The 50,426-nt window shown below is 68.8% G+C and carries 43 protein-coding genes, 1 tRNA gene and 2 riboswitches; of the genes, 22 read left to right on the forward strand and 22 right to left on the reverse strand.

The window, feature by feature from the left end:
• Window positions 1-866 (reverse strand): SPFH domain-containing protein (locus AC1DO7_RS06375; RefSeq protein ID WP_477115903.1); only part of this gene is annotated, 866 nt, incomplete at its 3' end.
• 63 nt (window positions 867-929) lie between these two features.
• Entirely contained in the window at window positions 930-1,316 is a 387-nt protein-coding gene (locus tag AC1DO7_RS06380) for a DUF350 domain-containing protein (protein WP_441613054.1), read from the reverse strand.
• A 209-nt stretch (window positions 1,317-1,525) separates the two neighbouring features.
• Here AC1DO7_RS06380 and AC1DO7_RS06385 point away from each other — a divergent pair, with 209 nt between their 5' ends.
• From AC1DO7_RS06385 to htpX, 4 genes are all read left to right on the forward strand, one after another.
• Window positions 1,526-3,037, forward strand: coding sequence for a polyamine aminopropyltransferase (locus AC1DO7_RS06385; protein ID WP_477115904.1), 1,512 nt, complete (start codon window positions 1,526-1,528; stop codon window positions 3,035-3,037).
• A gap of 147 nt (window positions 3,038-3,184) precedes the next feature.
• Window positions 3,185-4,888: an FAD-dependent oxidoreductase gene (locus AC1DO7_RS06390; protein ID WP_477115905.1), complete on the forward strand. Its 1,704-nt coding sequence runs from the start codon at window positions 3,185-3,187 to the stop codon at window positions 4,886-4,888.
• Between the two features lie 156 nt (window positions 4,889-5,044).
• Entirely contained in the window at window positions 5,045-5,431 is a 387-nt protein-coding gene (locus AC1DO7_RS06395; protein WP_477115906.1) for a hypothetical protein, read from the forward strand.
• Between the two features lie 187 nt (window positions 5,432-5,618).
• Window positions 5,619-6,497: a protease HtpX gene (gene htpX, locus AC1DO7_RS06400; protein ID WP_441612932.1), complete on the forward strand. Its 879-nt coding sequence runs from the start codon at window positions 5,619-5,621 to the stop codon at window positions 6,495-6,497.
• A gap of 28 nt (window positions 6,498-6,525) precedes the next feature.
• Here the strand turns inward: htpX and AC1DO7_RS06405 are convergent, their stop codons facing one another.
• The 3 genes from AC1DO7_RS06405 to AC1DO7_RS06415 form a co-directional block, all read right to left on the reverse strand.
• On the reverse strand, window positions 6,526-7,566 hold the full coding sequence (locus tag AC1DO7_RS06405; RefSeq protein ID WP_441612931.1) for a GlxA family transcriptional regulator: 1,041 nt from the start codon (window positions 7,564-7,566) through the stop codon (window positions 6,526-6,528).
• A gap of 65 nt (window positions 7,567-7,631) precedes the next feature.
• Entirely contained in the window at window positions 7,632-8,843 is a 1,212-nt protein-coding gene (locus tag AC1DO7_RS06410; protein WP_441612930.1) for an MFS transporter, read from the reverse strand.
• Window positions 8,844-8,968: 125 nt separating this feature from the next.
• Window positions 8,969-12,277 carry a bifunctional cytochrome P450/NADPH--P450 reductase gene (locus AC1DO7_RS06415; protein WP_441612929.1) on the reverse strand — a complete coding sequence of 1,103 codons (3,309 nt, stop codon included), beginning with the start codon at window positions 12,275-12,277 and terminating at the stop codon, window positions 8,969-8,971.
• Window positions 12,278-12,565: 288 nt separating this feature from the next.
• On the opposite strand from AC1DO7_RS06415, the gene AC1DO7_RS06420 reads away from it, so the two are divergent.
• Both AC1DO7_RS06420 and AC1DO7_RS06425 read left to right on the forward strand, forming a co-directional pair.
• Window positions 12,566-13,240, forward strand: coding sequence for a TetR family transcriptional regulator (locus AC1DO7_RS06420; RefSeq protein WP_441612928.1), 675 nt, complete (start codon window positions 12,566-12,568; stop codon window positions 13,238-13,240).
• 61 nt (window positions 13,241-13,301) lie between these two features.
• Window positions 13,302-14,246: an alpha/beta hydrolase fold domain-containing protein gene (locus AC1DO7_RS06425; protein ID WP_441612927.1), complete on the forward strand. Its 945-nt coding sequence runs from the start codon at window positions 13,302-13,304 to the stop codon at window positions 14,244-14,246.
• A gap of 14 nt (window positions 14,247-14,260) precedes the next feature.
• On the opposite strand, the gene AC1DO7_RS06430 is transcribed toward AC1DO7_RS06425, so the two are convergent.
• The 3 genes from AC1DO7_RS06430 to arfB all read right to left on the reverse strand — a co-directional run bounded on the left by AC1DO7_RS06430 (window position 14,261) and on the right by arfB (window position 16,720).
• Window positions 14,261-15,085, reverse strand: a complete 825-nt coding sequence (locus AC1DO7_RS06430; RefSeq protein WP_441612926.1) for a phosphate/phosphite/phosphonate ABC transporter substrate-binding protein — start codon at window positions 15,083-15,085, stop codon at window positions 14,261-14,263.
• Window positions 15,086-15,091: 6 nt separating this feature from the next.
• Window positions 15,092-16,114, reverse strand: coding sequence for a fatty acid desaturase (locus AC1DO7_RS06435; RefSeq protein WP_441612925.1), 1,023 nt, complete (start codon window positions 16,112-16,114; stop codon window positions 15,092-15,094).
• A gap of 198 nt (window positions 16,115-16,312) precedes the next feature.
• Entirely contained in the window at window positions 16,313-16,720 is a 408-nt protein-coding gene (gene arfB / locus AC1DO7_RS06440; protein ID WP_441612924.1) for an alternative ribosome rescue aminoacyl-tRNA hydrolase ArfB, read from the reverse strand.
• A gap of 178 nt (window positions 16,721-16,898) precedes the next feature.
• On the opposite strand from arfB, the gene AC1DO7_RS06445 reads away from it, so the two are divergent.
• From AC1DO7_RS06445 to AC1DO7_RS06455, 3 genes are all read left to right on the forward strand, one after another.
• Window positions 16,899-17,165 (forward strand): PepSY domain-containing protein, encoded by a 267-nt coding sequence (locus AC1DO7_RS06445; protein WP_441612923.1) that lies wholly within the window; start codon window positions 16,899-16,901, stop codon window positions 17,163-17,165.
• A 34-nt stretch (window positions 17,166-17,199) separates the two neighbouring features.
• Window positions 17,200-17,751, forward strand: coding sequence for a cytochrome b/b6 domain-containing protein (locus AC1DO7_RS06450; protein WP_441612922.1), 552 nt, complete (start codon window positions 17,200-17,202; stop codon window positions 17,749-17,751).
• 172 nt (window positions 17,752-17,923) lie between these two features.
• Window positions 17,924-19,000, forward strand: a complete 1,077-nt coding sequence (locus tag AC1DO7_RS06455; RefSeq protein WP_477115907.1) for an AraC family transcriptional regulator — start codon at window positions 17,924-17,926, stop codon at window positions 18,998-19,000.
• Here AC1DO7_RS06455 and AC1DO7_RS06460 read toward each other — a convergent pair.
• From AC1DO7_RS06460 to AC1DO7_RS06480, 5 genes are all read right to left on the reverse strand, one after another.
• A complete protein-coding gene (locus AC1DO7_RS06460) occupies window positions 18,987-19,961 on the reverse strand; it encodes a quinone oxidoreductase family protein (protein ID WP_441612920.1) in 975 nt (324 codons plus the stop codon). The genes AC1DO7_RS06455 and AC1DO7_RS06460 overlap by 14 nt on opposite strands.
• A gap of 158 nt (window positions 19,962-20,119) precedes the next feature.
• Window positions 20,120-21,112 carry a Bug family tripartite tricarboxylate transporter substrate binding protein gene (locus AC1DO7_RS06465; RefSeq protein WP_477115908.1) on the reverse strand — a complete coding sequence of 331 codons (993 nt, stop codon included), beginning with the start codon at window positions 21,110-21,112 and terminating at the stop codon, window positions 20,120-20,122.
• Between the two features lie 123 nt (window positions 21,113-21,235).
• Window positions 21,236-22,294 carry a beta-keto acid cleavage family enzyme gene (locus AC1DO7_RS06470; RefSeq protein WP_441612918.1) on the reverse strand — a complete coding sequence of 353 codons (1,059 nt, stop codon included), beginning with the start codon at window positions 22,292-22,294 and terminating at the stop codon, window positions 21,236-21,238.
• Window positions 22,295-22,327: 33 nt separating this feature from the next.
• A complete protein-coding gene (locus AC1DO7_RS06475) occupies window positions 22,328-23,173 on the reverse strand; it encodes a TauD/TfdA dioxygenase family protein (RefSeq protein WP_441612917.1) in 846 nt (281 codons plus the stop codon).
• Between the two features lie 609 nt (window positions 23,174-23,782).
• Entirely contained in the window at window positions 23,783-24,427 is a 645-nt protein-coding gene (locus AC1DO7_RS06480; protein ID WP_441612916.1) for a TetR/AcrR family transcriptional regulator, read from the reverse strand.
• Between the two features lie 146 nt (window positions 24,428-24,573).
• Between AC1DO7_RS06480 and AC1DO7_RS06485 the strand changes: the two genes are divergently transcribed.
• The 3 genes from AC1DO7_RS06485 (at window position 24,574) to AC1DO7_RS06495 (ending at window position 26,939) form a co-directional block, all read left to right on the forward strand.
• Window positions 24,574-25,449, forward strand: a complete 876-nt coding sequence (locus AC1DO7_RS06485) for a TauD/TfdA dioxygenase family protein (RefSeq protein ID WP_441613053.1) — start codon at window positions 24,574-24,576, stop codon at window positions 25,447-25,449.
• Between the two features lie 67 nt (window positions 25,450-25,516).
• Entirely contained in the window at window positions 25,517-26,488 is a 972-nt protein-coding gene (locus AC1DO7_RS06490; RefSeq protein WP_441612915.1) for a Bug family tripartite tricarboxylate transporter substrate binding protein, read from the forward strand.
• Window positions 26,489-26,750: 262 nt separating this feature from the next.
• Window positions 26,751-26,939: a hypothetical protein gene (locus tag AC1DO7_RS06495; RefSeq protein WP_441612914.1), complete on the forward strand. Its 189-nt coding sequence runs from the start codon at window positions 26,751-26,753 to the stop codon at window positions 26,937-26,939.
• A 196-nt stretch (window positions 26,940-27,135) separates the two neighbouring features.
• Here the strand turns inward: AC1DO7_RS06495 and AC1DO7_RS06500 are convergent.
• Window positions 27,136-27,211 (reverse strand) — tRNA-Arg (locus AC1DO7_RS06500).
• 390 nt (window positions 27,212-27,601) lie between these two features.
• Between AC1DO7_RS06500 and AC1DO7_RS06505 the strand changes: the two genes are divergently transcribed.
• Window positions 27,602-28,480 carry a c-type cytochrome gene (locus AC1DO7_RS06505; protein WP_477115909.1) on the forward strand — a complete coding sequence of 293 codons (879 nt, stop codon included), beginning with the start codon at window positions 27,602-27,604 and terminating at the stop codon, window positions 28,478-28,480.
• A gap of 105 nt (window positions 28,481-28,585) precedes the next feature.
• On the opposite strand, the gene hemN is transcribed toward AC1DO7_RS06505, so the two are convergent.
• The 3 genes from hemN to AC1DO7_RS06520 all read right to left on the reverse strand — a co-directional run bounded on the left by hemN (window position 28,586) and on the right by AC1DO7_RS06520 (window position 32,227).
• Entirely contained in the window at window positions 28,586-30,001 is a 1,416-nt protein-coding gene (gene hemN, locus AC1DO7_RS06510; RefSeq protein WP_441613052.1) for an oxygen-independent coproporphyrinogen III oxidase, read from the reverse strand.
• Window positions 30,002-30,336: 335 nt separating this feature from the next.
• Entirely contained in the window at window positions 30,337-31,515 is a 1,179-nt protein-coding gene (locus AC1DO7_RS06515; RefSeq protein ID WP_441612912.1) for an ATP-binding protein, read from the reverse strand.
• Window positions 31,487-32,227 (reverse strand): response regulator, encoded by a 741-nt coding sequence (locus tag AC1DO7_RS06520; protein WP_441612911.1) that lies wholly within the window; start codon window positions 32,225-32,227, stop codon window positions 31,487-31,489. The genes AC1DO7_RS06515 and AC1DO7_RS06520 overlap by 29 nt, the downstream gene beginning before the upstream one ends.
• Window positions 32,228-32,617: 390 nt before the next feature.
• On the opposite strand from AC1DO7_RS06520, the gene AC1DO7_RS06525 reads away from it, so the two are divergent.
• Window positions 32,618-33,271 (forward strand): hypothetical protein, encoded by a 654-nt coding sequence (locus AC1DO7_RS06525; RefSeq protein WP_441612910.1) that lies wholly within the window; start codon window positions 32,618-32,620, stop codon window positions 33,269-33,271.
• The gene (locus AC1DO7_RS06530) at window positions 33,261-34,037 is read left to right on the forward strand and encodes a peptidase associated/transthyretin-like domain-containing protein (RefSeq protein WP_441612909.1); all 777 of its coding nucleotides are present in this window, start codon (window positions 33,261-33,263) and stop codon (window positions 34,035-34,037) included. The genes AC1DO7_RS06525 and AC1DO7_RS06530 overlap by 11 nt, the downstream gene beginning before the upstream one ends.
• Window positions 34,038-34,279: 242 nt before the next feature.
• Here AC1DO7_RS06530 and AC1DO7_RS06535 read toward each other — a convergent pair whose 3' ends face one another.
• Window positions 34,280-36,376, reverse strand: coding sequence for a UvrD-helicase domain-containing protein (locus tag AC1DO7_RS06535; protein ID WP_477115910.1), 2,097 nt, complete (start codon window positions 36,374-36,376; stop codon window positions 34,280-34,282).
• Window positions 36,377-36,585: 209 nt separating this feature from the next.
• A riboswitch (glycine riboswitch) is annotated at window positions 36,586-36,673 on the forward strand.
• Between the two features lie 21 nt (window positions 36,674-36,694).
• Window positions 36,695-36,827: riboswitch (glycine riboswitch) on the forward strand.
• 101 nt (window positions 36,828-36,928) lie between these two features.
• Here AC1DO7_RS06535 and gcvT point away from each other — a divergent pair.
• From gcvT to AC1DO7_RS06570, 7 genes are all read left to right on the forward strand, one after another.
• Window positions 36,929-38,056 carry a glycine cleavage system aminomethyltransferase GcvT gene (gcvT, locus tag AC1DO7_RS06540; RefSeq protein ID WP_441612907.1) on the forward strand — a complete coding sequence of 376 codons (1,128 nt, stop codon included), beginning with the start codon at window positions 36,929-36,931 and terminating at the stop codon, window positions 38,054-38,056.
• Window positions 38,057-38,145: 89 nt separating this feature from the next.
• Window positions 38,146-38,526, forward strand: coding sequence for a glycine cleavage system protein GcvH (gene gcvH / locus AC1DO7_RS06545; protein ID WP_441612906.1), 381 nt, complete (start codon window positions 38,146-38,148; stop codon window positions 38,524-38,526).
• Between the two features lie 114 nt (window positions 38,527-38,640).
• On the forward strand, window positions 38,641-41,562 hold the full coding sequence (gene gcvP, locus AC1DO7_RS06550) for an aminomethyl-transferring glycine dehydrogenase (RefSeq protein WP_441612905.1): 2,922 nt from the start codon (window positions 38,641-38,643) through the stop codon (window positions 41,560-41,562).
• A gap of 115 nt (window positions 41,563-41,677) precedes the next feature.
• On the forward strand, window positions 41,678-42,220 hold the full coding sequence (locus AC1DO7_RS06555; protein ID WP_441612904.1) for a DUF421 domain-containing protein: 543 nt from the start codon (window positions 41,678-41,680) through the stop codon (window positions 42,218-42,220).
• A gap of 43 nt (window positions 42,221-42,263) precedes the next feature.
• Window positions 42,264-43,640, forward strand: coding sequence for an L-serine ammonia-lyase (locus AC1DO7_RS06560; protein WP_441612903.1), 1,377 nt, complete (start codon window positions 42,264-42,266; stop codon window positions 43,638-43,640).
• Window positions 43,641-43,755: 115 nt separating this feature from the next.
• The gene (locus AC1DO7_RS06565) at window positions 43,756-44,079 is read left to right on the forward strand and encodes an EthD family reductase (protein WP_441612902.1); all 324 of its coding nucleotides are present in this window, start codon (window positions 43,756-43,758) and stop codon (window positions 44,077-44,079) included.
• A 78-nt stretch (window positions 44,080-44,157) separates the two neighbouring features.
• Window positions 44,158-44,895 carry an MBL fold metallo-hydrolase gene (locus AC1DO7_RS06570; RefSeq protein ID WP_441613051.1) on the forward strand — a complete coding sequence of 246 codons (738 nt, stop codon included), beginning with the start codon at window positions 44,158-44,160 and terminating at the stop codon, window positions 44,893-44,895.
• A 60-nt stretch (window positions 44,896-44,955) separates the two neighbouring features.
• Here AC1DO7_RS06570 and AC1DO7_RS06575 read toward each other — a convergent pair whose 3' ends face one another.
• The 4 genes from AC1DO7_RS06575 to AC1DO7_RS06590 form a co-directional block, all read right to left on the reverse strand.
• Window positions 44,956-46,071 (reverse strand): YbdK family carboxylate-amine ligase, encoded by a 1,116-nt coding sequence (locus tag AC1DO7_RS06575; protein WP_441612901.1) that lies wholly within the window; start codon window positions 46,069-46,071, stop codon window positions 44,956-44,958.
• The gene (locus AC1DO7_RS06580) at window positions 46,071-47,285 is read right to left on the reverse strand and encodes a cation:proton antiporter (RefSeq protein WP_441612900.1); all 1,215 of its coding nucleotides are present in this window, start codon (window positions 47,283-47,285) and stop codon (window positions 46,071-46,073) included. Before AC1DO7_RS06580 ends, AC1DO7_RS06575 begins: the two co-directional genes overlap by 1 nt.
• Window positions 47,286-47,434: 149 nt before the next feature.
• On the reverse strand, window positions 47,435-49,348 hold the full coding sequence (locus AC1DO7_RS06585; RefSeq protein ID WP_441612899.1) for a hypothetical protein: 1,914 nt from the start codon (window positions 49,346-49,348) through the stop codon (window positions 47,435-47,437).
• A gap of 180 nt (window positions 49,349-49,528) precedes the next feature.
• Window positions 49,529-50,426, reverse strand: an 898-nt coding sequence (locus tag AC1DO7_RS06590; RefSeq protein ID WP_477115911.1) for a hypothetical protein, incomplete at its 5' end; no start/stop codon positions are given.

Consider the following 50,426-nt stretch of genomic DNA (forward strand, 5'->3'; position numbering starts at 1 on the left):
GGCGCGGCGGCGGCGCCGAGCCCGCCAGCCATCGCCTGGCCCATCACGGCGCCGGCCGCCAGGCTCGCGCCCAGGCCCGCCACGCCGCCCTCGTTCTGCGCGGCCAGCGGGATCGAGCTGGCCACCTGGTACTGCGTGTACCTGGCCATATCGCCCATCATGCCCATCGAGATGCGGGTGTCGATGGCCTTCTGCAGCTCTTCCGGCAGCGACACATTGGTCACCGCGAAGTTGTCCAGCGCCACGCCGTAGCGCTCGAACTCGGGCGCCAGCCGCTCGCGGATGGTCTGCGACATCAGCGCCTGGTTGGCGGCCATGTCGAGGAAGGGCACCGAGGCGCCGCCGAGCGTGGACGTCATGGTGGCGATCAGCAGGTTGCGCAGCTGCTCCTCCACCTCGTCGCGCGTATATTCGGCGCGCGTGCCGCTGATCTCTGCATAGAACTTCGCGACATCGGCGATCTTGTACGAATACAGGCCGAAGGCGCGCAGCCGCACCATGCCGAAATCGGCGTCGCGGATGGTGACCGGCTGCGCCGTGCCCCACTTGCGGCCGATCTGCAGGCGCGTGCTGAAGAAATACACATCGGACTTGAAGGGCGACTCGAACAGCTTGTCCCAGTTCTTCAGGTAGGTCAGCACCGGCAGCGTCTGCGTGGTGAGCTTGTACATGCCAGGCCCGAACACGTCGGCGATCTTGCCTTCGTTGACGAACACCGCCATCTGCGATTCGCGCACGGTCAGGCTGCCGCCGTACTGGATCTCCATGTCCTCCATCGGATGGCGCCAGGCCAGCACGCCGTCGCTGTCCTCGGTCCATTGGATGATGTCGATGAACTGCTTCTTGATGAACGATCCGATGCTCATGGCGATCCCCAGGTTTCTCGGCAATATGCGGGCAGGTTCAGGAAGGGCGTTGGTCCGCGCGCGTCACGACAGGCACGCCGCATTGATGGCGCCGACCACCACCGAAATGGCGCCCATCAGGCCGCCCATGCCGACGTTGTTCGACTCGATGGCCGCATCCATGTCGGGCAGTGCGCGCGCCAGGCCCGCATAGGCCAGCGCCTGCACCAGCATGGCTCCCACCGCCCACACCAGGAACATCACGAAGGTGTCGTTGTGCTGGATGCTGGACGACAGCGTGAAGCAAAAACCGAACATCGCGCCGGACAGCGAAAGCGCCGCCGCGAGGTTGCCCTGGCGGATCAGCGCGAACTCGCGGAACGGCGTGATCCTGGTGTAGACTCCGACGAACACGGCCAACAGGGCAAGGCCGGCCAGCAGGTGCAGCACGTACGCGTAGATGCCTTGCATCATCGATGTTCTCCGGCGGATTCCGCGGCGCCGCGACCAAACGGCAGCGCTGTAGCGCGTGGCGCTCAAGTATATCGTTGTCCATTTCCGCTCATCGCAACAATTTGCAATCCGCCGGGCGCCGGCACGCGCCCACGCCTGCGCCTGCGCCGCTCCCCTTCCACCCGCCCTGCTCGCCCGCCGACCGCTCCTGAATCGTCCCTGAACCGATGCGCGACCGTACCCTTGTTCTTTCGGTGTTGATCGTGGCGTCCTGCGGGCTCGGCTACGAGCTGATCGCCGGCGCCCTGTCCAGCTACCTGCTGGGCGACTCCATCCTCCAGTTCTCTTCCATCATCGGCTGCTACCTGTTCGSCATGGGCGTGGGCTCGTGGCTGTCGCGCTACGTGAAGGACGAGGATGTGCTGGCGCGCTTCATCGATATCGAGATCCTGATCGGGCTGATCGGCGGGGTCTCGGCGGCGCTGCTGTTCGTGGTGTTCGCCTGGCTGTCGGCGCCGTTCCGCACCGCGCTCTATGCGCTGGTGTTCGTGCTGGGCGTGCTGGTGGGCATGGAGATCCCGCTGGTGATGCGCGTGCTCAACGCGCGCCGCACCGCCTTCAGCGAGCTGGTCAGCCGCGTGCTCACCTTCGACTACCTCGGCGCGCTGGCGGTGTCGCTGGTGTTCCCGCTGGTGCTGGCGCCGCGCCTGGGCCTGTCGCGCACGGGCTTCCTGTTCGGCATGCTCAATGCCGGCGTGGCGCTGGTCACCATCCATATCTTCCGCGACGAACTCAAGGCGGCGGTGCCGCGCATGCTGCGCGCCTCGCTGGTGCTGGTGCTGCTGGCGGGCGGCTTCGCCGGCTCGGGGCGCCTCACGCACTGGGCAGAGCGCGGCATGTTCGGCGACGAGATCATCCACAGCGAAAGCACGCCCTACCAGCGCCTGGTGATCACGCGCTGGAAGGACGACCTGCGCCTTTACATCAACGGCAACCTGCAGTTCTCCTCGCGCGACGAGCACCGCTACCACGAGGCGCTGGTGCATCCGCTGCTGCAGTCGTTGCCGTGGGCGCGGCGCGTGCTGGTGATCGGCGGCGGCGACGGCCTGGCGGTGCGCGAGATCCTCAAGCACCGCAATATCGAACACATCACGCTGGTGGACCTGGACCCCGCCATGACCACGCTGTTCTCGCGCAGCGCGCCGCTGGTGGCGCTCAACCAGGGCTCGCTCAAGGACGCGCGCGTGCAGGTGGTCAACGCCGATGCCGCGCAGTGGCTGGAGCAGCACGACGACATGTTCGACGCCATCGTCGTCGACCTGCCCGACCCGTCCAACTTCGGCCTCGGCAAGCTGTACTCGGTGCCGATGTACAAGCTGCTCTCGCACCATTTGGCCGAGAAGGGCTATGCGGTGGTGCAGTCCACCTCGCCGTACTTCGCGCCGCGCTCGTTCTGGGACATCGACGCCACGCTGCGCGAGGCCGGGCTGCACACCTGGCCGTACCACGCCTATGTGCCGTCCTTCGGCGAATGGGGCTTCATCCTGGCCGGCAAGCGCGCCGACTACACGCCGCCGGCCAGCTACGACGTGCCGCTCAGGTTCCTCGATGCCGACAGCACCGCGCTGATGTTCTGCTTCCCCGCCGACATGGCGCCGCGCGAGGCGCGCCCGAACCGGCTCAACGAGCAGACGCTGGTGCACGATTTCGAGCAGGACTGGCGCAATGTCATCCGCTAGCGGCACCCTCAGCGTGATCCTGGCGACGTCGCGCGGCCTTGCCGTGCCGCTTGTCCTGCCTGCGGTCGCGCGCCGGGCCAGGACAGCTTCGCTTCATCGTCGCTGCGCTGCCGGACCAACCCGTGCGGGCGCTCACAGGGAGAGAGCATGGACCGCCGCCGCTTCCTGATCGCTGCCGCGGGCGCCGCCGGCACCGGCCTGCTGGCCGGCTGCGACCAGCTCGGCGACGAGGCGCGCCGCTTCCTGGCCGGGGTCGGCCTGCGCGAGCCGGCGCCCATGGTGCTGCGCCCGGGCATGGCCGAGGGCCATGCGCTGCGGGACGCCGCGAGCTGGACGGCGCCGCAGGAAGAGATCGTGACCGATGTCGCCATTCTCGGCGGCGGCGTGGCCGGGCTCAGCGCGGCCTGGCAACTGGCGCGCGCGGGCATGCGCGACTTCGTGCTGGTGGAGGGCCCGGAGTTCGGTGGCAACGCGGCGGGGGGCAGCTTCGGCGAGCTGGCGTTTCCGCGCGGCGCGCATTACCTGCCCCTGCCCTCGCTGGAATCCGTCCACATCCGCGAGATGCTGGCCGACACCGGCGTGATCGCGCGCGATCCGTTCGCGCCGCGCCCGGAGTTCGACGAGCGCGCGCTGGTGCATGCCCCGGACGAACGCCTGTTCTTCGATGGCAAGTGGCACGACGGCCTGCTGCCCAGCGAGGCCGTGGCGCCGGCAGAGGCGGCGCAGCACGCGCGCTTCCTGGCGCGCATGGAGCGGCTCAAGGACGCGCGCGGCAGCGACGGCCGCAAGGCCTTCGCGATTCCGCTGGCGCTCGCCTCGCAGGACCCGGCCTGGACCGCGCTGGACCGGCAGAGCATGCGCCAGTGGATGAGCGCCGAGGGCTTTACCTCGCCGACGCTGCATGGCTATGTGGACTACTGCTGCCGCKACGACTACGGCGCCGGCCATGACGTGATCTCGGCCTGGGCGGGCGTGTACTACTTCGCCAGCCGCGCCGGCCATGCCGCCAACGCCGCCGACGGCGCCGTGCTGACCTGGCCCGACGGCCTGCACACGCTGGTGACGCGGCTGTCGGCGCGCATCGATGCGCACCGCGCCGGCGCCGGGGCCGGGCCCTGGCGCCGGCCTGGCATGGCCGTGCAGGTACGCGAGCAAGGCCGCGAGGTGGAGGTGCTGTGCGCGCGGTGGCCCGGCGGCGGAGCGGCCGGCGCGCCGCGGCTGTATCGCATCCGCGCGCGCCGCGTGATCTGCGCCATGCCGCTGCACGTGGCCACCCATGTGGCGCAACTTGGCGCGTTCGGCTTCGACCCCGCCCGGCACCTTCCGCCCAGCGCGCCGTGGCTGGTCTCGAGCTTCCGCCTGCGCGGCTTCCCGCCCGAGCAGCCGGGCGTGCCGCTGGCCTGGGACAACGTGGTCCACGGCGGGCGCGGGCTGGGCTATGTGGTCAGCACGCACCAGCTGATCCGCCAGGCCATGCCGGCGGCCACCGTCTTCACTGCCTACTGTCCGCTGGACCCGGCCGCATCAACGGGTACGGCTCCCCGCGCGCCTGCGGATGTGCGCGGCTGGCTCGCCGGGGCCAGCCCCGCCGAGCTGATGGACTATGCCACCGCCGACCTGCACGCCGTCTACGGCCGCGCCTTCTGGCGCCACGCGGATGCGGTGGAGATCACCGTGCGCGGCCATGCCATGGCCTCGCCGCGCACCGGCTTCCTCTCCAATGCCGGCAGCGCGGCGCTGCGCGCGGCCGACGGCCGCATCCTGTTCGCGCACGCCGACCTGTCCGGCCTGTCGGTATTCGAGGAAGCTGCCTGGTGGGGCACGCGTGCCGCGCAGAAGATCCTCGGCTGAACCGCTGGCCGGTCCAGCGATCCAAGTGCGGCTTGCGCCACCGGGGATGGCAGCACCGCTGCGAATGCCGCATCCTGTAGAATTCCTGGCACGGTTTCGTGTCGAACACTGCGATTCACGATTCGATTCCACGATTCCGAACCAGACGTATTTTCCGTGCGCCCCATTCGCTTGCTGTTGCTGCTCCTGATGCTTGCCGTCATGCCCTTCCAGAGCTGGGCAGGCGCTAGCGTGTGCGCAAGCGGCAACACCGGATTGCCTGCCGACCGGACGCAGCATGCGTGCGCCGTGGCGGCCGGCGGTGCGGATCAGGACCGCGGGTCGCCCGCGGTCTTTGCCGCAACGGCCTTTGACCAGGCCGACCACGACGGCAGCGACGCCAAGGATCCGTCCCAGGGCGGCGCCGACCTCGCCGAATCCCTGCTGCCCGCCGCGCCGTTGCGCGTGGCCGCCGGCCTGGCGCGCAGCGGCGCGCCGCTGCACCGCCCGGGCCTGCTGCCCGACCCCGACCTCCCCCTCCAGCAGCGCCCGCCAAGCGCCTGAGCCCCGGCGCGCCGTCCTGGCGCGCGCCTCGTTTCCCGCACCTCGCCGTCAGCACCGGCGCGCCATCCGAGGCGTGCCGCGTGTGCGTCATCCGCGCATTGCCGCGCTGTCCGCGCCCGTGCGAGGTGCCAGTGCCCGTTTTGCCGTTTTTCCCTTTGATTCGACCGACTTTCCTCACAGACCAAAAATGAAACGCGTCCTGCTCTTCCTGGCGACCAACCTCGCCGTCATGCTTGTCCTCAGCTTCACCGCCAGCCTGCTCGGGGTGAGCCGATTCCTCACCGGCAACGGGCTCAACCTGGGCATGCTGCTGGCGTTCGCCGCCCTGATGGGTTTCGGCGGCTCGTTCATCTCGCTGCTGATGTCCAAGATGATCGCCAAGTGGTCCACCGGCGCCCAGGTCATCACACAGCCCGGCAACAGTACCGAAGTCTGGCTGGTGCAGACCGTGCAGAGGCTGGCCCAGCGCGCCGGCCTGCCGATGCCCGAGGTCGCCATCTACGAAGGCGAACCCAACGCCTTCGCCACCGGCGCGACCAAGAACAGCTCGCTGGTGGCCGTGTCCACCGGCCTGCTGCAGACCATGTCGCACGACGAAGTGGAGGCCGTGCTGGCGCACGAAGTGGCCCACATCGCCAACGGCGACATGGTCACGCTCACGCTGATCCAGGGCGTGGTGAACACCTTCGTGATCTTCCTGGCGCGCGTGGTCGGCTATTTCGTGGATTCGATGCTGCGCAAGAACGACGAGGAATCGAGCGGCCCCGGCATCGGCTACATGATCACCGTGGTGGTGTGCGAGATCGTGTTCGGCGTGCTGGCCAGCATCATCGTCGCCACCTTCTCGCGCCATCGCGAATACCGCGCCGACGCCGGCGCGGCGAAGCTGATGGGCTCGCCGACGCCGATGGTGGCGGCGCTGCGCCGCCTCGGCGGCCTGGAGCCCGAAGGCCTGCCGCAGAACATGCAGGCCATGGGCATCGCCGGCGGCAAGTCGTGGCTGTCGCTGTTCTCCAGCCACCCGCCGATCGAGCAGCGCATCGCCGCGCTGCAGTCCCGCGGCTGAACGCGCGCCTGGCGACGCGCCGGCCGCTCTAGGCTGGCGCAGCCGCCAGGCTCGTTGCGGGGCACGCCCGGAACGCCGCCCGGTAGCGCTCGGGCGTGGTCTGCATATGCCGCTGGAAGGCCTGCCGCATCACGTCGGCATTGGCGAAGCCGGTGGCATGCGCGATGCCTTCCAGGCGCCGGCCGTCTTCCTCTAGCAGGCGCCGCACCGCCTCCACCCGCAAACGCTCCACGTAGCGCGCCGGCGTCTCCCCGACCTGGCGCGCGAACACGCGGGCAAAATTGCGCGGGCTCATCGCCACGCGCTCGGCCAGCACCGGCACCGACAGGTCGCGCGCCAGGTGCTGCGCCATCCATCCCTGCAACTCGCGCAGTTCCGGGTTCTGCGCGCTCTGCGCCTGCAGCATGGTGGAGAACTGCGCCTGGTTGCCCGGGCGCTGCAGGAACAGCACCAGCTCGCGCGCCACCGCCAGCGAGGCGGCGTGGCCGAGATCGTCCTGCACCAGCGCCAGCGCCAGGTCCATGCCGGCGGTGACGCCGGCCGAGGTATAGAGGTCGCCGGCGCGGATCCAGATCGGGTCGGGATCGACCTCCACCTGCGGGTGCTGCGCGGCCAGCCGCGCGGCGTGGCGCCAGTGCGTGGTGGCGCGGCGCGCGTCGAGCAGCCCGGTATTCGCCAGCATGAAGGCGCCGGTGCAGACGGCACCGAGGCGGCGCACATGCGGCGCCTGCGCGCGGATCCAGTCGATCAGGCGCGCGTCGGTGGCCGCCGTGCGGTGGCCGGAGCCGCCGGCGATCAGCAAGGTATCGATGGGTCCCGGCAGCGTCTGCGCGATGCGGTGGTAGGGCGCGTCGGCCAGCAGCCGGATGCCGCTTTCGGTACGCACCACGCCGTCGTCGCTCACGCTGGCGATGCGGATGTCGTAGGCGGGCCCGCGCCTGCCTTCGAGCCGGTTGGCGTGGCCGAACACCGCGCTCGGCCCGGTCACGTCGAGTTCCTGCGCCGGATCCGGCGCGACGATCACCACGCTGCGTGGCGGATCGTCCGGCAAGGCAAGGCTGGCTGGCATGGCAGTCGCTCCGCGGCGGGAGCCTGGGGCAGTGGGTGGCCTGCCGATCATACCGGCGCGCGCGTTCATCCCGCCAGCACCGCCCGGCGCGCGACGCCGCGCTGCCAGCCCAGCGTGATCGCCAGCGCCACGGCCAGCGCCGGCAACACGGCCAGGTTCACTGCCTGCCAGCCGTAGCGGTACAGCACCTGCCCGGCAGCCAGCGTCGCGAGCGCGGTCAGCACGGCGGCGGAGAACTCGGCCAGCGCCTGGGTACGCGCGCGCTCCGCGGGGCGATAGGTCTCGGCCAGCAAGGTGGTGCCGCCGACGAACATGAAGTTCCAGCCCACGCCGAGGCACAGCAGGGCCACGTAGAACGCGGGCAGCGCCGTGGACGCCAGCGCCACCAGCGAACCCGTCGCAGCGAGCGCGATGCCGCACATCAGCATCGGCCCGCGGCCGAAGCGCTGCAGCAGCCAGCCGGAGAAGAACGACGGCGCATACATGCCGACCAGGTGCCACTCGATGATCTGCGCGCCTTGCGTGATGGTGTGGCTGCACGCCACCGCGGCGATGGGGGTGGCCGTCATCACGAACATCATGACCGCGTTGCCAATGCCGTTGTTGGCGAAGGCCGCCAGGAACAGCGGCTGGCGCGCGATCTCCGCGAGCGGGCGCGCGGGCAGCGCGGCCTCCGCGCGTTGCGCCTGCACCACAACGTGGGCCGGCGCGTCGCGATAAGCGAGCGCCAGCAGGAGCACGGTGGCGAGCCCGAACACGGCCACCACCGCGTAGGCGCCGGCGAATGGCTGCGCTGCCATCAGGTCGCTGCTCCACGCGGCGATGGCCGGGCCGCAGACCGCCGCCACCACGCCGCCGGTCAGTACGGTGGAGATCACGCGCGGCTTGTCCGCAGGCGCGGCGGCGTCGGCGGCGGCGAGCCGGTAGAAGCGCGCGAACGCCTGGAACACGCCGACCAGCGCGGTGCCAACGCAGAACGCGACGAAGTCATGGTGCGAGATGGCCCATACCGACACCAGGCCGCCGGCGCAGCAGGCCAGCCCGCCCAGGCAGAACGCCACGCGGCGGCCCAGGCGCTCGATCAGGAAGGCCGCCGCGATGGCGGTGACGGCGGAGGCCACGGTGATCAGCGCGAACGGCAAGGTGGCCAACGCCTTGTCCGGCGCGAGCGTGTAGCCGACCAGGCCGGTAAGCGTGAGGTCGACCGAGAGGGCCGAGGTAAACAGGGCCTGGCAGACCGCCAGGAGCCGGGCTTGCGATAGCGCGGAAGGTGTCATCGGGCGCTCCGGTGAAGGGCGTTGGGGATGACACCGAGCGTAGGGAAAGCGCCGCCACGCCGGCTGACAATGATCCGCAGATTTCTGCCATGCGGCGCGGGCGGATTCCCGGGCGGGCCAGCCGGTCAGTTGAAGACGTCCTGCCTGTAGCGCCCCTGCGCCACCATGCCGGCCAGCCAGTCCGACGCCGCCGCCTCTGCCATGCCGCCCTGCTGCGCCGCGATCTCGATCAGCGTGCGCCGCACCGCCGGCGCCATCTGCCGTCCGTCGCCGCACACGTAGAGCGCCGCGCCTTCCTGCAGCATCGTCCACACGGCGGCGCGGTCGCGCCATAGCAGATGCTGGACGAAGCGCTGGTCCGGCGCGCTGCCGGTCGAGTACGCCGCATGCGCCTGCACCACGCCCGCGTCCTGCCAGCGCGCGATGTCGTCGCGGTACAGCCAGTCGTGTTGCGGATGGCGGCAGCCGTAGTAGAACTGGCTGACGCCAACCTGCGTGCCCGCGGCCTTCTGCGCGGCGCGTTCTTCCAGGAAGCCGCGGAACGGCGCGATGCCGGTGCCCGGGCCGACCAGGATCATCGGCCTGGCGGGGTCGGCATCGGGCGCGAACGGCGGGTTCGGCGTGCGGATATGGGCAGCCACCACCGCGCCGGGCCCGAGGCCCTGCAGCCAGGTGGAAGCCACCCCGCGAAAGACGCCGCGCCCCGACAGCGCGGGCGACCAGACCGTGCCGACCGTGATGGTGGCCACATCGGGCGACACCGCGGGCGACGAGGCGATGGAATAGAAGCGCGGCCGCATCGCCACGGTGCAGGCCAGCAAGCCCGGCAAGGTCAGCTCGATGGCCGGATGGCGCACCAGCACATCCACCAGCCCAAGGCGCTGCGCGCTCGCCCTGGCCGCATAGCCTTCCGCAGGGTCGTCCGAAGCGAGGCGCTCGAGCGCGGCGCGCGTGAACGGGCAGCGCGTGTATTGCAGCAGCGTGCGCAAGGTCTGGCGCGACACCACGTCCTGCAGTTCGATGAAATGCGTGAGCAGCTCGCGCACCGGCAGCGCCTCTTCCAGCGGCAAGCCGCGCGCGGCGGCAGCATGCGCGGCGGACAGCGTCACCATCGCATCGGGATCGAGGTCGAGCCGCGCGCACAGGTCTTGCACCAGCGCCGGCTGGTTCTGCGGATAGACCGCGAGGTGGTCGCCGGTGGCATAGCGTGCGCCGGGCGGCAGCTGCAGGCGGATATCGCGCGTGGACGTGCGCGGTGCTTCCTGCGCGAAATCCCACAGGCCGGCGGGATCGTTGACCAGTTCGGTATTGGCGAGCACGGTAAAGGCCTGCGTGGACGGCGGCAGCGTGCCGGCGCGAATGGCCGCGATATCGCGCAGCCGCACTTCGACGCCGCCCGCCGCGGCCGCATCCGTCACGTCCGCTCCCTGCGCCAGGCGCAAGGCCTGCAGCGATTGCCACAGCGCCGCGAGCCACAGTTCGGCGGCGTGATCGAAGTCGCCGTTGCCGTCGGCTTCGCCGCGCGGCAGCAGCGGCATGGCGCCGGCCGCGCCGAAGAAATCGTCGAGGCGCTTGGGGAAGGCCTCGTACGTGGACCACTGCGAGTTCCCGCAGCCGAGCAAGGCAAAGCGCAGGCCCGGCGCGCGATAGTCCGCGCCGGAACCCGGCAGCGAGTCCGCCCGCCGCCGGTCGAGCATGGCCTCGAAGCGCCGCGCCGAATCGGGCGCGCGCCCGTTGTAGGTGGCCGCCACGATCACCGCCAGTCCTTCGGTGGGCAGCGCGTCCACCGCGTCGTCGAGGTCGCGCAGCGTGGCGGCGAAGCCGGCCTGCAGCGCGCCGGCGTGGATCTGCTCGGCCAGTTCGCGCGCGGTGCCCAGGCTGGAGCCGCACAGCACCGCCAGCGGCAGGCCGTCGCCCTGCACCGCCGGGCGCCCGGCCTGCACGCCGGCCACGCTCGCGGCGGCGGCCACGATGCGCTCGTGCGGACGGCGGCGGCGCGCGCGCAGCGTGAAGGCGTCCGGCTTGAGCGTGAGCGTTTCCTTGATGCGGAACTGGTAGTCGTGCGGATCGCTGAACTGGAAGTTGCGCAGCATCAGCGCGAGCGCCAGCTTGGCCTCGGTCAGCGCGAACTGGCGCCCGATGCAGGCACGCTCGCCGTTGCCGAACGGCTTGTAGGCATGCGGATGGATGCGCGCCTCGTTCTCCGGCAGGAAGCGGTCGATATCGAAGCGATCGGGATCCTCCCATACCTTGGGGTCGCGATGCAGGCCGGTAAGCACCACCGACACGCGCCGGTTCTTCTGGATCAGGTAGCGTCCGCCCAGCACGGTGTCCTCGAACGGCGCCACCGAGAAGCCCGGCGCGGTGGGCCACAGCCGCAGCGTTTCCTTGAGCACGCGGTCGATCACCTGCAGGCGGGCCAGGTCGGCATAGACCGGCGGCGCGTCGCCGGGCAGCACGGCGTCCACTTCGGCATAGGCCTGCGCCAGCACGCCCGGGTTGCGCAGCAGCTCGTACAGTGCGAAGGTGAGCATGCCGCTGGTGGTCTCGTGCCCGGCGATCAGGAAGGTGATGACCTGGTTGCGGATATTCACGTCGTCCAGGCGTTCGCCGGTCTCGGGATCGCGCGCGTCGAGCATCAGGTTGAGCAGGTCGGGCGCGGGCGCCTGGCCCTGCGCGGCCGCCGCGCGGCGCTGCCTGACCACGTCGTCCACCAGCTCGCGCATGAAGCCGACATCGGCGGCGAACTTGCGGTGCGCCGCATGCATGAACTTGTCCTTGATGGCGAAGCGCGTGAGCTTGCCCATGGCCTCTTCGAGCGCGCCCACCATGGCGTCGATGAAGGGATGCAGCTTTTCGCTGGCGAAGGAATCGAAGTCGTAGCCGAAGCCCGACAGCGCGATGGTGTCCAGCGTGAGGCGGGTCATGTCGTCGGCCACGGCGATGTCGGCGCCGGGGCCTTGCCGGTCCCATTTGCCGACCAGGCGCTCGGCCACGCGCAGCATCACGTCGAAGTAGCCCTTCATGGCGCGCTGGCTGAAGGCCGGCATCAGGATGCGGTGCGCACGGCCCCAGTTCTCCTCGTCGTGGTCGGCGGTAAACAGGCCGTCGCCACCCACCTCGCGCAGGTAGGACAGCGGCGGGCCGATCAGCTTGCGGTAGCGCTGGCCGTCGGACAGCTCCGCCACCAGCTCTGCATCGGAGATGAAGGCCACGCGCCGCCCGGCGAAGTTCAGCTCGAAGATGCCGTCGAACTCGCGGCTGCGCGCTAGCAGGTGCTGCGCGACCATGCCGGGCGTGACCTGCAGGAGATTGCCGACCACCGGCCAGCCGGGCGCCTGCGGGATGGGCTCGAGCGCGCGCGTCACCGGCGCGGCAGCCGCGGCGGAACCGGTAGCGGCGGAGACGGAAGCCGGGTTGGAGACTGGCTGCATGTTCAGGTCACCGTTCGAAGTCGGCGCGCAAGGCGCCGGGGTTGTGCCGGGCGGCCCGCGGGCCGCGCGTGTCTCGTGTGTCTTCGTTCTTGGACGTAGACAAGCGTCTACTTTTGCAGCAAAGTAGACGAATGTATGCCGAGTGTCAATTCCAAACGGTTTTTCGCAACGGCCTCGTGCAACAGGATCACGCAACAGGATCGCGCAACAGGATCGCGCAACAGGCCGTGCCCGGCCCGCTCCGGATATGCTTGCGCTATCCCAGCCTCAATTTTTCAGACCGATACCATGGATGACGTTGCCGCCGGCAAACGCAAACTGATCGACGCCGCGCTGCGCCTTGCCGCCGCGCGGCGCAGCTTCGCCGGCCTCGGCCTGCGCGAGCTTGCGCGCGAAGCGGGCCTCAATCCCAACACCTTCTACCGCCATTTCGCCGATATGGAAGAACTGGCACTGACGGCCGTGGCCGAGGTCAGCAACGAGCTGCGCCCGATGCTGCGCGCGGTGCGCTGGGCCGCGGCGCGCGACAATCCCGGCGAGGTCGCCACGCGTTGCTGCGAGGCCTTCTTCGCCTACGCCGAGGCGCACCCCGACGCCTTTATCGTCGGCGTGTGCGGCAGCACCGGGCCGCAGCCGGCGCTGCGCCACGCGGTGCGCCAGCTGCTGGCCGACATCGCCGCCGAAACGGCGGAAGACATCGAGCGGCTGGCACTCTGCCCGGGGCTGCCGCGCACGGCCATCGACGACCTGATCGCCTACGTGGTGTCCTACCTGTTCCATCTGTCGACCGACTATCTCGAAGACAACGCGCAGGGGCGCCGCAAGCGCATCGAACAATCGCAGCAGCTGATCTGCTGGCTGCTGCATGGCGCCGCGGAGCAGCAGCGCGGGCCCGCGCATGTCCAGGCCGCCGCGCCCACTGCGGGCCGCAAGCGCAAGCCGCAGCAGGGGCGGCCGCACTGAGCGGGGCGCCAGGACAAGGCCGGGTAACGACAAGCAGTGGTGACCAGCGAGCGAGGAGCCGATGAGCCTGCAGAACCTGTTGCTGTCCTATGGATTGAGAAAGCGCCTGAAGCGCGGGCCACCGCCCGCGCAGATCGACGTGGCCGCCGCGCGGCGGGCGATGTCGCAGTTCGGGCACAATGCGCGCGTGCCTGCGGGCTGGCGCATCGAGCGCTCCGGGGACGCCGGCTTGCCTGGGGAATGGACGCGCCGCGAAGGCGCCGGTGCGCATGCTGATCTGCAGGCTGGCTCGCAGGCCGATGTGCCGACGCTGTTCTACCTGCATGGCGGCGGCTACTACTTCTGCACGCCGCAGACGCATCGCCCGCTGACGCTCGCACTGGCGCGCAAGACCGGCATGCAGGCGTTCTCGCTGGACTACCGGCTGGCGCCGGAGCATCCGTTCCCCGCCGCGCTGGACGATGCGCTCGCTGCCTATGCGGCGCTGCTGGCGCGCGGCATCGCGCCGGGGCAGATCGTCATCGCCGGCGATTCGGCCGGCGGCGGGCTGGCGCTGGCGACGCTGCTCGCGCTACAGGCGCGCGGCCTGCCACTGCCCGCCGGGGCGCTGCTGTTCTCGCCGTGGACCGACCTCGCCGCCACCGGCGAAACACTGCGCAGCAACGACCGCCACGACGTGATGTTCCATGGCGAATCGATCGCACGCGCCGCCCGTCTCTATCTCGGCAAGACCGCCGCCACCGAGCCGCTGGCATCGCCGCTGTACGCGGATGCCGCCGCGCTGGCCACGCTGCCGCCGCTCTATGTGCAGGCCAGCGACAAGGAAGTGCTGCTCGACGATTCGCGCCGGCTGGTCGAGCGCTGCCTGGCCGCCGGCGGCCAGGCGGAGTTGCACATCTGGCGCGGCTTGCCGCACGTCTGGCAGCTCTATCACCCCTTCCTGCCCGAGGCGCGCCGCGCGCTGGGCGATGCGGCGGCCTTCGCCAGCCGCGTCACCCGGAACTGAGCGCGCCGGCGCGCTCACGCCAGCCGCGCATAGCCGGCGGCTGCCGCGGCGCGCGCCATGCGCGCCACCGGCGCGTAGTGCGCCAGCGCCGTGCGGGCGATGCCGCGCAGGCGCAAGCGTTGCGCCAGCGCCGGCTCGGCATCGATGACCTGTTCCAGCGCATCGCCCACGCGCGCGCTCAGCGCCGGGCTCGCATGGCGCGAGCACACCAGCGGCAGGCCGGGCGCGCAAGCGGTGCCGCCGATCTGGCGCAGCGCCGCCAGCCGTGCGGGCAGGTGGTCGCGCACGAAGGCCAGCGTGACGCAATCGATGGCGGCCACGTCCGCCTCGCCGTGCGCCACGGCGTCGAGCGACGCCAGGTGCGAGCCGGTGCGCAGCGCGGCGGCAAAAAAGCGCCCCTGGCGTGCCAGCGGCGCCACCGCATGACGCAAGGCGTTCATGCCGCTGTGCGAGGCGTCGTCGTTGTACGCCACGCGCAAGCCGCGGCAATCCGCCAGCGTGGCCGGGCCGCCGGCGCGCACCACGATGGCACTGCTGTAGTGCTCGCCGTCGCAGCCCGGCGCATCGAACCGCGGCGTGCCGACGACGCGCACATGGCGCTGCAGGCCCTGCACCAGGGGGTAGCCGCAGGCCTGCGACAGCAGCAGGTCCGGGCGGCGCCAGAACGCATGCAGCGCGTCGTGCGTGGTGCCGGGGTCGACGGCGCGCAGGTAGAGCGGATCGGGCCCGCGCGCCAGCACGTCCGCCACGCGCGCAATCAGCGCCAGCCAGTCCGCGCGCAATGCGGGCGTCACGTTGTACATGGGCAGCGCGGCCACCCAGTGCCTGCGGTCATCCATGCGCGTTCACCCTGTCAGCCGCGCGCGCGCATCATTGCCGGCGCGCGTACCCGTTGCCGCCACCGCGGCGGCATGGCGGCGCGCGTCGCGGAACAGCGGATGCACCACCGGCGCGGCCGGGCGCAGCGCGAAGCGCGCCAGCCATTCGCCGTAGCCCTTCACCACGAAGCCGCCGCTGCGCCGCCGGTAGCCCGGCGCGCGCGTGCGATAGATGCCGCCCAGCGCGAACCACGGCACTGCCGGCAAGTCATGATGGACCAGGTGATAGTTGTTGTTGAGGAAAAGCAGGCGCCACGGCCACGCCGCCTCGTTGATGACGCTGCGCCGCGCCGGCAGCGCATGCGGCCGGTGCTCCTGGAACGAGCGCACCGCCGACAGCGACAACGCCGGATACGCCACGCCCGCCAGCATCAGCCACGGCGCGATGCCGCACGCGCGGTCGAGCCAGGCCAGCAGCGCGGCCAGCGCCAGCAGGTGCGCGAGCCATATCGGCACATCGCGCAGRTCGCCGCTGCGCACCTGTCGCCATGCGGCGGCCATCGTCTGCGCGATGGCGAACGCCGGCCCCAGCAGCACGCGGCCGGCCATCGTATTGCGCCAGCGCAGCAGCATGCGCAGCGCGGGGCCAGACGCCTGCCAGTCGCCAGGCAGCAGAAAGTAGCTCTCCGGGTCGGCCCCGGGGTGCGTGAGATGGTCGGCCGCGTGATGGATCAGGTGTTCGCGGCGGTAGAGGCCGTACGGAAACCACACCGCCAGCGGCGCCGCGCCGAACAGCGCGTTGAGCCASGGCAGCCGSGTGGGATGGCCGTGCAGCARTTCATGCTGCAGCGACATGTACCACGTGGTGGCGACGGTCAGCAGCGCCGCCGTCAGCGGCAGGCCGAGGCGGGCCGCGTTGAGCGCGGTGCCGAACCACGCCGCGTAGACCGCCGCGATCAGCAGCCAGGTCGGCAGTTCGGTGCGCCAGAGCCAGGCGCGGCTGGCGCGCGCGATCTCCGCGCGCTGGATGTCGTCCAGGTAGATTGCCATGGCTGCGTCATCGTTGAACGGTGGCGGGCTGTACGGCAATCGAGGCGATGCGGACACCCAGGGCATCCCGCGCCGCCTGTCAAGCCGATGGGCGGCGAGCGCGGGGATGTCAGACCAGCTTAGGCGCCGTGGCGGAAAACGGAACGAAGGAAAGCCGATATGGATATGCGCACGCAGGCACGGGTACGCGCCGCGCGCTCAGTCGAGCACCTTGCCGCGCTGCGCCTTGACCTGGCTGCGCTGGTTCTTGCCCTCCAGGCGCCGCATGCGTGAGCCGAAGGTGGGCCGCGTGGGCCGCCGCGCGCGCGGCGGCGTGGCCACGCTGCGCACCAGCTCGTGCAGGCGCCGCACGGCTTCCTCGCGGTTCATCTCCAGGCTGCGATGCTGTTGCGCCTTGATCACCACAACGCCATCGCGCGTGATGCGGTGGTCATGCAGCTGCAGCAGCCGTGCCTTGTGGTCGTCGTCCAGCGACGACGACGCGCGCACGTCGAAACGCAGGTGCACCGCGTTGGACACCTTGTTGATGTTCTGCCCGCCGGCGCCCTGCGCGCGGATCGCGGTGATCTCATACTCGGTGTGGGGGATGTGGATATCTGGCGCCATGGCACGGATCATAGCAAGGCCAGGCGCGTCGACGTGGTGTCGGGAGGCGAAGCCGGGCCCGCCTCGCGGCACCCGCTTCGCCAAGGGAACGCCAAGGGAGCGTCAAGGGAAACCCGGTATTGCGAATCGTTCTTATCCACACTATGCTGATGCGCCAATCCACATTCCGGAGACCTTTATGCAACGTATCGCCCTGCTCTTGCTGGCCGGCGCATTTTCGACGGGCGCCTTCGCCAGCGCCAAATGTGTTGCCCATCCCAAGGCGGAATGGATGAAGGAGGCCGACGCCAAGGCCAAGATCGAAGCGCAGGGCTACACCATCAAGAAGTTCAAGGTGGACGGCAACTGCTATGAGATCTATGGCACCACGAAGGAGGGCAAGAAGGCCGAGATCTACTACGACACCAAGACGCTCGAGGTGGTCAAATCGGAAATCGAGAAGTAAGCCGGGAAGCGAGCCGCGCGCCGGTCCCGCCGCAATGACGGCTGCCGCCTCCGTTCGCGTCTGGGACCGCGTCGTGCGCGCCACGCACTGGTGCGTGGCGGCCCTGGTCCTGTGGGATCTGTACGAGGACTCGGGCGGCCCGCTGCATCGCAATCTCGGCTACGTGGCGGCCGGCCTCGTGCTCGTCCGCCTGGCCTGGGGCGCGATAGGCAGCAAGCCCGCGCGGTTCTCCAGCTGGGTGCCGGGCCCGTCCGGCCTCGCCACCTATTGCAAGGCCCTGGCAACGGGCCATCCGCCGCGCTACCTCAGTCATAGCCCGCTTGGTGCCGTGATGATGCTTGCGCTCTGGTTCCTGATCCTCGCGCTGGCGGCGACGGGCTGGATGTCCCGCCTCGACGCCTACTGGGGCGAGGACTGGGTTACCCGCCTGCACGGCGTGCTGGCCTACATCCTCATGGGCCTGGTCGCGCTCCATGTCATGGCCGCCATCGCGATGGGACGGCTTCACCGCGAGAACCTGATTGCCGCCATGCTGACCGGCAACAAGCGTCAGGGCGATCCGCCCGGGACCGATCCGCCTCGCTAGCCCCGCGTGGGAATCCGTCCGGCCAGGCGAAGCCATCCCGCACCGCTGCGGACCGGCACGAGGCAAGGCCGCGCATTGAGGCATACTTCTCTCGTGCGGCCCGCCGCGCGCCCGCTTCTTTGATCCCATCCGAAAGCTCCGGAATCGTGTCGGCGCACGTGGAGCCACCGCCATGCCAAACGTCGGACGACTTGTTCGCAGTGCCAGCCTGAACGGCTACATCGAGCTGATGGAGTCGCTTGGGCGTGATCCCGGGACGTTCCTTCGGAAGGTGGGGCTGTCGGCGCGCCTGCTCCGGGAACCCGGTGCGGTCATCCCCAGCCATGCCCTGCGCGAGTTGCTGGAAGTCACGGCAAGCRCCACGGGCATGGAAGACCTTGCGCTGCGGCTGGCGGCGCGCCGCACGTTCTCCAACCTGGGACCGATCAGCCTGGTGCTCAAGGAAGAGCCCTCGCCACGGCAGGCGCTCGATGCCTTGTGCCGTTACCTGAAGCTGCTCAGCCCCTCCCTGATCATGCGCATCGAGGATGTCGGCCAAACCGTCGTCATCAGCGAAGACCTGCTGCCCGGCCCGGGCCCGGCGACTCGCCAGGCGATGGAACTGAGCGTGGCCATGATGTTTCGCATCCTGCGCGAACTGATCGGCCCGCAGTGGCGGCCGCAACAGATTTGCTTCACGCACCGTCCGCCGGCCGACATGTCGGCCCACCGCGCGTTTTTTGGCCGCAACCCGATGTTCAACCAGTCGTTCAACGGCATGGTCTGCGCGGCGGCCGATCTGGACAAGTCGCGCACGCCCGACGACTCAGGGGCTACGCAACTGGCGCGCGACTACCTCGACGCAGCCCTGAGGCGCCGCGGCGACGGCATGCGCGAATCGTGCCGCGAACTGATCATGGCACTGCTCCAGGGTGGACGCTGCACGGCCCAGCAGGTGGCGCGGCACCTGCGCATCGATCGTCGCACGCTGCATCGCCATCTCATCGCGGAAGGGCTGACCTTTTCGGTCGTGCTCGACGAAGTGCGCTCGGAGCTGGTGATGCGTCACCTGCGCGAGAGCGACCTGCCAATCGGCGAGGTCGCGGGCCTGATGGGATTTTCGAACCAGAGCARCTTCAGCCATTGGTTCCGTGCCGCCTTTGGCTGCAGCGTCACGCAATGGCGCATGCAGACGGCCGACCATTCGGCAAATGCGGCGGCTTCAACCCTGAGGCGTCGCCGCCCGGTTCCCGCCGTCAGTCGGCAATGAGCACGATCTTGCCCATGTGCTGACTGCGCTCAATGTAGGCGTACGCTTCACCGATCGAATCCATCGGGAATGTGCGGTCGATCGGCAGGCGAAGCTTGCCTTTACGGAAGTACGGCAGCAGATCGCGCGCGCAAGCCTGGACGCACTCGACGCGCTCCTGCTCGCTGCGCGTGCGGAACGTGGCACCCATCAGCTTCAGGCGATTCAGCCACAGCAGGTTGATATCGACCTGCGCCGTGCTGGCCCCGCCCAGCCGCGCGAGATTGACCAGGCGCCCCTTTACCGCAAGGCTCTTGATATGGTCCTCGAAGACCGAGCCGCCAATGGTATCCATGATGACGTCAACGCCACGGCCGCCGGTGGCAGCCATGATGGCTTCGACCTGGGGCTCGCGGGATGCATCGATGCCGACATCCACCCCATGGCCGCGCAGGCGCTCCAGCTTTTCCGCCGACCTCGAAGACGCGATCACCGGCCGGGCGCCAAGTGCCGACGCGATCAGGATTGCGGCCATGCCGATGCCGCCCGAGGCACCATTGATGAACACCGACTCGCCGGCCTTCAGCTCACCGTTGCTGACCAGCGCGTCATGGGCGGTGATGAACACATTGGGGAACGCTGCCGCGTCGATCCACGACACATCCTCCGGGACCGGCATCAGCGCCAGCGGGGCGGCGACCACATATTGGGCGTGGCAGCCGCGGCCATGGCCCATGACCCGGTCGCCTTCGCGCCAACCGCTGACCTGGTCGCCAACGCTCTCGACCTCGCCCGCAAACTCGACGCCGGCGGTCATCGGGGCGCCCGTACGATGCTCCCGCATGTACTTGATCTCGCCATAGTTGATCCCCGACGCACGCACCCGGACCAACACCTCGTTGGGGCCCGGCCGCGGAACCGGAATGTCCTGCACCGCAAGCCGACCACCGTCGGCGCCGGGCAATACGCGTACTGATTTCATCCTGCCTCCTGTTGATCTCGTCCTGCTGGCGTCGTGACGCCAGCGCCTGCCTGCCTTTCAGTTGCTGCTTGTCGCGATGCGTTGGCGGTCGCGAGTTCCGGCGCCGCAACGACGTATGCAATGAACTTCATCCGCACGGCGACCGGATTCGGGAGTCATCACTCCGGGGTGAAGTGGATCGAGCGCAATAGCTTGCCCTGGCGCTCGTAGGATTCCCGCACGTCCCTTGAAAGCTCCTCCGAGGTAGCCGGCGAGCCAATTTCCATACCCAGGTCTTCGATCTTTCGCCGTAGCGAGGGCGATTGCATGGCCTTGAGCGTGGCCTCGCGCATTTTGGCCACCACGGCCGGCGGCACACCTGGCGCCGACCAGAGCCCCATCCAGCCCACTTCATTGAGATCGGGATAGCCCAGCTCTGCAAAGGTGGGAACGTTGGGAAGCGCGGAGATCCGCTGGGGGAAGGCCACCGCGAAGGCCCTGAGCTTTCCGGACTTGATGAACGGCAACGACGTTGCCGGGCCGTCGAACATAAGAGGCACCTGTCCGCCCATGATGTCCTGTAGTGCGGGCGGGGACCCCTTGTAGCTGACGGCACCGGTATCGAGTCCGGCGAGACGATTGAATTGCACGCCGATCGTCTGACCACGCAAGCCGATGCCAAAGTTCGCGTAGTCGATCTTGCCCGGGTTCGCCTTGATGTACGTGACCAGCTCGGCAAGATTCTTCGCGGGCAAAGCGGGGTTCCCGACGAATATGAGGCCCTGCCGGGTGAGCTGGGCAATCGGCACGATGTCCTTGAACGGATCGTAGGACACCTTGATGGCGTGCGGCACTTCGGCGGCAATCCCCTTCTGGATCAACAGGAATGTGTATCCGTCCCGCGGCGCGGACAGCAGGCCCTGGACGGCGACGACGCCAGCCGCGCCAGACTTGTAGTCGACGATAACAGTCTGGCCAAGCGGGCCCTGCAACTCATAGGCAAGGAGGCGAGCCACGATATCCGCGGTGCCGCCCGGCGGCGCGCCAACGAGTATCCGCACAGGCTTGGCTGGCCATCCGGCGGCCTGGGCGGCATCCATGGCCGGCATCCACGCGCCAATGGCGAACGTGAGCGCCAGGGCCTGGCTAGCAATCTTGGTGAGGCGTYTCATTGCGGTCTCCTTTCTGTCGGACCGGCCGCTACCGATGCGGGGTGGTCTCCGCAATCGGCATGCGTGGCCGGTAGCGAAGCACGTATCGCGTGGCAGCGTCGCTCGGCGGGCGGGCTGGGCGTCTCACTGCGTCTTGCGCAGGAAACCCTGAGTGCCGCCATTTCGGTTGGGCGCGAAGCCGTTGGCCTGCAAGGACTCCTCCACCGAGTCGTAGAACACGCCGATCTTGCTGATCTCCCGCGCTTGCTTCGCGGTGGCGATCTCGCGACCAAATTCGTGCGAGATGCGTACCAGTTGCTCGATCTGCTTCACGGTGCTCTGTTTCGCGGTACGCCTCTGGTTCCACAGCACGTCCTCCGTGCCGCATCGCACATGCAGGCCCATGGCAATTCCCATCATGTTGACCGGGAGCACGTTTCGCACGTTGCTCTCCACCGTCACGACCGCGCCGTCCGGCACGCCGCGCATGAAATTGGCGAGGCTGTACGCGTTGGGCGTATCCATGCCGCCACCGATCGCCACCCAGTTCATGACCAGCGGCCCTTTGTAGAAACCGCGGCGCATCAGCCGCTCCACAGACTCGAAGCTGTTGGTGTTGTAGCACTGGAAGGCGCTCTGGATACCCTTGGCGGTCAGGCGGCGGACGTGCTCCTCCACCCAGCCTGGCTGCGCGGGCACCGTCATTTCCTTGTAGGCGTTGAAGCTGGCCGGATTCGCGCGCGAGGTACCCCGGAAGTCCGCGTCTTCCGCATGATCGGTGACGTTCATTTGCGAGGTGTTGACCGTCACCGTGACCTGGTCCGGCGTGGGATCCAGCTCGGCCAGCATGTGGCGGGTATCGTCGGACAGCCACTTGGCGGCCTGGCCTTCGTCCTCGGGGGCGAAGGAAATGGAGCCGCCCACCTGGATGATCATTTCCGGCACCGCCTTGCGCACGCCGGCGATCAGTTCATTGAACTTCGACAAGCGCTTGCTGCCCTTGCCATCGAGTTCGCGCACGTGCAGGTGCAGAACCGTGGCGCCGGCGTTATAGCAGTCCACCGCCTTCTGGATCTGGTCTTCCATCGTGACGGGAATGTCCTCGGGGAAGTCGGAGGGCAGCCAGCCCGGGGCATAAGGTGCGGCCGTGATGATCAGCGGTTGCTGGTTTTCGGGAAAAAGGTGACCGTCGAGGAAATTCATGGTGATTCTCCGGAAAGAGGGGCTGTGTGCGAATCAGCAGGGGGTGTCGCCCACGATGCCGGCGCGCTCCATCTTGCGCGGTGCCGGCCAGTAGTCGTTGAGTGCGTAGTGCTGCGTGCAGCGGTTGTCCCAGACCGCGACGTCGCCCTCTTGCCACGACCAGCGGACCTGATATTCGGGAATGGTCGCGCGGCTGATCAGGTAGTTGAGCAGCAAGGAGGCGCCGGGCGCCTTGTCGATGCCGTGGCGCACGTTCGCCGGCGTGCTGTAGTTGGTGAGGTGCGTCGAGAACCCCGCGCCGACGAACAAGATCTTCTCGCCGGTCTCCGGATGAGTGCGCACCACGGGGTGCTCCACCGACGGATGCTCCTGGACCAGCCTGGCGCGCGCTTCCGGCGTCATGACAGCCCCGAAGCTTTGCTCGATGCTGGCCCTGGCCCGCAGGCCGTCGATCTTCTGCTTGATCTCCTCCGGCAGTTCCTCGTACGCCTTCACCATGTTCACCCAGATGGTGTCGCCGCCGATCTCGGGGCATTCTATGCAGCGCAGCACCGCCCCCATTGCGGGGTTGGGGCGCCACAGGCCGTCGCAGTGGTAGTTGTTCTCGTAGCTGTGCGGGTTGTCACTCCGGTACACGCGCACGAGGCCCGGATAGTCCGGATCGCTGCCGACCACCGGATGGTCTTCCAGCTTGCCAAAGCCGCTCGCGAAGGCCACGTGCTCCGCGCGCGTGATGGCCTGCTTGCGAAAAAAGAGGACCTTGTGCTTGAGCAGCGCCACCTTGATCTCGGCGAAGAGCGCCGGGTCGCGCGATGCCTCGCCGAGATCAACTTCCGAAATCTCGGCCCCGATGGCGGGGGTGATTTGCCTGATTTTCATTTTCTCGTCTCCTGCAGTCTGGTGAATCCAGGGACAGTTCAGTGCCTGGCTTCTGGAGAACGAGTATCTGGGGCTCCCGACTTCCGCGCTTGCTTTCCTGGGACATCCATTTGCTAATTTGGGACACGGCGAAGAGACCGCGACAAGCCGCCATGCGTTGCGTGAAAGCAGCCGGCACGCATCGGGTGCCGAATCCGTATCGCGTTGTGGGCAGAAAGGTTCGGTAACGCCGAAGCGCGGGGCGTGCCGATGCCGGGCGGTGCCGGATTGAAGGCATTTGGCCCCGATGCCTTACCTCGTTGCCAGGGACGCATGGACGGCCGCGAGATCGCAGGCGCAGTGAGACTGCCGGGCGCAATCGGGATCGCAATCGCGATTGGGAGTGGCTCGACGCCTGCCGCCGGGCGCCCCGGGAAGCTGCGATGCGAGGCGAGCCGCCAGCGCATGTCGGCGCATCTTCGGCCCTTCAGACCTCAGGCCTCAGGCCATGAATAACCAGTCCGACAGTAGCCGGACATTGATTTGCCCTTTCTCGAACGACTTCCCGATCGACGGACCGATGCATACCTGGTGGCGGGCCCGGTTGAGGCAAGACCGGCACACGGGAGGTCATGCGCGCAGGTAAGCGCAAAACGCCCGCGCCAGCTCTTCATCGAATTCGCCGCTCGCCAGCCGCAGTGGCCCGGGATTGTTGAGCATCGCATTGATGATGCTCCCGACGGCGAACTGGAAGGCGATCCGGATGCGCCGCTCCAGCAGCGCCGGGTCGGCTCCGCCGTGCAACGGCACGAGCAGCGGCAAGGCCTCCTCGATGAATGCGTGCCGACCTTCCTTGAAGCGGGGCCATGCGGTGCCCCGCGCTTCCAGGATCGTCGCCCGCAACACCCCCTGGTGGCGCAGCACGACGCGACGCAATTCGGCCAACAGCGCGTGAACGGCCGTCTCCAGGACCCACTCTCCTTCCTTCAACGTGGCGAGACGCGCCCGCATCGAGAGACGCGAGTCTTCCTCCGCCACTGCCTGCAGGGCGCGGAAGAACGCTTCCTTGCTGTCGAACCGCCCATAGAACGCCCCCGTKGTCACGCACGCCGCGGCACACACTTCCTGGATGGTTACGCTGTCGAGCCCGCGCTCGCACAGCAGCTCGCGCCCCGCCTTCAGAAGGGCGTCTGTCGTCCGCCCGGCGCGGGTGTAGCGCGGAGGAACGAAGCCGGGCTGGCCATCCAGCGCGGCCAGGGCCTTGTGTCTTGTCATGTCTTTCCCGCGCTTATGTCTCGTCGTGGTTTTCCCCTGCCCCCCCGAACTACTGGTTGCGTCCGCTCAGGGGACAAGCCCAAAATATATTCACCATTATAAATTGGAGACAGGCCATGAATGGCGTCCACGCTGCGCAAGCCACGATGTCCGCCCCCGCCGTGGTTCGCCCCGGCGCGCTGCATTCCACCTTTACCGTCGGCCGTATTTCGCCGGCGATCGGTGCCGAGATCGGCAATATCGACCTCGCGGCGCCCCTCGACGACGACACGATCGCCGCCCTGCGCCAGGCGCTGGTGGAGCACAAGGTGCTGGTGTTCCGCGACCAGGACATCACCCCCGCGCAGCACGTGGCGCTGGCGCGCCGCTTCGGGGAACTGGAGATCCATCCCACCTTCCCGCACCACGACGCGCTTCCCGAACTCGTGCTGCTCGGTGGCGACGACAAGCGCCCCGCGATGGAGAACGGCTACCACAGCGACGTGTCGTGGCGCGAAATTCCGTCGATGGCGTCGATGTTGCGCTGTGTGCAGTGCCCCGAGATTGGCGGCGACACCGTATGGGTCAACATGGCGCTGGCCTACGAGCGGCTGCCCGAGCACCGCAAGCAGCAGATCGAGGGACTGCTGGCCGTGCACGACATCGGCCCGGCCTTCGGCGACAAGATGACCCCCGAGCAGCGCTGGCAGTTTCCTCCCGCCACGCATCCGGTGGTGCGCACCCACCCCGAGAGCGGCGAAAAGATCCTCTACGTCAATGGCGGCTTCGTCACCCACTTTGCCAACTTCAGGACGTGCAATCCGGTGCGCGGTGCGTTTGAATCGCATTCCGAGAAGCAGGACCTGCTCGACTATCTGCTCCGGCAGCCAGCCATCCTTGAATACCAGATGCGGCTGCGCTGGCGCCCGAACACCATCGCCTTCTGGGACAACCGCTCCACCCAGCATTACGCGATCCAGGACTATTTCCCAGCCGTGCGACGCATGATGCGGGCGACGATCATCGGCGATCGCCCGGTGTGAGCCGCACGGTCGCGAGATAAACGAGACGAGCGAGACAATCGAACCAAACGAGGCAGGGAGGCAGCAGATGAAATGGAAAGCAATGGTCGGCGTCGCCGCGCTGGTTTGCAGCGTGGCGGCCCGGGCCGACACGTATCCGAGCCGTCCGATCACCTTCGTCGTTCCCTCCGCGGCGGGCGGCGCCATGGATTCCATCGCGCGGGCGCTCGCCGAATTGATGAGCAAGCGCATGGGCCAGCCAATCATCGTCGATAACAGGCCGGGCGCCGGCGGCATGCTCGGCACGCAGTACGTCGCCCGCGCCGCGCCCGATGGCTACACGGTGCTGGTTACGCATTCCGGCCCCTTGCTCACGGCGCCCTTCATGTACTCGAAGGTGCCCTATGACGTAAAACGCGACTTGAGCTTCGTGTCGCAGATCTGCACCGGGCAACTCGTGCTTGCGGTGAACCCGCAGAAGGTGCCGGCGAAGACGGTGAAGGAGTTCGTGGCGTGGGCGCAGCAGCACAAGGGCAGCGTGACCTACGGCTCGTATGGCGTGGGCTCGGCGGCGCATATCATGGGTTCGTATTTCAGCGAGTCGAACAGGCTCGACATGACGCATGCCGCGTACAAGGGCGAGGCGCCGATGGTGCAGGACCTGATCGGCGGGCAATTGGACTGGGGCATCGGCACCGTGGGCGTGATGGGGCCGCATTTCCAGAACGGCCGCCTGCGTCCGCTCGCTGTACTTGGTGACCGCCGCCCGGCGGAGCTGCCGAACGTACCGACCATGGCCGAATCGGGCTTCCCGCAGTCCGAGTACAAGCCTGTCGGCTGGGCCGGGATGCTGGCCCCGGCAAATGTGCCGCCCGCCGTGCTGGACCGGCTCGAGCAGGAAGTGCGTGCAGCCGTGCAGACCACGTCGATGAAAGCGCGCTTCCAGGTCTTCGGCATGTACGCGCTTGGCACCAGTTCCGCCGAATTCCGCCGCGACTTCGACGCCACCTCGCCCGTGACCGAACGGATGATCCGGTTGTCCGGCGCGAAGGCCGACTGACCAATACATCCGAATCCGGCGCGAAGGGCCTCACCGAAAGCGCGCTTGCCGGCATCACGCGCAACCCCTGGCGGACCGGCCGCACGCCAGGCGGCAGCGGCGTCGGCGTCGGCGTCGGCGAATTTCTCGATCATGCTCGATGGCTTGCGGGCACGGATGCAAATGTGGCGGGTGTGAAGAATCTTGCTTCAGATGACGCGCAAGGTCGCGGATGGACAGTACTGGAAGCTGGCGGAGATGCCCGGAATCTACGAAGAACAATATGCATGGCTGGATTCACGGCCATGTCGTTCCCTCATTGCCGGCAATCGTGAGAATGGCGCAGGCATTCGGCGGCCCAATCCCGGACGTGCTGCTGAGCAATGAGATCTTCCCGCGCTACCAGACCCGGTTCAGCAAGACGCTCTTGGGGCTTCATGCTCCGCGCCGCCGAAGCGGAAAGGTGAATTGAACGTCGGTGCAAGGCAAGATCGAGGAACTTGCGGGCGAGCAGTTGCCCCTCCGGGAGGTGGCGCCGGCTGTCGGCCGATCACCTGACACAGTGGGTCACGCCGCTGACAACGGTGCCGGCACCGAAGCTGGCTGCAGTTTAGCTACAGTCGCCCTTCGCGGCGGTGGTGGGAAAAGCGGGAGTCCCTTGTAGGGATTGGCGCGCCCGGCTGGGATCGAACCAGCAACCCCTGCCTTCGGAGGGCAGTACTCTATCCATTGAGCTACGGGCGCGGCGGGTACATCGCTGGCAGCGCGCGAATGGCGCCGCTGGAAAGTCGCATAGCATACAGCGTTTGCCCCGCAGCGTCCATGCCAGCCGCACAGGTGGTGGTGCGGCGACGTCCGGCGACGTCTCTTCCAAGCCGCTTTTGCCTCCATCCTGTAGGTCTTTGGGGCTATAATCGCGAGTTATTTGTGTACAAACGGGGCTGCGCAGCGTCCACATGGAGTCAGGGGACGGTGACGGCTGGCTCCGCCTGCTGGCGCTTTCACGGGCTGGCCGGGAAGGGATAACGGTCCGATGCGCACAACTGGCCGGGAGGGTTGGCCACTGGGCAAGCGGCCTGACAAGGCAGCCGATCGCGAGCTGCTACGGGTTTCCTGCAAAATCGAGAGTTGAGCATGAGCGACGTCCACAACGAGCACGAAGAACACGAGTCACCCATCAAGACCCCCAAGCAGTTGATTGCTGTCGTGATCGCCGCCTTCCTGGTGCCGATCATCGTGATCATCCTGCTGGTCAATTTCGTCGGGCACGGTTCCAAGGAAGGCGCCGGTTCGTCGACCACCGTCGAAGCCGTCAACGACCGCATCAAGCCGATCGCCTCGCTCGAACTGAAAGATCCCAATGCGCCGCGTGTCTACAAGACGGGCGAACAGGTCTACAAGGAAGTGTGCGCCGCATGCCACGCTACCGGTGCCGCAGGCGCGCCGAAGTACAGCAACGCCGCTGACTGGGCACCGCGTATCGGCCAGGGCTTCCAGGGGCTGCTGAACTCGGTGCTGCACGGCAAGGGCGCCATGCAGGCACGCGCCGGCACCACCGCCGACGACTACTCGGACTATGAACTGGGCCGTGCCGTGGTCTACATGGCCGACGCCGGTGGCGGCAAGTTCCCCGAACCGGCCGCTCCCGCGGCCGCCGCGCCGGCCACGGCTGCCGCTTCGGACGCTGCCCCGGCTGCCGCTGCCGCACCGGCTGCTGCTGCCGCACCCGCTGCTGCGGCCCCGGCTGCCGCCGCAGCTGCCGCGCCGGCTTCGGCCGAAGTGGGCAAGAAGGTCTACGAACAGGTCTGCGCCGCCTGCCACGCCGCCGGCGTTGCCGGTGCGCCGAAGTTCGGCGACAAGGCTGCCTGGGCACCGCGCCTGAAGGAAGGCATGGAYGCSGTGCAYGSTTTYGCGCTCAAGGGCAAGGGCGTGATGCCGCCGAAGGGTGGCTACGCCGGCTCGGACGCCGACGTGATCGCCGCGGTGGACTACATGGCGAACGCTTCGAAATAAGCTGCCATGCGCCGCGTGAGCGGCGCCGTGGTCCGACGAAAAAGCCCGCGGCATGCCGCGGGCTTTTTCATTGGTGCGGCGCCGGTCCGGCGCGGCGGGCTGGCCTCAGACCACGCGCGAGTAGCGCAGCGGCATCGCCACGGGCGTACCCGCATCAGCGTTGCGGGCCGGCGCGGCGGTCTTGCCGGCCCGGCCCGCGTCGTCGCGCAGGTAGCTGTCGAACACCATGGCCAGCCGGCGCACCAGCAGCCGGCCCAGTGGCGTGACCTCGATGCGCCCGGCTGCGATCCGTACCAGCCCGTCTTCGGCCAGCCGCGCCAGCTCGGCCAGTTCGGTGGCGAAGTGCGCCGCGAAGTCGATGCCGTGGCGGGCGGCCACCGCGTCCGTGTCGAGCACGCCGTTGCACATCAGGGCGCCGATGACGTCGCGCCGCAGGCGGTCTTCGCCGCCTGTGGCAAAGCCGCGCATCACCGGCAGCGCGCCCTTGTCGAGCGCCGCGTAGTAGCCGTCGAGCGTGCGGGCGTTCTGCACATAGCGGCCGGCCACCGCGCCGATCGACGACACGCCGAAGCCCAGCTGGTCGTAGCCGGCGTGGGTGGAATAGCCCTGGAAATTGCGCTGCAGCCGGCCTTCGCGCTGGGCCACGGCGAGCGCGTCCTGCGGCAGCGCGAAGTGGTCCATGCCGATATAGACATAGCCCGCCGCCGTAAGCTGCGCGATGGTGCCGGTCAGGATGTCGAGCTTTTCCGCGGGCGCGGGCAGCGCGCGCTCGTCGATGCGGCGCTGTGGCTTGAACACATGCGGCAGGTGCGCGTAGCTGTACACCGAAAGCCGGTCCGGGCACATCGCGAGCACCTGCTCCACGGTAGTGGCAAAGCGCGCCGCGGTCTGGTGCGGCAGCCCGTAGATCAGGTCCATGCTGACCGAGTGGAAACCGAGCCGTCGCGCGGCATCGACCACGGCGCGGGTTTCGGCCTGCGACTGCACGCGATGGATGGCCTGCTGGACCTCGGCATCGAAATCCTGCACGCCGAGGCTGATGCGGTTGAAGCCCAGTTCGCCCAGCAGCGCCATCTGCGCCTCACCCACGCGGCGCGGGTCGATCTCGATGGCATGCTCGCCTTCGGGCAGCAGGTCGAAATGCGTGCGCAAGGCGCCCATCACGCGGCGCATCTCGGCGGCGTCGAGGAAGGTCGGCGTGCCGCCGCCCCAGTGCGACTGCACCACCGCGCGCCGCGCGCCGAGCCGTGCGGCCACCATGCCGATCTCGCGCACGAGGTAGTCCACGTAGCGGCCGCTGCGGCGGTGGTCGCGCGTGATGATCTTGTTGCAGCCGCAGTAGTAGCAGATGTTCTCGCAGAACGGCACATGCACATAGAGCGAGAGCGGTGCCTGCCGGCCGTCGGTTGGTTCTGCCGCGCCGCAGTCGGCCAGCGCCCGCAGGTAGTCCGCTTCGCCGAAGCGGTCGTGGAAGCGGTCCGCGGTGGGGTAGGAGGTGTAGCGCGGCCCGTTGATGTCCATGCGCCCGGCCAGCGCGCGGAAACCGGCCAGGGCGTCTTGCCCGCCCGGCCGCTTGCCGGCGCAGGCCGCGCCGCAGTTGCCGGAGCAGGTGCGCGGCGGGCTGTCCGCCGCGGAGGCGGTGCGCTCGGAGGACAGCGCGAAGGATGGCGTGGCGGGGGCAGTCGCAGGCATGGGGCGGCCTTCGTATGGGATTTCGATGACCCATCGTAGAGGGGGCCGGCCCCGCCGGCGTTGACCGGCATCAAGCCGCCGCGATCGAGCGTGCAGCGCACTTGCGTCCGCGTCGCCCCGGCGTCACGCGCGGCGCGCGCGGCGCGCAGCATGCTCAGCAGCGCTCAGGCACGCGGCAGCGTGATGCGCACGCGCAGCCCGCCCTCGGGCCGGTTGGCCAGGCTCAGCTCGCCGCCGTGGCGCGCGACGATGTCCGCGGCGATCGACAGGCCCATGCCCACTCCGCCGGTGGCGCGGCTGCGCGAGGACTCCAGCCGGTAGAACGGCTCCAGCACGCGCGCCATTTCCTCGGGCGGAATGCCGGGCCCGTTGTCGCACACATCGATCACCACGCGCTCCGGGCTGTCGGCCAGCTCGATGCGGGCGCTGCCGCCGTAGCGGTGCGCGTTCTCCACCAGGTTGACCACGGCGCGGCGCAGTTCGGCCGGATAGGCCAGCAGCGGCGCGGCGTCGCCGCTCAGGCTGACGTCCTGGCCGATCTCGCTGGCATCGTCCACCACCGCCTGCAGCAGGGCATGCACGTCCACGCGCTGGCGCGGCGCGGCATTGCCGTCGCGTTCGCGCAGGTAATAGAGCGTGGCGTCGATCAGCCCGTTCATTTCCGCCAGGTCCTGGCGCAGGCGATAGCGCACCTGGTTATCGTCCACGCCTTCGATGCGCAGGCTCATGCGCGTAAGCGGCGTGCGCAGGTCGTGCGACACCGCCGCCAGGAACCGCGATTGTTGCGCGAGCTGGGTGCGGATGCGCCGCTGCATGTGATTGAAGGCCTTGGCCGCGGCGCGCGCCTCGGCCGGGCCGCTCTCCTCGTCCAGYGGCGGCGCGTGCACGTCCTGCGCCAGCCGGCCGGCGCTGCTGGCCAGGCGTTGCACGGGGCGCGCCAGCAAGCGCGCGCCGGCCCAGGATGCGGCGATGATGGCGGCAAGCTGGAACAGCAGCCCGAGGCGGGGCGGGCCAAAGCCGCGCGGCCCGCGCGGGTGGCGGTGCCGGGGCGGCGCGCTGTTGGCTTCGGGACCGGCGCCGAAATTCCCGCCCGGGCCGCCGGCGCGCGGTCCCGCGCCGGGTTGCCCCTCGTCGCCCGGCGGCGGAGGCGGCGGTTCGTCGCCCGGCACCAGCGTGAAGCCGCTCGCGCCGGGGCGCGGGAATACGCTTTCGATCACGGTGACGCCCAGCAGGTGAACGGCCAGCATGATGGCCGCCATCACCAGGAACAGGCGCACGAACATCGAGTCATGGCGGGCCAGCCAGCCCGCGCGCTCAGCCTTCGACGGTGCCGGTGAAGACATAGCCCTCGCCTCGAACGGTGCGGATCAGCGCCGGGTCGCGCGGATCGTCGCGCAGTTTCTGGCGCAGGCGCGAGACCAGCAGGTCGATGCTGCGGTCGAATACGTCCAGGTCGCGGCCGCGCGCCTGGTTGATCAGCAGCTCGCGGTCCAGCACCCGGTTGGGATGCTCGATAAATGCCAGCAGCAGGCGGAATTCCGCGTTGGAAAGCGGCACCACCGTTTCCTCGCCGTCCACCAGCTGGCGCAGCGTGGTGTTCAGCCGCCAGTTGCCGAAGCGCACTTCGTGGCCGCCCACCGCCGCCGGGCGCTTCGGGCCGGCGCCGCCGCCGCCGCGCGTGCGTCGCAGCACGGTGTGGATGCGCGCCACCAGTTCGCGCATCTCGAAGGGCTTGGTGACGTAGTCGTCCGCGCCCACCTCGAGGCCGACCACGCGGTCCGCCAGTTCGGTGCGCGCGGTCAGCATGATGACCGGCAGGTCGCCGCGCTCGCGGATCTCGCGGCACAGCGCCAGCCCGTTCTCGCCGGGCAGGGAAAGGTCGAGCACCACGAGGTCGTAGTCGCGCGCGGCCAGCGCGGCGCGCATGGCGGTGCCGCCCTCGGCGCCATCGGCTTCGATGCCGAAGGTGGCGAGATATTCGGCCAGCATGGCGCGGATCTGCGGGTCGTCGTCGACGACCAGCAGGTGCAGGGGCGAGGCGGGAGAAAGGTCCATCGGGATATCGGTATGGCAGGTGGCAGCCGTTGGCTGCGTGGTTTGCGGCGCGCCGGACGGCGGCCGACGCGGGATGCGCGCCGAGGCAGGCGGCGCATTGCCTGCGCCAGGCGAACACTCTACCAGCACGGCGGGGCGTCCTGATGGACACGGTGTGGCGGCTTTGTATCAGTTCCGATACGAAACGCCGGGCCCGGCGGCCAGCGTGTACGCCAATGCTTCGCCATGCTGACCAAGCGCTCAAGCAGATGCCGGCGCGTCTTTTTAAGATGACATGTCGGCAACCCGCCGCTTGTTTGGGCCTGCGCACGCTATGCTGGATGACAGCGGCATGAGGCCGGGGCCAGCGCGCCGGGTTGCTCCTTTCCCATGACGACTCTGGAAACTGCCATGAATCAGACACAAGGATCGCTGCCCCGCCCGCTGCCCCGCCCGCGCGCCTTTGTCGCGCTGGCCCTGCTTTGCGGCGCCTGCGCCACGGCGCTGCCTGCCTACGCACTGCCGGCCGGCGCACCCGAGCGGCCGGTGCCGCCTTCGCTGCGCGAAGACTTGGCGCTGACGCCGGCCCAGACTACCCTTTGGCATGCCGCGCGCGCCGCGCAACGCGAGGCCCGGGCGCACGCGCTGGAGCTGCGCGCCCGCTTTATCCGCGAAGGCGGCGAGATCGGCCCGATGGACCCCATGGACCTGATGGACCCGACCGACCCGACGGACCCGATGGACGAGCCAGGCACGGAGACGCCGCTGCGCGAGCGGGCGGCGCGCGAAGACCGCTTGCGCGATGCGCTGGAGCACGACCGGCGCATCGCGCGCGACCGGAGGATTGCGTTCGAAGACAGCCTGGACGCGGCCCAGCGCAGTCGCCTGCGTGCCCTGGCCGGCACGCCACGCTGGGCAGGGCCGCCGCCGGGAGCGCCAATGGGGGCCTTCCCAGGCCACGCGCATGGCCCGGCGCCCATGCCCTGCGCCATTGCCGGGCCCGGTCCGGCAGGCGTACCCGGTGCTGCGGCACCCTATCGACAGGAAGCCAAAGATGCACGATGAAGCACTCATGCCTGACGATGGCCGGCGCCGCTTTCTGGGCGGCGTACTAGGCACCGGCCTGCTTGGGCTGGCCGGCGAGACCGGCGCGGCCCCGGCCGCCCCGCCACTGCTTTGCCTGCTGACGCCCGAACTGATGGAAGGCCCCTTCTATATAGACCAGGCCCTGGTGCGCAGCGATATCCGCGACCACCGGCCCGGGATTCCGATGCGGCTGCGCCTGCTCGTGGTGGACAGCACGCGCAACTGCGCGCGGGTACCGGGCGCGGTGGCCAGCATCTGGCATTGCGATGCCGGCGGCGAGTACAGCGGATACGACCAGGCCAGCCTCCAGCCGCCCGGTGGGCCGCATGATGGCAATGGTCCTCCGCACGGTGGCGCCGCGGCGCCGGCGGAGCCGGGCGGCATGCATGTCGTGCCCGACAACAAGCTGCGTTTCCTGCGCGGCGTGCAGACCACCAGGGCCGACGGCAGCGCCCAGTTCCTCACCATCTACCCAGGCTGGTACGCGCCGCGCGCGGTGCATATCCACCTGAAGATCCATCTTGGCGAACAGCACGTCCTGACCACCCAGATGTTCTTCGACGACCGGGTCAGCCGGCTGGTGCACATGGGCCATCCGGCCTACCGCGCGCGCGGCGCCTCGCCGGTGTCGACGCGGCAGGACCCGATCGCCGGCGCGCATCCCGGCATCGTGCAGGTCCACCGGTCGGGCGATGCGACCCTGTTGCTGGAAGGCGAATTCGTGGTGGGGATCGCGCGGGCCTGATGCCGGCGGGGCAGAAAAGAACGCCCCCTGGCGCGCGAGCGCGGGGGCGTCGAAACAGGGAAGAAGTCGGGCATGCCGCCCGGCCACGCTCACTCCGAAGGGACGAAGCGGCGCGGCACCCGGACCAGTAAGGCAGTCCGGGCAATCGTGATGTTAGAAGGCCGGCCCGCTGCGATCTTGTCCCGCTTGTAGGCCAATGTATCGACTTTGTACAAAGCCGGCGCGCGTGCCGTGCGTGCGGCTCAGGACGCGGCGGTCTTGCCCGGCGTGCCGAGCAGTGCCTTGAGGCCGGCCAGGCGGTCCTTGGGGCTCATGGCGGGCGTGGCGTCCGCCGGCGCGGGCGCTTCCTCGAGCTTCATCTCGCCGATAAAGCGCGAAGGTTCGCAGGAGTAGGTGTCGCGCGCGCGCTTGCGCTTCTTGCACCAGCTGATGTGCAGGCTGCGCTGGGCGCGCGTGATGCCGACGTACATCAGGCGGCGCTCTTCCTCGATCTTCTCGTCGCCGAGGTCTTCGTCCTCGCGGCAATGCGGCAGGATGCCCTCTTCCACGCCGACCAGGAACACGTGCGGGTACTCCAGCCCCTTGGAGGCGTGCAGCGTGGACAGGCGCACCGCGTCGGGATCTTCCTCGCGGCCTTCGAGCATGCTCATCAGCGCCACGGTCTGGGTCAGCTCCAGCAGGTTCTTGCCTTCGTCGCCGAAGCCGTCGGCGGTGTCGAAGCCGGTGGCCTCGCCGCCCTCGGCGGCCTCGGGCTTGGTGCCCTTGCGCTTGAGCCAGTCGARGAATTCGAGCGTGTTGGTCCAGCGCGACTGGGCCTGGCGCTCGTCGAACGTGTCGTACAGGTAGGCCTCGTAGTGGATGCCTTCCATCATGTCGTCGAGCACTTCGGTGGCGGGATCGCTGGCGGCGCGGCCGGCCAGGCGCACCATGGCTTCGCAGAACACGCGCAGCGGCTCGAGCTGGCGCGGCTGCAGCTTGCCTTCGATGCCGCCCATCATGGCCGCTTCGAACAGCGAGACCTTGGCCTGCCCGGCGAAGGTGCCCAGCACTTCCAGCGTGGCGTTGCCGACGCCGCGGCGCGGCGTGGTGATGGCGCGGATGAAGGCGGGATCATCGTCCGGATTGGCGATCAGGCGCAGGTAGGCGCAGATGTCCTTGATCTCGGCCTTGTCGAAGAAGCTCTGGCCGCCCGACAGCACATAGGGAATGCGCTCGCGCCGCAGGATCTGCTCGAACAGGCGCGCCTGGTGGTTGCCGCGGTAGAGGATGGCGTAGTCACGGAACTGCGCGCGCCGCTCGAACTTGTGCGCCGAGAGCCGGAACACCACCGACTCGGCTTCGTGCTCCTCGTCGTTCATCGGGTTGATGGCGATGGGGTCGCCCATGCCGTGCTCGCTCCACAGCTTCTTGTCGAACAGCTTCGGATTGTTGGAGATGACGGCGTTGGCGGCCTCCAGGATGCGCACGGTGGAGCGGTAGTTCTGCTCCAGCTTGACCACCTTGAGATCGGGGAAGTCGGTCTGCAGCAGGCGCAGGTTGTCCAGCGTGGCGCCGCGCCAGCCGTAGATGGCCTGGTCGTCGTCGCCCACCGCGGTGAAGGCCGGCGCGCGCAGGTGCGAGCCGCCGGCCAGCAGCTTGAGCAGCTGGTACTGGCAGGCGTTGGTGTCCTGGTATTCATCGACCAGGAAGTAGCGCAGGCGGTTCTGCCACTTCATGCGCACCGCTTCGTCGCGCGCGAACAGCTCGGCCGGCAGGCGGATCAGGTCGTCGAAATCCACCGCCTGGTAGGCGTTGAGCGTGGCCACGTAGTTGCGGTAGACCAGCGCGGCCTGGTGGTCGTCGGCGCTCTCGGCGGTGGCGATGGCGGTCTCTGGATCGACCATGCCGTTCTTCCACAGCGAGATGGTGCTCTGCACGCTGCGGATCAGCTTCTTGTCGGTGGTGGCGAGCTGCTCCTGCACCAGGCCGAAGCAGTCGTCCGAGTCCATGATGGAAAAGCGCGGCTTCAGCCCCACGTGCTCGGCCTCGGCGCGCAGGATCTGCACGCCGAGCGAGTGGAAGGTGCTGACCGTCATCTGCTTGAGCGGAATGCGGCGGCCCTCGCGCGTGGTCTTGCCTTCCATCAGCTTGGCGATACGCTCCTGCATCTCCTTGGCGGCCTTGTTGGTGAAGGTCACCGCGGCGATATGCTTGGGCTCGAACCCCTTGTCCTCGATCAGGTGCGCGATCTTCTGCGTGATCACCCGCGTCTTGCCCGAACCGGCGCCGGCCAGCACCAGGCAGGGGCCGTCGAGATAGCGGACGGCTTCGGATTGGGCGGGATTGAGTCCGTGGGTCATGCGTTTGGCGTGGTGGCGGAAGCGGATGGCGAAATGGCTGGCGAAGACGACGCGGCCAGGGCTGCCTGTGAAGACTGCGGCACCGGGGTGATGTCCCCGCAAGCGACAGCAGCCGCAGATGTTAACACGCCGGGTTGCCGGCCCCGGGGTGCCGGTGCCGTGCCGCGCGCCACGCGTTGACAAGCCACCGGGGCTGCCTGTAGAGTCGCGCCATCCGGCCGGGAGAGCGCGCAGATCTTGCGCCGCCGAAGGGGTATCACCCGAAAACTCTCAGGCACCATGGACTGGTCGGATCGGCTTGCAATATGCACACGATGCACGCCGTACTCTGGAGAGCGGCACCCGCCACGCGCGCAAGCGACGGCGAGCGTGCCCACCGAAGGGGCGCGCAGGGCACAGGTCCACCGGACCGCCTTGTAATCTCTCAGGTATCGAGGACAGAGGGGTCATCCGYCGCGGCGGATCTGGCAGCGCCATGGCGCGCCGGGTCTGGCGGCGGATGACCCTTTTTTCGTTTTCGAACCGAGATTTCCGCCTTCCCCCGAGGACTACATGACGCTCCAGGCCACGCCCCTCAATGCCATCCACCGCGCACTCGGCGCCCGCATGGTCGACTTCGGCGGCTGGGACATGCCGGTCAACTACGGCTCCCAGATCGAAGAACACAATGCCGTGCGCACCGACGCCGGCATGTTCGACGTCTCCCACATGTGCGTGGTCGACCTGGCCGGCGCCAATGTGCGCGCCTTCCTGCGCGGCCTGCTGGCCAACAATGTGGACAAGCTGCAGACGCCGGGCAAGGCACTTTATTCCTGCATGCTCGACGAGAGCGGCGGSGTCATCGACGACCTGATCGTCTACTTCTTCGCCGAGGACCGCTTCCGCCTGGTAGTCAATGCCAGCACCGCGACCGGCGATATCGAATGGATCACCGCGCGCAACGCCGCCACCGGCAGCGGCGTCACCATCACCCCGCGCCGCGGCGACAACGCCCCCGCGGGCGCCGCGCCGCTGGCCATCGTCGCCGTGCAGGGCCCGAACGCCCGCGCCAAGGTGTGGAGCGCCTTCCCCTCCACCCAGCCCAGCGAAGCCCTCAAGCCCTTCAACGCCATCGTGGTGCAGGATCCCGCCCTGGGCGAAGTCATGGTGGCGCGCACCGGCTACACCGGCGAGGATGGTTTCGAACTGGTGGTGCCGGCCGCGAACGTGGCCGGCCTGTGGGAGAAGCTGGTCGCTGCCGGCGTGCGCCCGGCCGGCCTCGGCGCGCGCGACACGCTGCGCCTGGAAGCCGGCATGAACCTGTACGGCCAGGACATGGATATCCACACCTCGCCGCTCAACGCCGGCCTGGCCTGGACCGTGGACCTGCAGAGCGAGCGCGACTTCACCGGCAAGGCGGCGCTCGTCGCCGGCGGCCAGACCCAGCAGTTTGTCGGCCTGATCCTGCGTGAAAAAGGCGGCGTGCTGCGGGCGCACCAGAAGGTGATCACCACTGCCGGCGACGGCGAGATCACCAGCGGCACCTTCAGCCCTTCGCTGTCCCTGTCCATCGCATTTGCCCGCCTGCCGCGCGACGTTGCCCTCGGCGCCGAGGTGCAGGTCGAGATCCGCGACCGCAAACTCGCCGCGACTGTGGTTAAACTGCCGTTTGTGCGCAATGGCAAGGCACTCGTGAGCTGAACGCTCGCACCGGTCACAGCGCGCCCGCCGGCGACGGATTGCCTCCGCCCGGCGGGCGCTGAAAAAACAAATTGAATCTGGAGAATCCCATGAATTTCCCCGCCGACCTGAAATACACCGAGTCCCATGAATGGGTGCGCGTCGAAGCCGACGGCACGCTGACCATCGGCATCACCGACCACGCGCAGGACGCGCTGGGCGACATCGTGTTCCTGGAGCTGCCGGAAGTGGGCAAGTCGGTCGGCGCAGGCGACGCGCTGGCGGTGGTGGAATCGGTCAAGGCCGCTTCCGACATCTACGCGCCGGTGGCCGGCGAAGTGATCGCCGTCAACGAAGCCGCCGTCGCCGCGCCGGAAAGCGTCAATGCCGACGCCTTCGATGCGTGGCTGTTCAAGCTCAAGCCGGCCAACAGCGACGACGTCAACGGCCTGATGTCGGTGGACGCCTACAAGGCCAACGTCGGCGCCTGACGCGACACCCTGCCGCTCCCGCGAGGCTTGCCTGCCACGGGAGCGGCGACTGAAGACTGATGCACGGCGGCGCGGCTGACCACCCGCCGCCCTGCGCCCAACGAGGTTCTTGCCATGAACGCCCCCCTGCCCATGAACGCAGCCAAAGGTGCCCGGCCCACGCTGGCCGAACTGGAGGCGCGCGACGCCTTTGCTTCCCGTCATATCGGCCCCGATGCCGCCGAGCAGCAACACATGCTCAAGGTACTCGGCTACGACAGCCGTGCCGCGCTGATCGACGCCGTCATTCCCGCCGCCATCCGCCGCCGCGACGGCATGCCGCTGGGCGAGTTCACCGAGCCGCTCACCGAGGAAGGCGCCCTGGCCAGGCTGCGCGGCCTGGCCAGCAAGAACCTGGTGCTCAAGAGCTTTATCGGCCAGGGCTACTACAACACGCTGACGCCCGGCGTCATCCTGCGCAATATCTTCGAGAACCCGGCCTGGTACACCGCCTACACGCCGTACCAGCCTGAAATCTCGCAAGGCCGCCTGGAAGCCATGCTGAACTTCCAGCAGATGGTCACCGACCTGACCGGCCTGGATATCGCCAACGCCTCGATGCTCGACGAAGGCACCGCCGCGGCCGAGGCCATGACGCTGCTGCAGCGGGTCAACAAGCACGCTTCCAACACCTTCTACGTGGCCGACGACGTGCTGCCGCAGACGCTGGAAGTGGTACGCACGCGCGCGCTGCCGCTGGGCATCGAAGTCAAGGTCGGCCCCGCGGCCGACGCTGCCGGCGCCCATGCCTTTGGCGTGCTGCTGCAGTACCCGGGCGTCAACGGTGACGTGGCCGACTACCGCGCCATCGCCGACGCCGTGCACGCCGCCGGCGGCCTGGTGGTGGCCGCCGCCGACCTGCTGGCGCTGACCCTGATCGCCGCGCCCGGCGAATGGGGCGCCGACGTGGCGGTGGGCAACTCGCAGCGTTTCGGCGTGCCGCTGGGCTTTGGCGGCCCGCACGCCGGCTACATGGCGGTCAAGGACGCGTTCAAGCGCTCCATGCCCGGCCGCCTGGTCGGCGTGACCATCGACGCGCAGGGCAACAAGGCTTATCGCCTGGCCCTGCAGACGCGCGAGCAGCATATCCGGCGCGAGAAGGCCACTTCCAATATCTGCACGGCGCAGGTGCTGCTGGCGGTGATGGCYTCGATGTACGCCGTGTACCACGGCCCGCAGGGCCTCAAGCGCATCGCCCAGCGCGTGCACCGCCTCGCCGCCACGCTGGCCGCAGGCCTGGAGGTGCTCGGCTACACCCGCACCAACGCGACCTTCTTCGACACGCTCACGCTGGTGACCGGCTTCAACACCGAGGCCATCCACGCGGCCGCCACCGCGCGCGGCATCAACCTGCGCCACGCCGGCGCCAACCGCATCGGCATCTCGCTGGACGAGACCACCTCGCGCGAAGACGTGATCGCGCTGTGGGAAATCTTCGCGCACGGCAAGCCGGTGCCCGGGTTCGACGCACTGGAAGCCGCCGCGCAGGACGCCTTCCCCGCGGCGCTTGCGCGCCAGAGCGCCTACCTGACCCACCCGGTCTTCAATACGCACCACGCCGAGCACGAGATGCTGCGCTACCTGCGCATGCTGGCCGACAAGGACCTGGCGCTGGACCGCACCATGATCCCGCTCGGTTCGTGCACGATGAAGCTCAACGCCACCAGCGAGATGATCCCGGTGACGTGGCCCGAGTTCAGCAAGATCCATCCGTTCGCGCCGCTGGACCAGACCGTGGGCTACCGCGAGATGATCGACCAGCTCGAAGCCATGCTGTGCGCGGCCACCGGCTACGCCGCGGTGAGCCTGCAGCCCAACGCCGGCTCGCAGGGCGAGTACGCGGGCCTGCTGATCATCCACGCGTATCACGCCAGCCGCGGCGAAAGCCATCGCGACATCTGCCTGATCCCCTCCTCCGCGCACGGCACCAACCCGGCCTCGGCGCAGATGGCCGGCATGAAGGTGGTGGTGGTGGCCTGCGACGAAGACGGCAACGTCGACCTCGCCGACCTGGCGAAGAAGGCCGAGCAGCACAGCCGCAACCTCGCCGCCATCATGATCACCTACCCGTCCACGCACGGCGTGTTCGAGCAGGGCGTGCAGCAGATCTGCGACATCGTGCACAAGCACGGCGGCCAGGTCTACGTGGACGGCGCCAACATGAACGCCATGGTCGGCACCGCCGCGCCCGGCCAGTTCGGCGGCGACGTCTCGCACCTGAACCTGCACAAGACCTTCTGCATCCCGCACGGCGGCGGCGGACCCGGCGTGGGCCCGGTGGCGGTCGGCGCGCACCTGGCGGACTTCCTGCCCAACCAGGACAGCGTGGGCTACCGCCGCGACGACAACGGCATCGGCGGCGTGTCCGCCGCGCCGTTCGGCTCGGCCAGCATCCTGCCGATCTCGTGGATGTACGTCGCCATGATGGGCTCGGCCGGCCTCACCGCCGCCACCGAGAACGCCATCCTCGCCGCCAACTACGTGGCGCGCCGCCTGTCGCCGCATTTCCCGGTGCTGTACACGGGCCAGCACGGCCTGGTCGCGCACGAGTGCATCCTGGACCTGCGCCCGCTGCAGAAGACCACCGGCATCTCCAACGAGGACGTGGCCAAGCGCCTGATGGACTACGGCTTCCACGCGCCGACCATGAGCTTCCCGGTGCCGGGCACGCTGATGATCGAGCCGACCGAGAGCGAGGCCCTGCACGAACTGGACCGCTTCATCGACGCCATGATCGCCATCCGCGCCGAGATCGCCCGCGTGGAGGACGGCAGCTTCGACCGCGAGGACAACCCGCTGAAGAACGCGCCGCACACTGCCGCCGTGATCACCGCCGACGCCTGGGAGCACAAGTACACGCGCCAGGAAGCCGCCTACCCGGTGGCCGCGCTGCGCACGCAGAAGTACTGGCCGCCGGTGGGCCGCGCCGACAACGTCTACGGCGACCGCAACCTGTTCTGCGCCTGCGTGCCGATGAGCGAGTACGCCGAAGAGTAAGCTGGCGGGAGCCGGGGCCTGTCCGCCGTTGCGGCAGCCCCCGGCGCTTGCGCCAACGCGCTATGCTCGGTGTGGTTGCCCGGCCACCCGGCCGCGCCCGGCAAACGGAGCACGCATGTGGAACCTCAGCGCCCCATGGTGGGAATTCGTCCTGCGCGGACTGATTGTCTACGGCAGCCTGCTGGTGCTGCTGCGGCTCTCCGGCAAGCGCCAGATCGGCCAGCTGACATCGCTCGACCTGGTGCTGCTGCTGGTGCTGTCCAACGCGGTGCAGAATTCGATGAATGCGGGCGACAACTCCGTCACCGCGGGCCTGATCCTTGCCGTGACGCTGGTCGGCGCCAATCTCGTGCTGGCCTGGCTGAGCTGGCGCAGCCGGCGTTTTGAGAATGTCGTGGAAGGCCGCCCGCAGGTCCTGATCCATGAAGGCCAGGTCTTTGCCGACGTGATGAAGCACGCCTACATCACCCGCGACGACCTGCACAAGGCATTGCGCCATGCCGGCTGCGAGCGCGTTGGCGATGTGCATTTCGCGATTCTCGAGAACGACGGCACCATCAGCGTGATGGTGAGGAAGGACGCCCCGCCCACTCCGCGCGACGCAGCCACCTCGCTGTGGCGCGCCCCCCTCAACAACGATAGCGACGCGCCGGTCTGACGCCGGTGGGTTGCAGATAGCCAAGATCCCCAGGAGCCTTGCCATGGCAGTCAGCGTCTTCGATCTGTTCAAGGTGGGCATCGGCCCTTCCAGTTCGCACACCGTCGGCCCGATGCGCGCCGCGCTGATGTTCGCCCAGGGCCTGGCACGTGATGGCCTGATGCCCCAGGTGGCCAGCGTGCGCGTCGAGCTGTACGGCTCGCTCGGCGCCACCGGCCGCGGCCACGGCACCGACAAGGGGGTCATCCTCGGCCTGCTGGGCGAAGCGCCCGACACCATCGACCCGGACACCATCGAGCTGCGCCTGGCCGCGCTGCGCGCCAGCCGCACGCTGTCGCTGCTGGGCGCGCACCCGGTGCCGTTCGTGGAGAAGGAGCACATCGTCTTCTACCGGCGCGAAGCCATGGCCGAGCATCCCAACGGCATGAAGTTCCATGCCTTCGATGCCGCCGGGCAGCCCTTGCGCGAGGGGCGCTACCTGTCGGTGGGCGGCGGCTTCGTCGTCACGGCGGGCGCGGCCAACACGCAGATCCTCGGTGCCGACCAGCAGTTGCCGCACCCGTTCCGCAGCGGACGCGCGATGCTGGAAATGGCGGCGGCCAGCAAGAAGAGCATCGCGCGCCTGATGATGGAAAACGAATGCGTGTGGCACAGCGAAGCCGATGTCAACGCCGGGCTGCTGCGCATCTGGGCCGTGATGCAGGCCTGCGTGGCGCGCGGCTGCCGCACCGACGGCGAGCTGCCGGGCCCGTTCAAGGTCAGGCGGCGTGCGCCCGAGCTGTTCCGCAACCTCACCGAGCATGCCGAGCGCGCGCTGGCCGATCCGCTCTCGGTGATGGACTGGGTCAACCTGTACGCCATCGCCGTGAACGAGGAGAACGCCGCCGGCGGCCGCGTGGTGACGGCGCCCACCAACGGCGCGGCCGGCATCATCCCGGCCGTGCTGCACTACTACGACCGCTTCGTGCCCGGGGCCAACCCRCAGGGCGTGATCGACTTCCTGCTGACGGCCGGCGCGATCGGCATGCTGTACAAGCTCAACGCCTCCATCTCCGGCGCCGAAGTGGGCTGCCAGGGCGAGGTCGGCGTGGCCTGCTCGATGGCCGCGGGCGCGCTTGCCGCCGTGATGGGCGGCACGCCGGAGCAGGTGGAGAACGCCGCCGAGATCGGCATGGAACATAACCTGGGCCTGACCTGCGACCCGGTCGGCGGGCTGGTGCAGATCCCGTGCATCGAGCGCAATGCAATGGCCTCGGTGAAGGCCGTCAACGCGGCGCGCATGGCGCTGCGCGGCGACGGCGCGCACTACGTGTCGCTCGATTCGGTGATCAAGACGATGCGCGAGACCGGCGCGGACATGAAGACGAAGTACAAGGAAACGGCGCGCGGCGGGCTGGCGGTGAATATCGTGGAGTGCTGAGCCGGCGCGCACCGGGGATCTGCCGCCGGGGCGGCAGGCGTGGCGGGCGGCGCGGTGCCGTCTCCAGTGCTTTCTGCTACGCTTGCCCGGCTTACAACCGAAACGGAGACCCGGCATGATCAAGATCAGCATCCTCTACCCGTACAGCAAGGACGGCAAGTTCGATTTCGACTATTACCGCACGCGCCACATGCCGCGCGCTGTCGAGCTGTACAGCGCGCAGCCGGGCTATCGTGGCGTGGCGGTGGAGCGCGGGCTGGGCGGCGGCGCTCCGGGATCCGATCCGGCCTATGCCGCGATGTGCCACTTCCTGTTCGACTCGCTGCCGGACTTCGTGGCCGCCTCCCGGGCCGCGGGAAAGGAACTGCAACAGGACATCCCCAACTACACTAATGCAGTGCCGGTAGTGCAGATCAGCGAAGTGGTGGACATCGCCTGAACCGGCGGACTGGTGCCGCGCGCGCCGCGGCGCTGTTTCTTGCATTCCCGATCCGACCGTGCCGTCGTGCAGACCGTCATGCAGACCTTCTACCAGCTGTTCGACGAGACCTCGTCAACCTTCACCTACCTGCTGATCGACGCCGCCACGCGCGAAGCCTTGCTGATCGACCCGGTCGACCGGCAGCTCGCGCGCGACATGGCTTGCCTGCAGGCCAGCGGCGCCCGGCTGGCGTGGGTGGTGGAAACACACGCGCACGCCGACCACATCACCTCCGCCGGCCATGTTGCGATGCAAACCGGCGCACACAGCGCGGCGCCGTCGGGCTGCGATATCCGTCCCGCGGAGAAACAGCTGATCGACGGCGACACGCTGCCGTTCGGCACGCAGGTGCTGCGCGCCATCCATACGCCCGGCCACACCGCCGGCAGCATGAGCTACCTGTGGGAAGAGGCCACGCCGGCCGGCCCGGTGCGACGCGTCTTCACCGGCGACGCGCTGCTGATCGACGGCTGCGGCCGCACCGATTTCCAGTCGGGCGACGCCGGCACCTTGTACGACAGCCTCACCCGCAAGCTCTTCACCCTGCCGGACGACACGCTGGTCTATCCCGCGCACGACTACAAGGGCCGCACGGCATCCACCATCGGTCACGAACGCCAGCACAACAGCCGCGTAGCCGGCCATACGCGCATCCAGTTCATCGAGATCATGAAGCAGCTCAACCTGCCCAGGCCGAAGCTGATCGACGTGGCAGTGCCGGCCAACCAGCGCCTGGGCCTGCGTGACGGTGACCACGTGCCGCACGGGGTCTAGGTCTAGCGGGCAATTGGGCAATTGGGCAAGCGGCCAACTGGCCGGAGGCAGCTGCGTGCCTCAGCTCGCCCAGCTGTCGCAGGTCTGCCGCACCGTCTCGCGCAGGCTGCGGGTGTCGGCATCGATCTGGCGCACGCGTTCGGCATCGCCGTTGCGGCTTTGCGCCAGCGCGCGGATATTGGCCAGCGCGTCGAGCGAGCCCAGCGCTTCTGCATGCGGCACCAGCGCGTCGCAGATCGTCACGATGTGATCGGCGATGGGCATGCGCGTCAGTTCGTTGGGATGCACGTACTCGCCTTCAAGGCCGAAGCGGCAGGCCTGGAAGCGATTGAAGGTATAGACCAGGTAATCGTCTTCCTGCGGCATGAACGGGCGCGACAGCAGCAGGTAGCGCGCCAGCGCCTGGATATAGGCGGCAATGTCGCACGCGCGCTGCACGGTCAGCGGCGTATCCATCACGCGGACTTCGATGGTGCCGAATTCCGGCTTGGGACGGATATCCCAGTAGAAATCCTTCATGCTCTCGATCACGCCCGTGGCGTGCATCTTCTCGAAGTAGGCGGTGAAGGCGTCCCAGGTGAGCAGGTGCGGTGCGCGCCCGCTCATGGGGAAGGCCGCCACGGAATTCAGCCGCGCCGAGGCGAAACCGGTATCCACGCCCTGCACGAACGGCGACGAAGCCGCCAGCGCGACGAAGTGCGGCACGTAGCGTCCGATCGCGTGCAGCAGGAACAGCGATTCGTCGGCGCTCGGGCAGCCGATATGCACGTGCTGGCCGAACACCGTGAACTGCTTGGCGAGGTAGCCGTACAGCTCGGAAATGTACTGGTAGCGAGGCGAATCCGAGATGGTGCGGTCGGCCCATTGCTGGAACGGGTGCGTGCCGCCGCCGCAGATGCCGAGGTTGAGCGAGCGCGAAGCGTCCACCATCAGGTCGCGCATGGTGCCGAGTTCATCCAGCGCCTGTGCATAACTGTGGCAGATGCCGGTACTGATCTCGATCATCGAGGGGCTGATCTCGGGCTTGATGTCGCCGGCATGCCGGGCGCCTTTCAGCGCACGCAGCAAGTCGGGCGCGAACGGCGCCAGGTCATAGTCATGACGGTTGACCAGCTGCAGCTCCAGCTCCACGCCAAAGGTCAGCGCTTCGGAGTGCTTGAACGGTTCGAGTGACATCAGCGGCCTCCTCCATTGCTTCTGACTTCGCCGGCGTAGCGAAGTGCCCAGGCGGCCAACGCCGGGCCGAGCAGTTGCTCGAGCGCCAGCGAGCACAGGATGATGGCGGCCAGCGGCTCGCCCGTGGACGGATAAAGGCGCGCCACGTCGCTCATCAGCAAGTAGGCCAGGCCCGACATGGGCGCCAGCGCCACCCCGAGCGCCACGCATTGCCTGAGGCTCAGGCCGGAGAACGAGCCCAGCGAGGCCACGCCGGCCAGCTTGGCCAGGTGGCGCAGCAGCACCAGCACCACCGCGGCGCCGCCGCCGATGGCCCAGTCATGTACGGTCAGCGGCAGGCCGAGCGACACCACCATCACGATGATCAGCAGGCTGCCGGCGCTGCCGAAATGGGCGGGCCATACGCGCGGCTGGCTGTCCTGGTGCTTGAACACCACACCGGCCAGCATCAGCGAGAGCGGCATCGACAGCTTGAGCACGCGCGTGAGGGCCAGCGTGAACAGCACCAGTCCCACCAGCACCAGGAAGCTGTAGTGATCGTCCGATGCCATGCGCGCATAGATGGCGTGGCCCAGCTTGCCCACGCCCCAGGCCAGCAGGCACGAGCCCAGCAGCAAATAGAGCGGGTGCAGCAGCGCGGCGCCCAGGTTGCCGTATTCGGAATGCAGCCACCCGGTGGCGAGCTGCACGATGGTCGCGGCGTAGATGCTGTTGAGCGCCGTCATGGCGAGTAGCCGCTCGGTCACCTGGCCCTCGGCACGCAGCTCGTTCTTGAGCTGGAGCACGATGGTGGGCGAGGTACTGACCGCGATGCCGCCGGCGAGGATGGCCACGGCGGGCGTCACGCCCATCCACTGCAGCGCGGCCGCCACCAGGCCCCATGTCAGCAGGCTCTCGAACGCGCTGGTAAACAGCAGCCAGCGGTTGGCCCGCAGCCAGCTCAGCGACAGCCGGTGCCCGAGCTCGAACAGCGCCAGCGCCAGCGCCATGTCGATCAGGATGCGCGTCTGCGCGATCATGTCCTCGTCCACGATGCCGCGGCCGAGCATGCCGGCGAGCAGGCCGGTGGCCGCATAGCCGACGATGCGCGGCAGCCGCAGGTACATGCGGCACACCTCGCCCGCCAGGCCCGCGCCCACCAGGGCAAGTCCGACCCAGAACAGCCCGCCCGGTGCCAGCGGCAGGCTTGGAAATAGTTGGCTCAATCCATTCATGGACTACATGGTAACGGAGCCACATGACATTCCGTGTCAGAGTTTGTCCGACAGCGCACCTAAGTTGCAGGGAACATGATGCGTACAGGCGTAAAAAAACGCCATCTGGTGCGATGGCGTTTTCTCGTGCCGGTCCGGCGGGTGGCTTGCTAGACGCCCCAGAACTTCCAGGCGGGCCGCGTGGCACGCAGGCCGGATTCCATGCGCGCGTACTGCGCGCGCATCCTGCCCTGGTCGGCGCCGGCGGCGCGGGCTTTCTCGAAATACGCCAGCGCGGTCTCGCGCTGCGCCAGCCCGAGCGCGGCCTCGACCGCGCCAAGATAAGCGTCGCCTTCCCAGCGGTCGCGCGCGGCAAAGGCCGCTTCGAAATCGGCCAGCGCCCCGGCGTACTGCTTTTCGCCGTTGCGGATCAGGCCGCGCTGCACGCGCGGCAGGGCCTGGTCCCACGCATCGCCTTCGGTCAGCGCGATGGCCTGCTCGAACAGCGGCAGCGCGCGCTCGGGCGCGCCCAGGTCACGCCAGATCAGGCCGAATTCGTTGCACAGCCAGGCGTCCTCGATCAGCAGCGCACGCCGTTGCAGCGCCTCGATCTCGGCCAGCGCATCGGTGCGGTCGTGCTGGTCCATGCCCGCGATGCCGTTGCGCAGCAGCCCGGCGAAATGCGCGCGCGCGTGCGCGAGTGCGTGGCCGGTCTGGCTGCGCTCCTCCACCGGCAAGGCATCGGCGCGGGCGTCCATGTGCGCAAGCGCATCGCGCGCCGCCGAGGTCACTTCGCTGCCGCCGATGCCCTTCCATGCATTCACCAGCCGGCTGAACACCCAGCCCACATTGGCCGGGTCGCGCTCGAGCGGGTAGCGGTTGAGCACGTCGCCGGCCACCTCGACCGCCTTCGCATGCTGGCCCGCGGCCACCAGGCAGTCGAGCAGGTCGATCCAGTGCTCGATGAATTCGCTGACCGCGATGCCTTTCTCGTGCAGCGCGATCCGTTCGGCGCGCAGGTCCGCGCCGTCCAGGCGCTGCGCCAGGTTGTGGCACAGCATCGAATAGAGATGCGGATCGGCATCGTCGTAGCCGCCCTCGCCGGTGGCGAAGTATTGCTCGAAGCGCGCCAGGCCGAGCCGGTATGCCGCGACCACGTGGGGCGCCAGCGCGGCCTCGGCTGCCGGCACGGCATCGATGAATTCGGCCAGCGCCACGCCGGCGTTGTAGTAGCCGGCCGCGTCGGTCGCGTTCTGCACGAAGGCAAAGCGCTGCCATGGCTGCTCTTCGCCGGCCTGGTGACGCCATTCCAGCTCGCGCACCTGGGCTTTCGGGTCCGGCACCTGGCGCTGATAAGTGGCGAAATCATCCCAGGCGCCCTCGAGGTCGCCGGCGCGGTAGCGCAGCGGCGCGCGGATGCGGCGGGCGTGGGGATGGTCGGGCTGCGCAGCCAGCACGATGCCCGCCTGCTCGGCGGCAAAGGCGTCGCCGGCGGCTTCGTCGAGTTCGAGCAGGTCGGGATTGTCCAGGCCGGCGCGCGCCAGGCAAAGGCGCAGCATCGGCTCGGCCTGCTCGCCGGCGGCGTTCACGTGGGCCAGCGCCTGGGCCAGGATCTCTTGCACGCCCAGGTCCGGCGCGCGGTACAGCAGGTCGTACCAATAGGCGCCGGCGCCGGCGAAATCACCCAGCCGGCAACGCACGAGTCCCGCGTGCAGCCGGGCGCTCCATTCGCCGGAAGACAGGCCGTTGCGCAGCGCCGCCTCGTCCAGCCAGGGCTGCGCCTCCTGGAAGCGCTCCATGCTCGTGAGCAACATGCCGTAGCGGTGCGCGATCACACCGCGCGATGACCAGCGGTGCGCGGGATGCAGGTTCAGTCCGGGCAGCTTGGCCAGCGCCGCATCGAGCACGGCGAAGGCTTGCTGGGCATCGCCGCGGTCGAAGTGCAGGCGCGCCCGCAGGCAATCGAAATCCACCACCTGCGGCTGCGCCTGCGAGAGCTGGTCGAGAATGACCAGCGCCTCGTCGTAGCGCTCGGCATTGGCTAGCTCGATGGCGTGGTCGTAACTGACTTCCTGCACGGACACGGACTGCTCCTTCTGGGGTGAAATGTGCGAGTGCGGGATTATGCGCCATGCGCAGGTTTCTTGGTCCGCAATGGAAGGGGCGCTTTTCCCGGCATTCGCCGGGCTCGCCCCGCAGCCCTACCCCGGGGCGGCGGACCGGGCAAGGCCCCAGGCGAGGCTCTTTGCCCATGCGCGCGCCAGTCAGGCGCGCCGTCCGGGCGGCCCGGCGCGGCGCCTGTCCTCGCGCAGGTCCGACCACTCGAACAGGCAGGCCAGCAGCAGATAGACGCAGGCCACTGCCTCGGCGCGGAACAGCGGCGTGGTTTCGGCATGCACCGGCATGGCGCCGGCCACGCTGCACAGGACCAGCAGCAAGGCCAGCCACCAGCCCTTGAGGCGGCCGTTAAGGATGGGATCGACGCCGAACACGGCGGCGTTCAGCCACAGCCAGCCGGCCACCGCCAGCCACGGCTCGCTCGCCAGATCCCACTGCATCTGCGCCAGCAGCAGCATGGCGCCGACCGCCAGCGCGGCGCACTGCCCTTGCAGCAGGCGGGCGCGGTGGCGCTGGCGCAGCCAGGCGCGCGCCGGCAGCACCAGCGACAGGTTGGCGCCGGCCAGCARCAGGCCCAGCGCAAACGCCAGCGTATGCGCGAACGGCGCGAACAGCGGCACCGACAAGACCATGTACATGCCGCCGATGGTCAGCGCGCCGGCCACGCCGATGCGCTGCAGCGCGGGCAGGTAGAGCAGCGCGAAAGCGGCCAGCAGGGCATACAGCTCCACGCCGATGAACCATGCGTAGAGCGACGGCAGCGAGCCGGCGAACATGGCAAAGCCGCCGATCACCACGTAGAGGCCGAACCAGCCCCACTGCACGCCTGGCAGCGACCGCCAGCGCGCCAGCCGCACCGTGACGGATTGCTGCCAGACCCGCACGTACCAGGCCCAGGCCAGCATCGGCGCCACCAGGCTGGCGCCGCACACGGCGAGCGCCAGCCACGGCGCCACGGTATCGTGCCCGGCGCGTTCCTCCTGCCGCACCACGATCATCAGCACCACGCTGGCCAGGATGGCGCCGATCCACAGCGCATGGAAC

The organism is Cupriavidus sp. 05N40 (genome assembly GCF_056397305.1).

Bases quoted from the DNA above. Each gene is read 5' to 3' on its own strand.
- AC1DO7_RS06470 (WP_441612918.1), bottom strand. From the start codon at position 22,294: ATGAATTTCCTCGACGGTCACCTTTTTCCCGAAAACCAGCAACCGCTG.
- AC1DO7_RS06405 (WP_441612931.1), bottom strand. From the start codon at position 7,566: ATGCCAGCCAGCCTTGCCTTGCCGGACGATCCGCCACGCAGCGTGGTG.
- AC1DO7_RS06430 (WP_441612926.1), bottom strand. From the start codon at position 15,085: ATGGATGACCGCAGGCACTGGGTGGCCGCGCTGCCCATGTACAACGTG.
- AC1DO7_RS06520 (WP_441612911.1), bottom strand. From the start codon at position 32,227: ATGGACCTTTCTCCCGCCTCGCCCCTGCACCTGCTGGTCGTCGACGAC.
- AC1DO7_RS06570 (WP_441613051.1), top strand. From the start codon at position 44,158: ATGCAGACCTTCTACCAGCTGTTCGACGAGACCTCGTCAACCTTCACC.
- AC1DO7_RS06565 (WP_441612902.1), top strand. From the start codon at position 43,756: ATGATCAAGATCAGCATCCTCTACCCGTACAGCAAGGACGGCAAGTTC.
- AC1DO7_RS06425 (WP_441612927.1), top strand. From the start codon at position 13,302: ATGAGCCTGCAGAACCTGTTGCTGTCCTATGGATTGAGAAAGCGCCTG.
- arfB (WP_441612924.1), bottom strand. From the start codon at position 16,720: ATGGCGCCAGATATCCACATCCCCCACACCGAGTATGAGATCACCGCG.
- AC1DO7_RS06475 (WP_441612917.1), bottom strand. From the start codon at position 23,173: ATGAAAATCAGGCAAATCACCCCCGCCATCGGGGCCGAGATTTCGGAA.
- htpX (WP_441612932.1), top strand. From the start codon at position 5,619: ATGAAACGCGTCCTGCTCTTCCTGGCGACCAACCTCGCCGTCATGCTT.
- AC1DO7_RS06575 (WP_441612901.1), bottom strand. From the start codon at position 46,071: ATGTCACTCGAACCGTTCAAGCACTCCGAAGCGCTGACCTTTGGCGTG.
- AC1DO7_RS06410 (WP_441612930.1), bottom strand. From the start codon at position 8,843: ATGACACCTTCCGCGCTATCGCAAGCCCGGCTCCTGGCGGTCTGCCAG.
- gcvH (WP_441612906.1), top strand. From the start codon at position 38,146: ATGAATTTCCCCGCCGACCTGAAATACACCGAGTCCCATGAATGGGTG.
- AC1DO7_RS06415 (WP_441612929.1), bottom strand. From the start codon at position 12,277: ATGCAGCCAGTCTCCAACCCGGCTTCCGTCTCCGCCGCTACCGGTTCC.
- AC1DO7_RS06580 (WP_441612900.1), bottom strand. From the start codon at position 47,285: ATGAATGGATTGAGCCAACTATTTCCAAGCCTGCCGCTGGCACCGGGC.
- AC1DO7_RS06490 (WP_441612915.1), top strand. From the start codon at position 25,517: ATGAAATGGAAAGCAATGGTCGGCGTCGCCGCGCTGGTTTGCAGCGTG.
- AC1DO7_RS06420 (WP_441612928.1), top strand. From the start codon at position 12,566: ATGGATGACGTTGCCGCCGGCAAACGCAAACTGATCGACGCCGCGCTG.
- AC1DO7_RS06450 (WP_441612922.1), top strand. From the start codon at position 17,200: ATGACGGCTGCCGCCTCCGTTCGCGTCTGGGACCGCGTCGTGCGCGCC.
- AC1DO7_RS06460 (WP_441612920.1), bottom strand. From the start codon at position 19,961: ATGAAATCAGTACGCGTATTGCCCGGCGCCGACGGTGGTCGGCTTGCG.
- hemN (WP_441613052.1), bottom strand. From the start codon at position 30,001: ATGGACATCAACGGGCCGCGCTACACCTCCTACCCCACCGCGGACCGC.
- AC1DO7_RS06555 (WP_441612904.1), top strand. From the start codon at position 41,678: ATGTGGAACCTCAGCGCCCCATGGTGGGAATTCGTCCTGCGCGGACTG.
- AC1DO7_RS06485 (WP_441613053.1), top strand. From the start codon at position 24,574: ATGTCCGCCCCCGCCGTGGTTCGCCCCGGCGCGCTGCATTCCACCTTT.
- AC1DO7_RS06445 (WP_441612923.1), top strand. From the start codon at position 16,899: ATGCAACGTATCGCCCTGCTCTTGCTGGCCGGCGCATTTTCGACGGGC.
- AC1DO7_RS06525 (WP_441612910.1), top strand. From the start codon at position 32,618: ATGAATCAGACACAAGGATCGCTGCCCCGCCCGCTGCCCCGCCCGCGC.
- AC1DO7_RS06495 (WP_441612914.1), top strand. From the start codon at position 26,751: ATGCATGGCTGGATTCACGGCCATGTCGTTCCCTCATTGCCGGCAATC.
- AC1DO7_RS06380 (WP_441613054.1), bottom strand. From the start codon at position 1,316: ATGCAAGGCATCTACGCGTACGTGCTGCACCTGCTGGCCGGCCTTGCC.
- AC1DO7_RS06530 (WP_441612909.1), top strand. From the start codon at position 33,261: ATGCACGATGAAGCACTCATGCCTGACGATGGCCGGCGCCGCTTTCTG.